The organism is Stenotrophomonas sp. STEN031 (assembly GCF_056759975.1).
In genome coordinates, this window is the sequence record NZ_JBRREA010000012.1 from 1 (window position 1) to 57,217 (window position 57,217).

Consider the following 57,217-nt stretch of genomic DNA (forward strand, 5'->3'; position numbering starts at 1 on the left):
CACCCCAACCCCTCTCCCGCAGGGGGGAGAGGGGCTTTAGAGCCAAAGCCAACGCCCAAAGCCCAAAGGCCAAAGCCCAACGCCACCGCAAGACGGAATCAGGCCTCCGTCAGCAGCTTCCGCGCCGCGGCCCGCGCCTCCTTGCTGACCTCGGCCCCGCCCAGCATGCGCGCAAGCTCTTCCTCGCGGCCCTTGGCATCCAGCAGTTCAACCGCGCTCTGGGTCATGCCTTCCACCGGTGCCTTGCTTACCCGGTAGTGGCTGTGCCCCTTGGAAGCGACCTGCGGGAGATGGGTCACGCATAGCACCTGGCGGCGTTCGCCGAGAGCGCGCAGCTTCTTGCCGACAATGTCGGCAATCGCGCCGCCAATGCCCGAATCTACCTCGTCGAAGACCATTGTCGGTACGGCATCCAGGCCCAGCGCGGCCACTTCAATGGCCAGCGAAATGCGCGACAACTCGCCGCCCGAGGCCACCTTGCGCAGGGCCCGCGCCGGCTGGCCAGCATTGGCGGCGACCAGGAACTCGACCCGCTCGGCACCGTTCGGATCCGGGCGCAGCTGCGCCTGCGGTTCCAGTTCGATCAGGAATTGCCCGCCGCCCATGCCCAGCTCGCCGATCAGTGCGGTGGTGGTGTCGGACAGGGAGCTGGCGGCCGCCTGGCGGCTGCTGGAAAGGGTTGCGGCTACGGCTTGCCAGCGCGCGGCAGCCTTGTCGATCTCGCCAGCCAGCTTGACCAGGCGCTCGTCGGCACCGCGCAGCTGCTCCAGCTCGCTTTCCATGCGGTCACGGGTGGCGGCGAGCTCTTCCATTGGCACGCGGTGCTTGCGGGCCAGGTCGTGCAGGCGGCTCAGTCGGCGCTCGATCTCTTCGAAGGCTTCCGGGTCGCTGTCCAGGTCGTCCTGGACCCGATCCAGTTGGGCCAACGCCTCGTGCAATTGGATACCAGCGGCGTCGAGCATGGCATCGACTTCACCCAGGCGGGCGTCGTGCTGGCTGACCCGGCCCAGTTCGTGGCGCACCTGCTGCAGTAAAGACAGCAGCGAAGGGCCGTCTTCATCGCCGTTGAGCAGGCCGCCAGCGCGCTGACAGGCTTCGATCAGGGCGGTGGAATGGGCCTGGCGGCGGTGGCTGGCGCCCAGTGCAGCGATCGCCGCCGGCTCCAGGTCTTCGCGCTGCAGCTCACCGAGCTGGTGCTCAAGAAAGCCGATGCGGTCGGAGACATCGCCTTGCTGGGATAGCGCATCGCGCTCATCCAGCAATGCCTGCCACTGGGTGCTGGCGTTGCGCACGGCGGCGCGTTCGGCCTCGTTGCGGGCGAAGGCATCGAGCAGGGCCAACTGGCTGGGGCGCGACAGTAGCGCTTGTTGGTCGTGCTGGCCGTGGATCTCGACCAGGAAAGCGGCCAATTCGGCCAGCTGCGACACCGGTACCGGGCGGCCATTGATGAAGGCACGGGAGCCGCCGTCTGCCCGGATCACCCGGCGCAGCTGGCATTGTTCCTCGTCGTCAAGCTCGTTGTCGCGCAGCCAGGCGCGCGCCGGGGCATCGTCGTCCAGGCTGAATTCGGCCGACAGCTCGGCACGGGCCGCGCCATGGCGGACCACGCCGGAGTCGGCGCGCAGGCCGGACAGGAAGCCTAAAGCGTCCACCATCAATGACTTGCCGGCACCGGTTTCACCGGAAACAACAGTCATGCCAGGGCCGAACTCCAGTTCGGTGGCGCGGACAACGGCAAAATCCTTGATCGAGAGATGTCTGAGCATGGCGGGCAGGTCTAGGGGCCGCGCAAAACTAGCACGCGTACCGGGCAGGTCAATGTAGGACAGGCGATGGCGGGCCCAGATTAGGAACAATGCGTCTCATGGCGTGAGCCGGAGCCTTGAAACTTTCGGTACAGCCCACATACGGGGCGGGGTAGACGGCAGATCATCCGTCAGGGAACCGGAAATGAACCAAGAGCACACTGAATTCGACCCCGAGAACGCCGCCATGGGCGGTGATGACGCGCAGCACGACCAGATCGAGGCGCTGCGCGCTGAGCTGGAGCAGGTCAAGGCCGAATCGCTGCGCGAGCGCGCCGACCTGGAGAACCAGCGCAAGCGCGTGGCCCGCGACGTCGAGCAGGCCCGCAAGTTCGCCAACGAGAAGCTGCTTGGCGACCTGCTGCCGGTGTTCGACAGCCTTGATGCAGGCTTGGCTGCCGCTGGCAGCGAGCCCAATCCGCTGCGCGAAGGTATGGAACTGACCTACAAGCAGCTGCTCAAGGTGGCGGCTGACAATGGTCTGGCCCTGCTGGACCCGGCCGGCCAGGCCTTCAATCCGGAACATCACCAGGCCATCAGCCAGGTGCCGGCGCCGGCAGGCGTGGCCCCGGGCGCGGTGGTGACGGTGTTCCAGAAGGGCTATCTGCTCAATGAGCGCCTGCTGCGGCCGGCGCTGGTTGTGGTGGCCCAGGCCGACTGATCGGCCGCGCTGGCTGGCCGCTGCCTAAATCAGGCGCGGTCGCCGGCAAACAGTGTTCCGGGGATGACTTGAATGTCATCAGGTCCTTCCCCATATCCCATTCATCCCCGGCGGCTGCCGGCAAACGAATACTCAGGAGTCCCCCATGGGCAAGATCATTGGTATCGACCTCGGCACCACCAACTCGTGCGTGGCGATCATGGACGGCGGCAAGGCCCGCGTCATCGAAAACTCGGAAGGCGACCGCACCACGCCCTCCATCGTCGCCTACACCAAGGACGGCGAAGTGCTGGTGGGTGCCTCGGCCAAGCGTCAGGCCGTCACCAACCCGAAGAACACCTTCTACGCGGTGAAGCGCCTGATCGGCCGCAAGTTCACCGACGCCGAAGTGCAGAAGGACATCGCCCACGTGCCGTACGGCATCTTGGCGCATGACAACGGCGACGCGTGGGTACAGACCAGCGATGCCAAGAAGATGGCACCGCAGGAAATCTCCGCCCGCGTACTGGAAAAGATGAAGAAGACCGCCGAAGACTTCCTCGGTGAAAAGGTCACCGAAGCGGTCATCACCGTGCCGGCTTACTTCAACGACAGCCAGCGCCAGGCCACCAAGGATGCAGGCCGTATTGCTGGCCTGGACGTCAAGCGCATCATCAACGAGCCGACCGCGGCTGCCCTGGCCTATGGCCTGGACAAGGGTGACAACAAGGACCGCAAGATCGTTGTGTACGATCTGGGCGGCGGCACCTTCGACGTGTCGATCATCGAGATCGCCAACGTCGATGGCGAGAAGCAGTTCGAAGTGCTGGCCACCAACGGTGACACCTTCCTGGGCGGCGAAGATTTCGACAATCGCGTCATCGAGTACCTGGTTGAAGAGTTCCAGAAGGACCAGGGCATCGACCTGCGCAAGGATCCGTTGGCCCTGCAGCGCCTGAAGGACGCCGCCGAGCGCGCCAAGATCGAGCTGTCGTCCGCGCAGCAGACCGAAGTGAACCTGCCGTACGTCACTGCAGACGCTTCCGGTCCGAAGCACCTGAACATCAAGCTGACCCGCGCCAAGCTGGAAAGCCTGGTCGAAGAGCTGATCAAGAAGTCGATCGAGCCGTGCCGCGTTGCCTTGAATGACGCCGGCCTGCGTTCGAGCGACATCAGCGAAGTGATCCTGGTCGGCGGCCAGACCCGCATGCCGAAGGTGCAGCAGGCTGTCACCGAGTTCTTCGGCAAGGAACCGCGCAAGGACGTCAACCCGGACGAAGCCGTGGCACTGGGTGCTGCGATCCAGGGCGGCGTGCTGGGCGGCGACGTCAAGGACGTGCTGCTGCTGGACGTGACCCCGCTGTCGCTGGGTATCGAGACCATGGGTGGCGTGTTCACCAAGATCATCGAGAAGAACACCACCATCCCGACCAAGGCCTCGCAGACCTTCTCGACCGCCGAGGACAACCAGTCGGCCGTGACCGTGCACGTGCTGCAGGGTGAGCGCGAGCAGGCCCGTTACAACAAGTCGCTGGCCAAGTTCGACCTGTCCGGCATCGAGCCGGCACCGCGCGGCATGCCGCAGGTCGAGGTGTCCTTCGACATCGACGCCAACGGCATCCTGCACGTGTCGGCCAAGGACAAGAAGACCAACAAGGAACAGAAGGTCGAGATCAAGGCCGGTTCGGGTCTGTCCGAGGAAGAGATCGCACGCATGGTCGCCGACGCGGAAGCCAACCGCGAAGAAGACAAGAAGTTCCAGGAACTGGTCCAGGCCCGCAACCAGGCCGACGGTCTGATCCACGCCACCCGCAGCGCCATCACCGAGCATGGCAGCAAGGTTGGCGGCGACGTGATCGGCAAGGTTGAAGCGGCACTGGCCGATCTGGAAACCGCGATGAAGGGCGACGACAAGGCGCAGATCGAAGCCAAGTCGAAGTCGCTGGAAGAAGCCGGTCAGGCGCTGTTCGCTGCCGCTTCTGCCGGTGAGCAGGGCCCGGCGGCGGGTGCCGATGCTGGCGCCCAGTCCAATGACGACGTGGTGGACGCCGAGTTCACCGAGGTCAAGGACGACAAGAAGTAAGGCCGGGAATGGTGATTGGGGATTCGGGATACGGAACTGCGGTTCCGGGTTCCGGATCCCCTTCCGGCATCTGCAATCCAGCTGCTGTCCTTGACCCCCGACAACCCGATTCCGAAACCATGTGCCAATGAAACGCGATTATTACGAAGTACTGGGCGTAGCCCGCACCGCCACCGATGAAGAGCTGAAGAAGGCCTATCGCCGTTGCGCGATGAAGCACCACCCGGACCGTAATCCGGGCGATGCCGCCGCCGAAGCTGCCTTCAAGGAGTGCAAGGAGGCGTACGAAACCCTGTCCGACGGCAATAAGCGGCGCATGTATGACGCCCACGGCCATGCGGCGTTCGAGCACGGCATGGGCGGTGGCGGTGGTCCGGGTGGTCCGGACATGAACGACATTTTTGGCGACATCTTCGGCAATATCTTTGGCGGAGGTGGCGGCGGTCCGCGCCAGCCGCGTCGCGGTGCCGACATCGGCTACGTGATGGAGCTGGACCTGGAAGAAGCGGTGGCCGGCGTTGAGCGCCGCATCGAGATTCCGACCCTGGCCGAGTGCGGTGATTGCGACGGCAGTGGCTCGGAAGACCGCAAGGTCGAGACCTGCAATGTCTGTGGCGGTCGCGGCCAGGTGCGCGTGCAGCGCGGCATCTTCGCCATGCAGCAGGCCTGCCATAACTGCGACGGTCGCGGTCAGATCATCAGCAAGCCGTGCAAGACCTGCCACGGCAATGGCCGTGTCGAGGAAGACAAGGTGTTGTCGGTCAAGGTGCCGGCAGGCGTTGATACCGGCGACCGCATCCGCCTGCAGGGCGAGGGCGAAGCCGGCCCGGCCGGTGCGCCGGCGGGTGACCTGTATGTGGAAGTGCGCGTGCGCGAGCATGCCATCTTCACCCGCGATGGTGACGACCTGCACTGCGAAGTACCGGTGCGTATCTCGCAGGCCGCGCTGGGCGATGCGATCCGCGTCGCAACCCTGGGCGGCGAAGCGGAAATCCGCATCCCGGCCGAGACCCAGACCGGCAAGCTGTTCCGCCTGCGTGGCAAGGGCGTCAAGTCGGTGCGCAGCCGCACCGAAGGCGACCTGTACTGCCGTGTCGTGGTGGAAACCCCGGTCAACCTGACTGCCGAGCAGCGCAAGTTGCTGGAGCAGTTTGAAGCCACCTTCGTAGGCGAGGAAGCGCGCAAGCACTCGCCGAAGTCGGCGACCTTCATCGACGGCGTAAAGGGTTTCTGGGAACGCATGAAGTCCTGATGCATCACCTGTAGTGCCGAGCCATGCTCGGCATCAGCTCCACCTGTAATGCCGAGCCATGCTCGGCATCAGCTCCCCCTGTAATGCCGAGCCATGCTCGGCAGAGGCGTTCCCGGTAATGCCCCTGCCGAGCATGGCTCGGCACTACCTCGTTATGCCATCTGCTATTGGTTGCGCACGCAAGCGTGTGCACTCGCGCCTCGTCCTGCGGACGTAGAATAGGGCGATGAACGAAGTCGACCATAGCCATCTCGTGCACGGTCGTCGGCAACGCCCGGATGGGCCGTCGCCGGTGGACGTGATCTCCGTGCAATCCCAGCTGGTCTACGGCCATGCCGGCAACAGTGCGGCCGTGCCGCCGCTGCGTGCACTGGGCCTGCGCGTAGCCGAAATTCCCACGACGCTGCTCAGCAACGCGCCGTTCTACGCGACGCTGCGCGGCCGCGTGCTGCCTGCAGACTGGTTCGCGGAACTGTTGCAGGGTGCGACCGAACGGGGCCTGCCGCAACGCGCCGGTGCGTTGGTATCCGGCTACTTCGGCAGCGTCGCCAACGGCGCCGCGTTTGCCGACTGGCTGGATGAGGTGCTGCCGCAATCGCCGAACCTGCGTTACTGCCTGGATCCAGTCATCGGTGACACCCATACCGGCCCTTACGTTGAGCCGGGGCTGGAGACGATCTTCAGCGAACGGCTGTTGCCGCACGCCTGGTTGGTCACGCCCAACGCCTTCGAACTGGGCCGCCTGACCGGCATGCCGGCGCTGGAGCAGGACGACGCCATCGCTGCCTCGCGCAAGCTGCTGGAGCGCGGCCCGGAATGGGTGATCGCGCATTCGGTGTCGGGTGACCCCGGTGAGCTGGTTACGCTGGCGATCGGCCGTGAACAGATCTGGCGCTGGACCTCGCCGCACCTGCCGGTGGACGTGGCCGGCACCGGTGATGTGCTGATGTCGCTGCTGGTGGCGTTCCTGCTCAAGGGCCACAGTTTTGAGGACAGCGTGGGGCGCGCCATTGCCGGCGTGCATGCGGCGCTGGAAGCGACCCTGGCCACCGGCGTGGAGGAATTCGACGTGCTGGCCGCAGCGCCGGCCGCGCTGGGCACGCCGTACCGCTTCCGCGCCGAGCGTCTGGCGTGAGTCTGCGTCCAGTCATCGGCATCGTCGGTAGTGGCGGTGCCTTTGGACGCTGGCTGCGTGGCTTCTTCGAATCGCGCATGGGCTTGCAGGTCATCGGCCACGATCCGGTCGATGCCGGCTCGCAGACCCCGGAGCAATTGCTGGAACAGGCCGATGTGCTGCTGTTTTCGGCGCCGATCCGGCACACGCCCGCATTGATCCGCGAGTACATCAGGCAATCGGCCGGGCGTGAGCGCGGCAAACTGTGGCTGGATGTCACCTCGATCAAAGCGGAGCCGGTGGCGGCGATGCTGGAGTCGCAGGCGTCGGTCGCTGGCCTGCATCCGATGACCGCGCCGCCCAAGGCACCGACCTTGAAGGGCAGGGTGATGGTGGTCTGCGAAGCGCGGCTGGATGCACGTTGGCAGGCGTGGCTGGACGAGCTGTGCATCGCCTTGCAGGCCGAATGCGTGCGCGGGACAGCCGAGCATCACGACCGGGTAATGGCGCTGGTGCAGGCGATGGTGCATGCCACGCATCTGGCTCAGGCCGGTGTGCTGCGCGAATATGCGCCGATGCTGGGCTCGCTGAGCGAATTGATGCCGTATCGCTCGGCTGCATTTGAACTGGATGCGGCGGTGATCTCGCGCATCCTGTCGTTGAACCCGGCGATCTATGAAGACATCCAGTTCGGCAATCCGCATGCCGGCGAAGTACTGGATCAGCTGCTGCAGCAGCTGCAGCAGCTGCGTGGCCTGGTGGGGCAGGGCGATGATGCCGCGCGAGCGCTGTTCCGTAGCCAGTATCTGGCTGACAACAAGGCAGCGGTGGATGAGCAGACCTTGCGCGATGGCAACTACAGCTTCGAGCGGGTGGGTTACCTGCTGGCGGATCTGACTGACCAGAGCGCGATGAGTGTGCATCTGCCGGAGGATCGCGCCGGCTCCTTGCGTGAGCTGCTGCATGTGTTTGAGCGGCATGGCATCAGCCTGGCCTCGATTCATTCCTCGCGCACGCCTGGCGGTGAGGTCCACTTCCGCATGGGCTTTGTGCAGGCCTACGCGGCCGATGTGATTTCAGCGGCCAGCGACGAGATCAACAGCAGTGGCATAGGTCGCGTGCTGGAGCGCTAAGCCTGCAGCAGTATGGAAGCTGTGGGAGCGGCGTAAGCCGCGAAGCTCATGAGCCAACAGCAGCAAGAGCTACTGTATCTGCAACAGCCCAAAAGCCCCCCTCCCCAACCCTCTCCTTTGCTGCGCAAAAGGGAGGGGGCGCAACCTATTGGCGTCTCATTGGCTGCGACTTAATCCACAGCGACGTGTGTGCAAGCATGTGGATAATCACTGACATCCCTTGGGGCACAAGGCTGTCAAGATGGTTGGTGAAAAATTGATCAGCCGCAGGCCGGATGGGCAAAGCGTATTCAGAATTACCCGGCCAGCGAACAGCGGGGCTTCCTGATGCGCGCCGGCAATGCTCACGGCGCGCTGCAGGAGCAGGAAGTCAGGCGCGGTAGGGCTGGTTCATCGACAGACTGACTTCGCCATCGGCACTGAACAGGTTGCTGCCACGACGCAGCAGCGGTCGACCGTCGGCAAGCTCATAGCGGGGCGGCCGGTTCGTCTTGCCGGTCTCGGGGCTGCTGGGTTCATCAAGAAACTCGATGACGATGCAGCTCTCGCCATCGCGCGTGGTTGCTGGAAACTGTCTGAACGCCATTGCTTGCCTCCAGGGCGGTGCCAGTGGCAGGGCTGCCACGCCCTGAGCTTGCCGCCGTGCTTGTTAGCCTTGCGTTACCGCAGCGTTCTCAATCTATGAACTGCAGGCGCGCCAGTTCTGCATACAGGCCGTCCTGTGCCAACAGTTCAGCATGCGTGCCCTGTGCGACGATGCGGCCGTGGTCCATCACCACGATGCGGTCGGCCTTCAATACCGTTGCCAGCCGATGGGCGATCACCAGCGTGGTGCGGCCTGCCATCAACCGCTCCAGTGCCTGCTGCACGGCGCGCTCACTCTGCGCGTCCAGCGCACTGGTTGCTTCGTCCAGCAGCAGCACCGGTGCGTCCTTGAGCAGGGCGCGGGCAATGGCCACGCGCTGCTGCTGGCCGCCGGACAGGCGTGCGCCACGTTCGCCCAGGTCGCTGGCATAGCCTTCCGGCAATTGCATCAGGAAATCGTCGGCCTCGGCCGAGCGCGCGGCGGCGCGAACTTCCTCGTCGCTGGCCTCGAGACGGCCGTAGCGGATGTTGTCGGCGGCGCTGGCGGCAAACAGGGCCGGCTGTTGTGGCACCAGCGCAATGCTCTGGCGCAGCTGTGCCGGATCCAGCTCGCGCAGGTCGACGCCGTCCAGACGCAGATTACCGCTGTCCGGATCATGGAAGCGCAGCAGCAGCGACAGCACGGTGCTTTTGCCGGCGCCCGATGGGCCGACCAGGGCCACGGTTTCGCCCGGCGCCACGGTCAGGCTGAAGTCATCCAGCGCCGGATTATCCGGGCGCTGCGGGTAATGGAACGACACATGCTCGAAGCGGATTTCGCCGCGAACCGGCGAGGGCAGCGATTGCGGCTTTGCGGGTGCGGTGATCTGCGGACTCTCCGCCAGCAGCTCACCAATACGGCCCATGCCGCCGGAGGCGCGCTGCAGTTCGTTCCAGACTTCGGCCAGGGCGCCGACCGAGCCACCGCCGATCAAGGCGTACAGCACGAACTGGCCCAGCGTACCTGCCGTCATGCGGCCGTCGACGACGTCGTGCGCCCCCGACCACAGCACCGCAACGATGGCGCCGAACACCAGCACGATGGCGATGGCGGTGACGAAGGACTGGGTGCGGATGCGGCGCTTCGCGGTGGCCACGGAGACATCCAGTGCGGCCTCGAAGCGGCCGCGTTCGTAGGGTTCGCGCGCATGCGCCTGCACGGTACGCACCGCGCCCAGCGTTTCTGCCGCCAGCGCATTGGCATCGGCGACGCGGTCCTGGCTGGCGCGGGAGATCTTCTGCAGCTGCCGTGCGCCGAGCACGATCGGCAGCACGGCCAACGGGATGCCGATCAACGAGTACACCGCCAGGCGCGGGCTGGTAACGAACAGCATGACCATCGCGCCAACCACGGTAACGCTGCTGCGCAGTGCCACCGACATGGTCGAGCCGATCACACTGCGCAGGAGCTCGCTGTCGGCGGTCAGGCGTGAGACCAGCTCGCCGCTGCGGGTACGGTCGTGGAAGCCGGCGTCCAGGCCGATCAGGTGGGCATAGAGCCTGCCGCGCAGGTCGGCCACGACCTTCTCGCCCAGCAAGGAGACAAAGAAAAAGCGTGCGGCAGTGGCCAGTGCCAGCACAACCGCGACAATGAACAGCAGCATGAAGGCGCGGTTGATCTCGCCGCCGCCGGAGAAGCCATGGTCGATCATCTGTTTGACCGCCATCGGCAGGCTGAGTGTCGCCGTCGATGACACCGCCAATGCGATCAGCCAAGCCGTGAACAGGCCGCTGTGACGGCGAACGAACGGCCACAGGGTTTTCAGGCTGCCAAGTTTCTGCAACTTGCGAGGCTGTGCGGAAGATGTATCAGTCATGGTCGACAGGTTCGCTCAGGCGTAGACGGTCGCGGGTAGCGTCGCGCAGGCGCAGGGCCAGCGCATCGATCTGGTCTGCCGGCAGGCGCACGTGCAGGCGCAGGCCCTCGGGCAGGAAGTGTTCTTCAAGTTTCTCGGCGCCGGCGCTGCCGAGCAGGGTATGCACGATGCCCATGTCCTCGAAGCCGCATTGCAGGATGCGTTCGGTCATGGGCACCAGCGGGAGGCGCTGGGCCAGTCGCAGGCATTCGGCGGCAGTGCCGCCATAGGCACGAACCAGGCCGCCGGCGCCGAGTTTGATGCCGCCATACCAGCGTGTCACCACTACAGCGATGCGGTCATAACCCTGACCGTCTATCGCTGCGAGAATCGGGCGTCCAGCGGTACCTGCCGGCTCGCCGTCGTCACTGGAGCGATAGTCATTGCCGTGCCGGTAGGCCCAGCAGTTGTGGGTGGCGTCGACATCCGATACCGATTGGATGAATGCCAGCGCTGCGGCGGCATCGCTGATCGGCGCTGCCTGGGCAAGGAAGCGACTGTGTTTGATGTCCAGCTGGTGGCTGGTGGGTGCGGCGAGAGTGTCGAGCATTGCGGTCATTCTAGTGGCAGCGCCGCAAAGCTGTAGCGGATGCGGCTCAATCCCTGAGCAGCGGCCGCAGGTCACGCGGAATGCGCGCTTCCGGGTAGTCGTGGGCGAAACGGCGCAGGCTTGCCTTTGCACCCTCCAGGTCGCCGGCCTGTTCGCGCTCGCGGATACGCTTGATCCACTGATGGCGCGACAGCATGGCATCGGCCTCGATGTCCGGGGTGCTGTCGGCAGCGATGGTCGCTGCGCGTTGGCGGCGTGCCTCCGCCGCCTTGCTGACTGTCTTGGCGCCAGCATGCGGAATCGGAGCGGCGCCAGTAGGTGCTGGCCGGCGGGATGCAGCACGTGCGGGAGCGGGTGCCGTTTCGCTCAGATAGACGTTGTCCTGTGAGGCGTCGGCGGAGCTGGCCTGTTCGGCTTGAACAGGTGCAGCCATCGGTGCCGGAGCCATCACGGGCGCTGGAGGGGCAGGCGGGGCGGGCGGGACAATGACCGGTGCAGCGGAGAAGGCGCGGGGCGATTGCCCTGTATTGCCGGTGGCGGGCTGCTCGATGCCGATGGCTTTGTCCTTGTGCGCAGCATGTGGCTGCGCGGCGCCAGCGCTGGACGCCTTCGCGTTGACGCCGGATCGGTCCTGCGGCAAAGCCGCCGCCGCGGCGGCATCCTCGGCAGCTTGGGCCGGGGCTGGGCTTGCAGGTGCCGCCGCGACCTCGGCAGCGGCAATGTCAGCGGCCATTGGTTCCGTCGCGGGCGCGGACATATCGGCGTGTTGCATCGCCGGTTGCGGCGGTGTCAGCGGGCGCAGGTGCCAGGCCAGGCCTACCACCAATACCAGTGACGCGGCCACGGCCAGTGAAGAGACCAGCCCGCGCCGACGACCCCAGCCGCGGCGCTGCGATACGGATGGCTGGCTGGCGGAAGCCGTGGTGCGCTGCTGGGTCTTGGTGTCTGCTTGGAGTTGTTCTGACTGAGGCTGCGTCTGCGGCTTGGCGCGGGCCAAGTCCATGATCCGCGCATCGAGCTGCGCGCTGGGGGTGGCCGCGCCGGCGCCGGGACGGCCGAGCAGGCGGGCCAGCTCGCGCTCTTCGGGGGTCAGCATGTCGGGGATGTTCATTCGCTCAACCTCGCGCGCAGCTTGTCCATCGCATAGCGCAGCCGCGATTTGACGGTTTCCCGGCCAACGCCGGTGATCTGCCCGATCTCCTCCAGGCTGAGTTCCTGTTCCAGTCGCAGGATCACGACTTCCTGTTGTTCGGGTGGCAGCTCGGCCAAGGCCTGGCGCAGCTGCAGGCGCTGGGCGTGTTCGTCGGCCAGCAACTCGGGAGTGCAATTGTCGGCCAGGCGTGCGGTGCGCTCGTCGGCATCTTCGGGTGCTGCAGGGCGATGACGGGCGGCGCGCCAGTGGTCGTTCAGGCGGTTGTGGGCGATCCGGAACAGCCAGGTGGCGAAGGCCGCATCGGGCTTCCAGCCGGCGCGGGCGTTGATCATCTTCTGCCAGACGTCCTGGAACAGCTCCTCGGCCAACGGCCGGTCACGCAGCTGGCCGAGCAGATAGTGGAACAGCCGCGCGCGGTGCCGGGCATAGAGCTCGGAGAACGCATCGCTGTCACCGTCGGCATAGGCCAACATCAGCACTTCATCGGTAGGGGTCTGGACAGCGGTATCCACCCGGCAAGCGTAGTGGCTGGTTGGGTTTCTGCCTAGCTCCGCAGCAGTCCCTGCCAAGGCATATTCATTTATGTGAAAACCAATCTTTTTTCTGGAACGCACTGCCCTTGACCGCTGTGAAAGGTATGCTGCGGGATCAGGGGGGAGTTCCGGCACACCGGGACCCAGAGAGAACGGATACATGTCGTATAGCGAGCTTGACGCGCGGATTGAAGCGCCGCGCGCCGATTCATTTTCGCCGGTCACCCAAGCGGTGGCGACATTGCAGGGTTTGTTGCACCACGCCAGCCCCGTTGCGCTGGCGTGGCGCGACGGGGTGCTGGGCGAGGGTGGATGCAGCGTCCCGGAATCTGCCGTCGACCTACGCCAACTGGCGCGCGGGCGGCTGATGGGAAAGGCTGCAGGCCTGCCTCCCGGCTGCCAAACGCTGGAATGGCGTGGTGACGATGGGGCCGAGTGCGTATTGCTGATCGACGCCGGACCGGCGCTGCCTGCGGTGGACCGCAGAGCCTGGCAGGGCGCGGTGCGGATGATGATCGGATCAGCCATGGAGCTGATGCGCCAACGCCGGCAGATAGACGAACTGCAGCGCTCCAAACAGCTGCAGAAGGCCTTGTTCGAGATCGCCGACCTGGCAGGTGCGGACCTGGCCATGACGGAGATGATGGCGCATTTCCATCGCATCCTCGGTTCGCTGATGTACGCCGAGAACTGCTACATCGTCGAGTGCGATGAGGAGCAGCAGAGCCTGGAGTTTCTGTACTTCGTCGACACCCATGACAGCTATCTGCCTGAGCCGGGTCGCCGCTATCGCTATGAGGAAATGCCGGCCAGCCTGACCTTCGCAGTACTGCGCAATGGGCGGGCGCTGAGTGGACCCTCGCGTGAACTGGCCAAATACCTGGAACACCCCTGCGAGGTGTCGGAGGGTGTGGAGAGCACCGACTGGTTGGGCGTGCCGATGTGGCGCGACAACCGCGTTTGCGGGGCGATCGTGGTGCAAAGCTACGTCGCCAATGCGTGCTACGGCGAGGAAGAGCTCGCATTGTTGAACTTCGTTGCCAAGCACATCCTTACCGCCATGGATCGCCATCAGGCGCATGCACAGCTGGAACAACGCGTCTGGCAGCGTACCCAGGATCTGGAACGCATTAACAACCACCTGCAAGGCGAGATCATCGAGCGGCGGCGCGCGGAGTTGCTGCAGGCGGCGCTGTTCAATATTTCCGAACTGGCACTGAGCGGCAAGACTACCGGCGAGTTCTATACGCAGGTGCACGAGATCATCGGCCGCCTGCTGGATGCCAGCAATTTCTACGTGGCAATGGTGACCGAGGACGCTGCGGGCATCGAGTTCGTCTATTCGGTTGACCGCTTCAACCGCGAGCGCGCTTCGCGCGTCTTCAGTGACGGCTTGACCGAGTATGCGCTGCAGCGCCGCGAGCCGGTGTTGTTGACGCGGGCGGACATCGACACGTTGATTGCCGCGGGGACCTTGAAGGAATTTGGTGCCAAGTCGCAATGCTGGTTGGGCGTACCGCTGTTCAGTGACGAGGAAGTGGTCGGGGTCATCGCCGTACAGAGCTACAACCCGCAGGTGGTGTTCAGCGCGGATGACCAGCGCCTGTTGGTGTTTGTCGCCCGTACCATCGGCAACAGCCTAGCCCGCCAGCGTGACCAGCAGCGCTTGGTGCAGGCCCATGCCGACCTTGAGCTGCGGGTGACCGAGCGTACCCGCGAGCTTGGCGAGGTGAACCAGAAATTGCTGGGGCAGATTGGCGAACGCATGCGCGCCGAGCAGCGCCTGACCCATCTGGCCATGCACGACGTGCTGACCGGCCTGCCAAACCGGCTGCATCTGCAGGATCGCCTGGAGCGCGCCATCGAGAATGCGGAACTCGGTATTGCCCCGCACTTCGCGTTGCTGTTCCTCGATCTGGATCGCTTCAAATGGGTCAATGACAGTATCGGCCATGCAGCCGGCGACCAGATGCTGGTCGAAGTGGCACGGCGCCTGGTTGGCCTGGTCCGCGGCGAGGATGTGGTGGCGCGACTGGGCGGCGATGAGTTTGCGTTGCTGGTGCACTCCGACCGCGGTTCGACGGCGGCGATGGATCTGGGCCGACGCCTGCTCAAGGCGCTGGAAGCACCGATGTGGGTGGACGGGCGCGAGTTGTTCCCGTCGGGAAGCATTGGTATCGCAGTGTGGGATGCGCGCTACACCTCTGGCGCGGATCTGCTGCGTGATGCGGATGCGGCCATGTACCGCGCCAAGCTCAAGGGCCAGGACCGCTGCGTGATGTTCGACGGCGCGATGCACGACGAAGCCATGCGCAGCCTGGAACTGGAAGCGGACTTGCGCCGGGCGATCAAGAAGCGTGATTTCCTGCCTTATTACCAGCCCATCGTCTGCCTGCTCGATGGACGGGTGGTTGGCCATGAGGCGCTTCTGCGTTGGCAGCATGAGCGTCGCGGCGTGTTGCTGCCTGGCCAGTTCCTGTCACTGGGTGAGGAAAGTGGCCTGATCGAACAGGTGGACTGGCAGATCTATGAGCAGGTGATGGAGGACATGGCGGCGTCGTCTGTCGGCTATATCTCGGTGAATGTCTCGCCTCGTCACTTCCGTTCGGTTGAGTTCGCGCCACGCCTGCTGGGAATGCTGGATGCGGCGGGTGCGGACCCTGCGCGGCTGCGCGTGGAGATAACCGAGATGGCCTTGCTGGACGACGAGCCACGTACCTTGCGTGCCCTGCACCAGCTGCGCGAACGCGGTGTTGTGGTGCAGCTGGATGACTTCGGCACCGGCTATTCGGCGCTGTCCTATCTGCATCGGTTCCCGATCAGTGCATTGAAAGTGGACCGTAGCTTTGTCGCTGGCCTGCACGATGAGGGAAGCAGCAGCACGCTGGCCCTGGTGCAGGGCGTGCTGTCGCTGGCACGCACGCTGGGCATCGAGACGATAGGCGAGGGCATAGAGGACGAACGCCAGTTGCAGACGCTCAAGGAGCTCGGTTGCAACTTCGGCCAGGGCTACTTGTTGGGCTACCCGGCGCCGTGCGAGCAGAGCCTGCAGCGCAGGAAGGCTGCAGGGTTGTAGGAGCGACGCAAGCCGCGAAGCCACCAATCCATCCGGTGCGTATCAGTTGCAATTGCACGATGCGCGTTTGCTCTTGAGCGCGGAATGTATGCGACCTGCATGGTCTACGAGCTTCGGGGCTTACGCCGCTCCCTCAAAAGCTCGGCGGTTCATCAACGCAGCGCGTTGCGTTTCTTCTCGTCGAACCACTTGTCGGCCTGCGCCGGCGAGTAGTTGCGCATCCATTCCAGCATCTGCGTCGGGTCTTCGCCGTACCACAGGTCCTCGCGCTGCTCCGGGTGCAGGAAGCGCTCGCTGACCATGGTGTCGATCATGCCGATCAGCGGCTGGTAGAAGCCGTCGATGTCGAGGAAGGCGCAGGGCTTGTGGCCGATGCCGAGCTGGCGCCAAGTCAGCATCTCGAAGATCTCCTCGGCGGTGCCAAAGCCGCCGGGCAGGGCGACGAAGGCATCGGACAGGTCGAACATGCGCGACTTGCGCTCATGCATGGAGCCGACGATTTCCAGTGAGGTAACGCCCTTGTGCGCCACTTCCATGTCCACCAGGTGCTGCGGGATCACGCCGGTGACTTCGCCGCCGGCCGCCAGCACGCCATCAGCCACCGCGCCCATCAGACCGGTGCGGCCGCCGCCATAGACCAGGCGCAGGCCTTCGTTGGCGATGCGCTTGCCCAGTTCGGTGGCGCGTTCGACATAGACGGGCTTGGCACCGGGGTTGGAGCCGCAATAGACGCAGATGGATTTCATGGGTTGTTCCTGATGGATGGGAAGAGGTGGTCGTTCTGCTGCCGATGAATGCGCAGGCAGACCGGGGAATACAAAAGCAAGAAGGCTCCGCCGGGGCGGAGCCTTCAGGTCACAGGCCGTGGAGCTTAGTTGGCCTTGTGGATGGCGCGCTTGGTCACTGCCATCGCCGCGTCGTGCACTGCCTCGGACAGCGACGGGTGGGCGTGGCAGATGCGGGCCAGGTCATCGGACGAGCCGCTGAACTCCATGGTCAGCACACCTTCGTGCACCAGCTCGGAGACATTGGCGCCGACCAGGTGCATGCCCAGCACGCGGTCGGTTTCGGCGTGTGCCAGCACCTTGACGAAGCCAGCCGGCTCCACCATGGCAACGGCACGGCCGTTGGCGGCGAACGGGAAGCTGCCGGCCTTGTACGGGATGCCTTCGGCCTTGAGCTGGGCTTCGGTCTTGCCGACCCATGCCAGTTCCGGCTCGGTGTAGATGACCCACGGGATGGTGTCGAAGTTGACGTGGCCCGGCAGGCCAGCGATCAGCTCGGCCACGGCGACGCCTTCCTCGAAGCCCTTGTGGGCCAGCATCGGGCCGCGCACGCAGTCACCGACCGCCCACACGCCATCGACGCCGGTGTGGCAATGGTCGTCGACCACGATCTGGCCACGCTCGTTGAGCTGCACGCCGGTGCCTTCGGCCAACAGGCCCTTGCTGGCGGCGCGGCGGCCAACGGCCACCAGCAGCTTGTCGACGGTCAGGGTCTTTTCGCCCTCGGCGTCGGTGTAGCTGACGATGACTTCCTCGCCCTTGATCTCGGTCTTGGAGACCTTGGCGTTGAGGCGGATGTCCAGGCCCTGCTTCTTGAATTCCTTGGCGGCAACCTTGGCCACTTCGGCATCGGCGGCAGCCAGGAACTCCGGCAGTGCTTCCAGGATGACCACTTCCGAACCCAGGCGCTTCCACACGCTGCCCAGTTCCAGGCCGATCACGCCGGCGCCGATCACGGCCAGGCGCTTGGGCACTTCGGTGAAGTCCAGCGCGCCGACGTTGTCGACGATGTGCTTGCCATCAAACTTGGCGAACGGCAGTTCGATCGAATCCGAACCGGCGGCGATGATGACATTGGTGCCCTTGAGCTCGACTTCCGAACCGTCGTGCTGCTTGACCTTGACCACGTTGCCGGCCTGCAGCTGGCCGAAGCCGTAGTAGGTGGCAACCTTGTTGGCCTTGAACAACTGGGCGATGCCGCCGGTGAACTGCTTCACGATGGCGTCCTTGCGGCCGACCATCTTGCTCACGTCGATCTTGGCGTCGTTGAAGCTGATGCCGTGCTGATCGAAGATGTGGCCCATGTTCCAGTACTGGCGCGAGGAGTCCAGCAGCGCCTTGGACGGGATGCAGCCCACGCGCAGGCAGGTGCCGCCCAGGGCCGGCTTGCCGTCCTTGCCCAGCGCTGCGTCGATGCAGGCGGTCTTCAGGCCCAGCTGCGCGGCGCGGATGGCGGCGTGGTAGCCGGCCGGGCCGGCACCGATGACGACGACGTCGAATTGTTCAGCCATTTGAGATTCCTTGGTACCAATCCCTTCTCCCTGCGGGAGAAGGTGGCGCATAGCGCCGGATGAGGGTGCGGGAGGGCCGAGGCCCTCACCCCAACCCCTCTCCCGCAGGCGGGAGAGGGGCTCAGAGCTGTTACAGACCGAACAGCATGCGGCCCGGGTTTTCCAGCTGGTTCTTGATGTCCACCAGGAACTGCACCGAATCCTTGCCGTCGATGATGCGGTGGTCATAGGACATGGCCAGGTACATCATCGGTGCGATCACGACCTGGCCGTTCTCGGCGATCGGACGGTCCTTGATGGCGTGCATGCCCAGGATGGCGCTCTGCGGCGGGTTGACGATCGGGGTCGACATCAGCGAGCCGAAGGTGCCGCCGTTGGTCACGGTGAAGGTGCCGCCCTGCAGTTCTTCCAGCGATAGCTTGCCGTCACGGGCCTTCTTGGCGTAGTCGGCAATGGCCTTCTCGATGTCGGCGAACGACATGCGCTCGACGTTGCGCAGCACGGGGGTCACCAGACCCTTGTCGGTGGACACGGCGATCGAGATGTCCGAGTAGCCGTGATAGATGATGTCGTCACCATCGATCGAGGCATTGACCAGCGGGAAGCGCTGCAGTGCGTTGGCAGCGGCCTTGACGAAGAAGCTCATGAAGCCGAGCTTGATGCCGTGGGCCTTGACGAACTCTTCCTGCAGTTCCTTGCGCGCAGCCGAGACCTTGGACAGGTTGACTTCGTTGAAGGTGGTCAGCATGGCGGTCGAGTTCTTCGACTGCATCAGGCGCTCGGCGATGCGCTTGCGCATGCGGGTCATCGGCACGCGTTCTTCCGGACGTGCACCGCCGGCCTTGCCGACGCCGCCGTTGCGGGCGAAGTTGACGATGTCTTCCTTGGTCACGGCGCCGTGGCGGCCGGTGCCGGACACGTCAGCCGGGTTCACGCCTTCGGTGATGGCCGAGAAGCGGGCGCCCGGGGGCAGGGCATCGGCAGCCGACTTGGCAGCCGGGGCCGGAGCAGCGGCAGCAGCCGGAGCGGCGGCGGCCGGGGCAGCAGCCTTCGGTGCTTCGGCAGCAGCAGCTGGAGCGGCAGCGGCAACCGCGCCTTCCTCGATGATGGCCAGGATCTGGCTCGAGGTGACGGTGTCGCCTTCCTGGAACTTGATTTCCTTCAGCACGCCATCAACCGGCGCCGGTACTTCCAACACGACCTTGTCGGTTTCCAGGTCGAGCAGGTTCTCATCACGCTTGACGGCCTCGCCAGCCTTCTTGTGCCAGGTGGCGATGGTGGCGTCGGAGACGGATTCGGGCAGTACCGGTACTTTGACTTCGGTGGCCATTTGGCTGATTTCCTGGTTTCGTTTTCTTGTGGAAAAGGGGGCTTATTCGGCGTAGTTGTCGTCGATCTTGTTGACCAGCGCGTCGGCGAGCAGCTGTGCGAGTTCGCGCAGGTGATCGGACATGTGGCCAACGGCAGGCGACGGAGAACGCGGGCGACCGGCATAGTGCAGGGACTGGCCATCGGCCACGCATGCCTGCAGGTGGTGCTTGATCTGGTACCACGCACCCTGGTTCATCGGCTCTTCCTGGCACCACACGACGTCGGTGGCCTTGCCGTACTTCTTCAGCTCGGCGGCCAGCGCCGGGCGCGGGAACGGGTAGAGTTGCTCGACGCGCACCAGTGCCACGTCGTCCTGGCCACGCTTGGTCATGTCTTCCAGCAGGTCGTAGTAGACCTTGCCCGAGCAGACCACCACGCGCTTGACCTTCTTGGCGTCCGCGGTGGCATCGCCGATCAGGTGCTGGAACTCGCCATTGGCCATTTCGTCCAGGCTGGACACGGCCAGCTTGTGGCGCAGCAGCGACTTGGGCGACATGACGATCAGCGGCTTGCGGGTGTCCATGCGCATCTGGCGACGCAGCATGTGGAACGCCTGGGCCGGGGTCGACGGCACGCAGACCAGCATGTTCTCCAGTGCGCACAGCTGCAGGAAGCGCTCAAGGCGCGCCGAGCTGTGTTCCGGGCCCTGGCCTTCGTAGCCGTGCGGCAGCAGCAGGGTCAGGCCGGAGATACGGCCCCACTTGGCTTCACCGGAGGCGATGAACTGGTCGATCACCACCTGGGCGCCGTTGGCGAAGTCGCCGAACTGGCCTTCCCAGATGCACAGGGTGTTGGGATCGGTGGTGGAGAAGCCGTACTCGAACGCCATCACGGCTTCTTCGCTGAGCAGCGAATCGATGATGGTGGCCTGTTCCGGCGACTCGACCAGCTGACGCAGCGGCAGGTAGTAGTTGTCGGTCTTCTGGTCGTGCAGGATCGCGTGACGGTGGGTGAAGGTGCCGCGGCCCACGTCCTGGCCGACCAGGCGCAGGCCGTTGCCTTCGTCCAGCAGCGTTGCGTAGGCCAGGTTTTCGGCAAAGCCCCAGTCGCCGAGGATTTCGCCGGCGGCCATCTTGCGACGGTCGTCGTACACCTTGGCAACGCGCGAATGCACTTCCACGCCTTCCGGAATGGTGCTGATCATGGTGGCCAGCTGGGTCAGCTTGCCCATCTCGACCTTGGTGCTGACCGGGTCGGACAGCTTGCCGGACAGGTACTTCGGCCAGTTGACGAACATCTTGCTGGTAGCCGGGGTCTTTTCGACCGTGGCCAGCTCGGTGGTGACTTCACCGGAGTCCAGCTTGTTGCGGTAGGTGTCGACCATTTCCTTGCCGGCGCCGGCGGCGATCACGCCTGCGGCTTCCAGCTGCTCTGCGTAGAGCTCGCGGGTGGTCTTGTGCTTGCGGATCACCTGGTACATCAGCGGCTGGGTGATCGCCGGCTCGTCGGCCTCGTTGTGGCCCCAGCGGCGGTAGCAGACCAGGTCGATCACGACGTCCTTGTGGAACTGCTGGCGGAAGTCATAGGCTAGCTTGGCCGCGAACACCACCGCTTCCGGGTCGTCGCCGTTCACGTGCAGGACCGGTGCGGCGACCATCTTGGCGATGTCGGTGCAGTACAGGGTCGAGCGCGAGTCGTCGCGGTTGGAGGTGGTGAAGCCCACCTGGTTGTTGATGACGATGTGCACGGTGCCGCCAACGGTGAAACCGCGGGCCTGCGACATCTGGAACAGCTCCATGACCACGCCCTGGCCGGCAAATGCCGCGTCGCCGTGGATCAGGATCGGCATCACCTGCTTGCGTGCGGTGTCGTTGCGGCGTTCCTGGCGCGAGCGCACCGAGCCGGCAACCACCGGGTCGGCAATTTCCAGGTGCGACGGGTTGAAGGCCAGTGCCAGGTGCACCGGGCCGCCGTCGCTGACCACGTCGGCCGAGAAGCCCATGTGGTACTTCACGTCACCGGCAACGGCGCGGTCGTCGTGCTCGAACTTGCCTTCGAACTCGTCGAACAGCTTGCGCGGGTTCTTGCCCAGGGTGTTGACCAGCACGTTCAGGCGGCCGCGGTGGGCCATGCCGATCACCACGTCCTTGACGCCTTCCTTGCCGGCGTCACGGATGATGGTGTCCATCATCGGGATCAGCGAGTCGCCGCCTTCCAGCGAGAAGCGCTTCTGGCCGACGTACTTGGTGTGCAGGTAGCGCTCCAGGCCTTCGGCGGCGGTCAAGCGCTCCAGCGTGCGACGCTTGGTGTCGGCATCCAGGTTGTAGTTGCCACCGGCAGCCTCGAGGCGCTGGTAGAGCCACTGGCGCTGCTCGACTTCGGCGATATACATGAATTCGGCGCCGATCGAGCCGGTATACGTCGCCTTTAGGCGTGCAACCAGATCGCGCAGCTTCATCCGCGGCTGGCCGCCAACACCGCCGGTGCTGAACTCGTCGTTGAGGTCGGCATCGCTGAGGTGGTGGAAGGGCAGGCCCAGGTCCGGCGGATTGACCGGCGGGGTCAGGCCCAGCGGGTCAAGATTTGCGCCGAGGTGGCCGCGCGAGCGGTAAGCGGTGATCAGGCGGCCGACATTGCGCTCGCGCTCGTCGCCGGAACCGGCGTTGCCGCCGACCTTGCCAGCATTCTTTGCGGCTTCGGTGATGTGTGCGATGGCGGCAGAGTGCGGCACATCGCCAGCTTCGCGGCCTTTGAAGCCGTCAAAGTAGGACTTCCACTTGGGGTCCACACTGTCCGGGGAGACGAGGTACTGTTCGTACAGGTCCTCGACATAGGAGGCGTTGCCGCCGGCGAGCTGCGATGATTGCGCAAACTGCTTCAGTAGATTGTCCACGATGGAGAGTCGGATTCACTTGTGGGGTAGTTCTGGGAACCGGCGGACCTGTTCTAGCGTCCCGCGCGGGCGTGTTCTAACCACGAAATTATACCCCTCACTGGACAGGAAGGGGCACCTACACTGTCCCGCGCATTAATACCTGACTGGGGCTTGTCCTGCCCCGGTCAATGCTCAGACACCTAGTACGCGAAGCCCGTTGCAATCACGTGAACGCTCCCAGATGCGCTTGAACAGCAGCTCCTGCTGCTGGGCGCGGGCGGGGCTGTCCAGCGCCAGTTCGCCTTCGACGCGGGCACCTATTGGACGAAAGTAGCAGTCGCCCTGATCGTTGCTGATCGCCGCCGAGGCCACCTGACAATCCGCCGGGTCTACCGGTTCACGCAGATGGAACACACTGGGCAGGCGCTGCACCAGTGCGATGAAGGCCGCAGACAGGGCGGGCAGGTCGGCTTCGTGCAGCAGCACGTGTACCTGCTTATCGTGACGGGCGGTGGCAAACCGGCGCAGGGCGTCCAGTACCAGGGGCTGGGCGAGCAGGGCGTCATTGCCACGCAGCTGCAGGTACAGATGACGGCGTGCAGCGTGGATCACCGCTGCTGCCGCCGCCCGGGCCTGATCCGGGTCCTGCACCCGCATTGCTCCGTCCAGACGCCGGCGCATGGTCTGGTGATCGATGCCGGCTTCTTCAAATTCAGCACCTTCCGGCAGAAACCCGTTACAGGCATAGAAGTCGCGGGCGTGCAGTTGAGCGTGCAGGCTTATTTCGCCCCAGCCGCGCTTGCGGGCGGCGCCCAGTAGCGCATTCAGCAAGGACTGGCCTACGCCTTTGCCACGCCAGGCGGCCAGTACCGCCATGCGGCCGATGCGCTGATCCGGGGTCAGGCGAGCAGCGCCGATGGCCTGGCCGTGTTGGTCCAATGCCAGGGCGTGGTCGCTGAGCGGGTCCAGTTCGTCGATTTCCAGCTCGGCCGGGACGTTCTGCTCGCTGACAAATACGGTATGACGCACGCCGTGCAGCAGGGCCTGCTGCACGGCGTAGTCGGCGATCTCTACATGGAAGATCGCAGCTGGACTCATGCCGACGGGGTTTCCGCGTCGTCTTCGTCCTCTTCTTCGCCGTCGTCGCAGATCACCACGACTTCGACACCTTCCTCGTTGACCATGACGGTCTCGATGCTGGCGCTGGACGGCTCGCCGTCACCGGCTTCGCTGTACTCGATGACCTCGATCTCGACTTCCGGAGCGTCGTCTTCGTCGTCGAAGTCCTCGTCGAAGTCTGTTTCTTCGGCATCTTCCAGCACTTCAAGTGCGTCCTGCTCGGCCAGCATGGCGGCGATGGTGTCCACGTCCAGCAACTGGTAGTGGCCGCCGATGATCAGCTCCATCAAGGCGTCACGGCCCTTGTTGCTGAGCTTGTTGAACAGGCCGATATCGATCTGCTCGGCGCCGGCCAGGGCCTGCGCGTCCTTGATCGACAGCTGGAAGGCCAAGCCCGAGCAATACAGCGAGGCGCCGCGGGTGGCGCGGCGCCAGGCCAGGCGGGCCCAGGGATGGCGTTCGAGCACGCCGCCGTTTTCCAGCTCGGCCTGGACCTCTTCCGGCGACGGCGGTGCCTGCGAAGGCAGGATGTCGCCGGCGGCACGGTAAGTGGTGATGAAGCGACCGAACCAGTTGCCGAGGCGGTCCGGATCGTTCATGCGCAACGCATTGAGCGCGGCAACCACCCGCTTCATGGCGGCGGCGTCGATTTCGTTCGGGTCTTCCGGCAGCTTCAGGTCCGGGTCCTGGAAGCGGATCGATTCGTCGGCATCAGCGACCAGATCGTCCAGGTAGTCGCTGATCAGCTCAGCCGAGGACGGTGCACGCATGCCGAAGGAGAAGGTCAGGCAGGGGTTCACGGCAACGCCGTTGTGCGGCACGTTCGGCGGCAGGTACAGCATGTCGCCCGGGCCCAGCACCCAGTCGTGGGTGGCCTTGAACTTCTTCAGCAGCTTCAGCTCGACGTCGGGTCGGAACTCCAGCGACGGGCGCTTGCCCTTGGTCGACTCGCTGGCGTCGATCTGCCAGCGGCGCTGGCCATGGGCCTGCAGCAGGAACACGTCGTACTGGTCGACATGGGCGCCAACCGAACCGCCGGTGGCGGCAAAGCTGATCATCACATCGTCCATACGCCAGCGCGGCAGGAAGTTGAAATGCGAGGTCAGGGCACGGACTTCCGGGTCCCACTTGTCCACGTCCTGCACCAGCAGGGTCCAGTCGTGGTCGGGCATGCCGGGGAAATCTTCTTCCTGGAACGGCCCGGTGCGCAGGGTCCAGCCGTCGGTGGCGCGGTCATGGCTGACGATACGGGCCAGCGCGCCTTCCTCGCAGGCCAGGCCGGCCAGGTCTTCGGGCATCACCGGGGTTTCAAAGTCCGGGAAGGCAGCGCGGATCAGCAGCGGGCGCTTCTGCCAGTAGTCGCGCAGGAAGGTGGCCGGGTTCATGCCCAGCGGCAGCCCGGGCTTGGCCTGGACTTCGATCGGATAGGTCTTTTGCTTGCGTGCAGCCATGGGGGAAATCCTTTGCAGCGGAGGTCGAACAGGGGCGCGCGATGCGCGCAGGCGGCTATTGTCCCCTTGTTGACGGCAATACGCACCGTGGGCGACTGATCTGGATCAAATAGGTAGGGCGTCAGGTAGTGCCGAGCCATGCTCGGCAATGGTCTGCCCGATGGCTCCCGCCGCAGGGGCACTGTCGGGAATGCTTCAGCGGCACCGGTGCTATTGCTGGGAAAGCCCCTGCCGAGCATGGCTCGGCACTACCGGGCGGGTGGTCAGATGACCCGGTTGCCGGTGCCGCTGTCCTCGATCCTGGGCTCGCTGCTGGCGTTGACGGTATTGCCGGTGCCGCTGAAGCTGACCTCGGCGGTCTCGTTGACCAGGATCATGTTGTTGTTGCCGCTGACGTCGATGCGGCGGGCATTGGTCAGGTTGAGGACGTTGTCGCTGCCGACCACGCGGACGGTGTCGACCTGTTCGTTGAGCACGGTGAACTGGCGGCCTTCCACGGTGATGGAGCGGGCCTTGCTGACATTCAGCGAGCCATTGGAGGCCGTCACGGTGACATCGCCACATTCGCCGTCGATGACCTGGCTGCTGTTGTCGTGGCTGATGCGCAGGTTCTTGCCGTCGCACAGTGCGCCCGCGCCTGGGTCGGTGAGGGTGCTGGCTGCCGGGCCCGGGGTGGCCGCCGGCGCGACTATTGCCGGTGCGGGCGCCGGTTTGTTGCAGGCGGTCAGGCTGAGGACGCTGGCAAGGATGGTGTAGAGCACAGGCTGCTTCATCAGCGGTTTCCGGGCTGAGGGGTCAGTCCGATGCTGTCAGAGCGGCTGCGAAGGTTTCATTACGTGGGTGGGGCGTTGATGAACAAGCGCAGGCCAGTAGCGCTATGGAGGGTCGTCGCCTCCGCCCTGGATTCCATTCCGGTCCCGTAGTTGTGGGAGTTACGGGGGCGCGGTGGCCGGGGGCGTTGCCGAAGTGCCGGCCTTCTCCCTTCTCCCGTTCACGGGAGAAGAGCCTGTCCCCACGAAGGCGGATGAGGGCAGCTTTGGACCTTGTCCGGTTTCGCAGACGGCCCTTCTCGCCTCACAGGTCGAAGAAGGGCGCTGCCCGATCCCGCATTACCGCAGGTTTGCGGCTCAGATCGCCTTGGCCAGATCCGCAGCCAGGCCGGCATAGCCACCCGGGGTCAGCTCGCGCAGGCGCTGCTTGGCATCGGCCGGCAGTTCCAGGGTTTCGATGAACTCGCGCATCGAATCGGCGGTGATGCCGTGGCCGCGGGTCAGGGCCTTGAGCTGCTCATAGGGGTTGGGCAGGCCGTGGCGGCGCATCACCGTCTGTACGGCTTCGGCCAGTACTTCCCAAGCGGCATCCAGGTCGGCGTCCAGGCGCTCCGGGTTGACGGTCAGCTTGCCCAGGCCCTTGGCCAGCGACTCCAGGCCCACCTGGGTGTGGCCGAAGGCGGTGCCCACGGCGCGCAGCACGGTGGAGTCGGTCAGGTCACGCTGCCAGCGGCTGATCGGCAGCTTGGCGCTGAAATGCTCGAACAGCGCATTGGCGATGCCGAAATTGCCCTCGGCGTTCTCGAAATCGATCGGGTTGACCTTGTGCGGCATGGTCGAGGAGCCGACTTCGCCTTCCTTGAGCTTCTGCTTGAAGTAGCCCAGCGAAATGTAGCCCCAGATGTCGCGGGCCAGGTCGATCAGGATGGTGTTGGCGCGGCGCGCGGCGTCGCCGATCTCGGCAACGTTGTCGTGCGGCTCGATCTGCGTGGTGTAGGGGTTGAACACAAGGCCCAGCGAGGTGACAAAACGCTCGGCGAAGGCCGGCCAGTCCACGTCCGGGTAGGACACGACATGGGCGTTGTAGTTGCCAACGGCGCCGTTGATCTTGCCGGTCAGCTCGACCGCGCCGATCTGGCGGATCTGGCGCTCCAGACGGGCCACGACGTTGGCGATTTCCTTGCCAAGGGTGGTCGGCGAGGCGGTCTGGCCGTGGGTGCGCGACAGCATCGGCTGCGCGGCCTGGGCATGGGCCAGCTGACGCAGCGCGGCGGCGATGCCGCCATAGGCCGGCAGGACCACCTTTTCGCGGGCTTCGGCCAGCATCAGGCCATAGGACAGGTTGTTGATGTCCTCGCTGGTGCAGGCGAAATGCACGAACTCCAGCGCCGGGGCCAGCTCGGCATCGTCCTTGAGCTGTTCCTTGATGAAGTACTCCACGGCCTTGACGTCGTGGTTGGTGGTGCGCTCGATTTCCTTCACGCGGGCGGCGTTGTCGACCGAGAAACCGTCGGCCAGTGCACGCAGCTTGGCCTTGCCGCTGGCCGAGAAGTCAGCCAGCTCGGCGATGCCCGGCTCGGCGCCCAACGCCAGCAGCCATTCGATCTCGACCTTGACGCGGGCCTTGATCAGGCCGTACTCGGAAAAGATCGGGCGCAGTGCGTCGACCTTGCCGGCATAACGGCCATCAAGCGGGGACAGGGCGAGCAGGGCGGCTTCTTGGCGGGACGTATCCGTCATGGCGGCGTGCAGTTGGGCAGTGGCGGGGGCGCATATTCTACGCTGCCCGGGCCATCGCCGTTGCCGGGCCGTTCTGTCCCATCGGCCGCGGATGTGTTTGCCCGGGCAGGCGGGTATGGTGGGCGTAGCCGCCAGCCCGGGAAATCTGCCCACCGCCAGCCGCAGCTTTCCCTTCCCCAACAATGAGATTGTGCGGAGTTGATGATGAGCAAGGTTTCCAAAGCAGGTTTCCGGACCGAACACGACAGCATGGGCGAACTGCAGGTGCCCGCCGAGGCCCTGTGGGGCGCGCAGACCCAGCGCGCGGTGCAGAACTTCCCGGTATCCGGGCAGCGCATGCCGCGCGCCTTCATCCGCGCGCTTGGCTTGATCAAGGGCGCCGCTGCCGAGGTCAACACCGGCCTGGGCCTGCTGCCGAAGGGCGTGGGCAAGGCGATCCAGTCCGCGGCCACCGAGGTGGCGATCGGCGCCCATGACCAGCATTTCCCGATCGACGTGTACCAGACCGGTTCGGGCACCTCATCCAACATGAATGCCAACGAGGTCATCGCCACCCTGGCCAACCACAGTGGCAAGGCCGGCAAGACGGTGGTGCACCCCAACGACCACGTCAATCTGGGGCAGAGCTCCAATGACGTGATTCCTACTGCCATCCGCGTCTCGGCCCAGCTGGAAACGATGGAATCGCTGCTGCCGGCGCTCAAGCACCTGCGCAAGACCATCGACAAGCGGGCGCGCGGCCTGGGCAAGATCGTCAAGACCGGCCGCACCCACCTGATGGATGCCATGCCGCTGACCTTTGCCCAGGAGTTCGGCGCCTGGTCGGCCCAGCTGGCCTCGGCCGAAGGGCGCATCGAGGACGCCTTGAAGCGCCTGCGCCGGCTGCCGCTGGGTGGCACCGCTATCGGCACCGGCATCAATGCCGACCCACGCTTTGGCGGCAAGGTCGCGCGGGCGCTGTCGGCCAGTACCGGGGTCAAGTTTGAAAGTGCAGCCAACAAGTTCGAAGGCCTGGGCGCGCAGGACGATGCGGTGGAGCTGTCAGGTCAGCTCAATGCGCTGGCGGTGGCCCTGATCAAGATCGCCAATGACCTGCGCTGGATGAATTCCGGGCCGCTGGCCGGTCTGGGCGAGCTGGAGCTGCCGGCGCTGCAGCCGGGCAGCTCGATCATGCCGGGCAAGGTCAATCCGGTGATTCCGGAAGCCACCGTGATGGTGGCCGCGCAGGTCATCGGCCACCACACGGCGATCACCGTGGCCGGGCAGACCGGCAACTTCCAGTTGAACGTGGCGCTGCCGCTGATTGCCGCCAACCTGCTGGATTCGATCCAGTTGCTGTCCAATGTGATGAACCTGCTGGCCGACAAGGTGTTCGCCGGCCTGGTGGTCAAGCAGGAGCGGGTGCGGGAGGCGCTGGCGCGCAACCCCATCCTGGTGACGGCCCTGAACCCGATCATCGGTTACGAGAAGGCGGCGGCGATTGCCAAGCGTGCCTACAAGGAGCAGCGGCCGGTGCTGGACGTGGCGCTGGAAGACAGCGGCTTGTCCGAGGCCGAGCTGAAGCGGCTGCTGGACCCGGCGGCGTTGACGCTGGGCGGTATCCACGATCATTGAGGAACGCAGTGCCGGCACATGGTCGGCATTGCCCAGCTTTACCCCCTCCCTTTCGCGCAGCGAAGGGGAGGGCTGGGGAGGGCTTGGCTTTTGAGCCTTTCGGGTGGTGGCAGTTTCGCGGCGCATGCCGCTTCTGCAGGCTTCGTTGGTAACGCCTCTGCCGAGCATGGCTCGGCACTACATGGCGTTAGTCGAGTTGCCTGGGGTGCGGCTGGGGCTCAGCGTATGGCGCGCAGGTTGGCCAGCGCTTCGTCGTACTTCTCGAACTCGGGAATGTGCTTGGCCAGGTCCGGTGGGAATGGCGATTGGCCTTCGGGGATCTGCAGCGGTAGCGTGCGCTGCTGTGCCAGCGACGGATCGGCGTCCACCAGGGTGTTCTGGCGCATGATCTGCAGCTTGACGAAGCTGGTCTGCAGCATGGCCTGCTGCTCGGCATTCAAGGGGATGACGATGTCATCCACGCGCAGGCGGCCGTCGGGCAGGATGTCCAGATTCGGGTAGGGTGCGCGACGGATCGCGATGCGCTCCAGCGTTACCTCGGTCTTGGGTTTGCTGCGCTCGCTGCGGTGCTCGGCGTACTTCTCACGATCACAGCCCGTCGCCAGGGTGGCGAAGGCAACGAGGATCAGCAACAACAGTTTTTTCATGGCGTCGGCACAACAACGGCGGGGGCGGCCATTCTACCGCCCCCACCAGACACCGGTCAGGAACGCAGATCAGGGGATCTGGACATTGCCATCGCGGCAGTCGTCGATATCGCCCTGGTCCATCTTCGCGTACGGCTTGAACTCGGGCACCGCCGCAGCCAGTTGCTGCTGGGTGGCCATAAGCGCCGGCAACTGGTCGCACAGCTTGGCGGCACTGGCCTTGATCTTGTCCGCTTCGGCATTGATGCGTGCTTCGATCTGCTCGGAGTTGCCAGAGAAGATGCCCTTGATCGCCTCGCCCGCGGCCTTCGCACCCAGGTTGGCACCTTGCACGCCGATGTCGATGCCGGCTTCGGCAATGCCGATCATCTGTGTGCGATAGCGCAGGGTGATGGCGCGTTGGCTGTCATTGAGCGGGATGGATGCGCCGTTGATCAGCAGGTCGCCGGTTGGGGTGAGCTCGACCTTGGCGCCATCGGAGCCGATGCTGATATTGCCTTCGGCCATTTCCTTGCGGGCCTTGTCAGTGGCTTCGCGGACCTTGGCGCCAACGGTGGTGTCGGTCGCCGGTGCATTGGCGGCCGGCTTCTCGCCGCAGGCGGCCAGCGGGAGTGCCAGCGCCAGGGCGAGCAGGGATGCGTTGAGGATCTTCATGGTGTGCGTTCCGTTGCGATTGGAAGGAATTAGCGTTTCTTGGGCAGATCGACGGCGCCGCTGATGCCGGAATGATTCACCGAGCCGCTGCCGAGCCGGTCCACCTTGAGGCTGGCGGCGCCGCGTACATCCAGGTCGCCAGAGCCCAGCGAACCCAGGCTCACCGCGCCGCGGCTGTCACGGACGTCGACATCGCCGGAGCCAATGCTCTCAATGCGCACCGCACCCTGCACGCCCTGCAGTTCAAGGTCGCCCGAGCCCACGCTGCCAACCCGGGCATCGCCGCGCACGCCGTTGATCTTTGCATCGCCCGATCCGACCGACAGCAGGTACAGCGCGCCGATGTTGTGGAACTCGACGTCACCTGAGCCGACCGCGGCCGTGGCCAGGCCCCGGATGTCACGTGCACTGACATCGCCGGAACCCACGTCGGCACTCATGCTTTGCGCGCCGGCCAGCGAGGCATCGCCGGAGCCGACCTTCAGCTGGACCAGGATGTCGTCAGGCAGGCTGCCGGTCAGGTCCAGATAGGCATAGGTGTTGCCCAGGTTGATGTTCAGCCCTTGGCTCTTGCGCTCCAGCGTCACCACCAGCTTGTCGCCGACCTTGCGTTGGCTCAGCGACAACTGCTCCAGCAGCGCCTGGCTGGAGGCACAGGCGCGCCCGCCGAGGGCGGCTTTCGCGCCGGGGCTGGCCTGCAGGCGCAGGTCATGGCTGTTGACTTCGAACACCACGGTCTTGCTGCCGCCCAGGTCCAGGTTCAGCGATTGCGGTGCGGTAAAAGCGCAGGGCTGGCTGGCGAAGGCGGCGCCCGGGGCCGCCAGCAGTGCGGCCAGTACAAACGTCTTGTGCATGTACATTCTCCCGATCAAAAGTCAGATGTCGTCGCGACGGCGGCGCAGATAGATGGCGGCGACGATGAGAGCGATGCCAACAATCGCGCCAATCCAGATATCCGGGTTGGAGACTACCTTGCCAAGGCTGTGGTGCTGCAGCAGCCATTGCACCAGATCGGCTGGCGTCTGCACGTCGTTGTCACCGAGGTTGGTGTCGGTCAGGCCGCGCGGCAGCCACGAAGACGGGAATACGCTCAGCAGTCCACGATAGGCAACGGTGTACCAGATCCAGCCCAGTGGCAGCTTCACGCCTGGCATGGCGCCGAGGATGCTGAGCATGGTGCAGGCCAGCAGCGGCAGCAACACCGCCCACAGGAACGGCTTGCTACGCACCAGTGCCGAGCAGAACATCAGCCAGCCCACGGTTGGCAGTGCCCACAGCAGGCTGATCGGCAGGGTGCCCAGGACCAGCGCAAGGATCCGGAACGGGTGCGAGTGGGTAGCAATGGCCCAGGGACTGGTGGCGCCGGCGCCCGCGGCGCCCAGCATTGCCACCACCCACAGCACCAGGCCAACCGCCAGGCCAATGGCCATCGCGATCAACGGTGCCAATACCAGGGCCCAGGCCGCTTTGGACAGGACGGTCTGGGTGTCGGACACCGGCAGCGATTTCCAGAACAGCACGCTGCGGTCGCGGCGGTCGTCGTAAAGGCTGCCCAGCGCGTAGAAGAACACCACGAAGGCCAGGATCAGTGATGCCAGGAAGATGCCAGCCAACAGCAGGCCATCGCCGAAGGCGCCCATGACCTTGAGGTATTCGCTGGCATCGCCGGTGTGGTTGATGCCGTCGGAACTGCGGGCGGCGAACACACCGATCAGCGCGCCGATACTGGCGAACAGGATGGCGATGCCGCCGGTGATGACCTGGGCCCAGACGAAACCGCCCCGGTTTTCCCAGTATTCACGCTTGAGCAGCCACTTGAACTTGCCGAGCGGGGTGATGTTGTGAACGGCGTTCATGCGTAGGTTCCCTTCATGGTGGCCACGAACAGGTCGGCCAGGCCGGGGGTGCGGATTTCGCCCATGGCGGCGAGTTGGTTGCGGTTGGCGCCATCAAACAGCAGCACGGTCTTGCCGAATGGCAGGGAACGTTCTTCGATCGGCGCCAGGGCGCGCGCTGCCTGCAGCGTGTCAGCCGAGGCCAGCAGCTCGGTGTAACGCTCGGCCAGGGCTTCCATGTCCGAGGACAGCACGATCGAGCCATCACGGATGAACAGCACATCGGTCAGGATGTGCTCGATCTCTTCCACCTGGTGGGTGGTGATGATGATGGTCTTCTGTTCGTCGAAGTAATCCTCCAGCAGGCGCTGGTAGAACTCCTTGCGGTACATGATGTCCAGGCCGAGGGTGGGCTCGTCCAGCACCAGGATCCTGGCGTCGATGGCCATCACCAGGGCCAGGTGCAGCTGCACCACCATGCCCTTGGACATCTCGCGCACGCGCTGCTTGGGGTTGAGCTTGGTATTGGCCAGGAAACGCTCGCAGCGGGCGCGGTCAAAGCGCGGGTGCACGCCGGCGACGAAGTCGATGGCTTCCCTGACCCGCAGCCAGCGCGGCAGCACCGCGACGTCGGCAATGAAGCAGACATCATTCATCAGCTCGTCGCGCTGGCTGCGCGGATCCATGCCCAGTACCTGCAGGTCGCCTTCGAACGAGGTCAGGCCGAGCAGGGCCTTGAGCGCCGTGGTCTTGCCGGCACCGTTGGGGCCGATCAGGCCGACGATGCGACCCGGTTCGATGGTGAAACTTGTGTTGTCCAGCGCTGGCTTCTGCTTGTAAGCCTTGCGCAGGCCCTTGGCGGAAACGACGGCTTCGACGGCGGCGTTCATAGAGTGGTCCCCGGTGGCAGCAAATCTTTCATGGTCAGGCCCAGGCGCTGGATGCGCTCCAGCACGGCCGGCCATTCGTCATTGAGAAAACGGTCGCGCTCGTTGCCGCGCAGCTTCTGGGCGGCTTCTTCGGTCATGAACATGCCGAGGCCACGGCGCTTCTCGACCAGGTTCTCGTCGGCCAACTCCTGGTAGGCGCGTGAGACGGTGATCGGGTTCAATTGGTACTCGGCCGCCACCTGGCGCACCGATGGCAGGGCGTCGCCCGGCTTCAGGATTCCGTCCAGCATCATCGCGATGACGCGATCCTTCAGCTGGCGGTAAATGGGAGCGCCATCGCTCCACTGGATATCGCTCATGGGTCAGCTCCGCGAATTCAGCTGTGCGAAAGAAAAATAAGGCATCGAAAGGCTGGTCCGCATACGCCGGGCCGGTCGTTTCGTTTTGGGGCTTTCGTCGGCATCCTGCCCATCACCACCCACCTGGGCTGCATAATCCCTGGCATCGGCCAGGCCGTTGCCGAGGGAACTGGAGCAGCCCAGCAACAGCAAGGTGCCTGTGACCATCAGTGCGTGGAGAGCGTGTCTGCCGTGCTTGGTGTTCATGGAGGCCCTGTGTAGGGTGGCTGGTGTTGTATGCAACTATAACACCGACACGCCGACATGCAACTGGTTCTGACCCAACTGATGGCCTATGCCATTCCAACCCTGCTCGTGGCGTCGAGGAGACTCCGATGAAGATTCGTAATTTATTGATTTCAATTGCCTTTATTGCGGGTTCCGGTGCTGCGTTGGAAGCGCTGGCGGGGCCGTTGCTGGATCGCAATTACCGTTCGTTGGCTGGAAAAGACGAGATCAACCTGAATCGCGCGTATGGCGGCAAGGTATTGCTGGTGGTCAACACCGCTTCCAAGTGCGGGTTTACCCCGCAATACGAGGGGCTGGAGGCATTGCAGCAGGAACTGTCGCCACGTGGTTTTGCCGTATTGGGCTTTCCGTCCAACGATTTCAAAGGCCAGGAGCCAGGCAGTGAGGCGCAGATCCAGGAGTTCTGCACGCTTACTTACGGGGTGAAATTCCCGATGTTCCAGAAGGTCCATGTAATCGGACCGGAGACGACGCCGCTCTACCAGGACCTGACCCGCATCAGCGGCGTGGCGCCAGCATGGAACTTTCATAAATATCTGATATCCCGCGATGGTCAGGTGCTGGCACAGTTCCCGAGCCGGGTGAAGCCGGATGATCCCGAACTGCGGGCGGCGATCGACCGCGCGCTGGCCGCACCAGCACCACAGCGCTGATGCGCCTCGACATCTGCGGCGTGCATGCGACAATGTCGCCCCTCGCGCCGCCGGTGGCGTTTGTTCACTTCCAGGAATGCAGCGAATGAAGATGGGAAAGCGTGGCGCGGTTGCGTCGCTTCTGATTTTGGCGATGGCGGCCCCCGGGGTCGTTTTTTCGCAACAACCTGCCGCTGCGGCGGCGACCAAGGAGAAGTCTGTTTTGACCTCGGATCGTGAAAAGATTGGCTATGCCATCGGTATCGACGTGGCCAGCTCGTTTGAGCCGATTGCCTCGGAAGTGGATGTGGCTGCCCTGCGCCGTGGCGTGGAGAACGCGTTTGCTGGCGGCCAGCCGCTGCTGTCGCAGGAAGAAGCTCAGAAGACCGATCAGGCACTGCGTACCTTGATGATGGTGCGTTCGGGTCAGCAGGTTCCGGGCATGGCGCCGGGCAGCCAGCCGCCGTCGGTGGACCGCGAAAAGGTCGGCCTGATGCTGGGCAGCTTCGCCGTGGGTCCGTCGCTGGCACGCATCCAGAAGGACATCGATCTGGATTCGGTGTTCCAGGCTGTCAGCACCGTGTTCGCCAAGGGCACGCCGTTGATGACCCACGAGCAGGCACAGGGCGTGCTGCAGGCATTCAGCGCCACCAAGGAAGCTGAAATGAAGGCCGAGGCCGGCAAGGCAGCGCAGACCAACCGTGAAGAGGGCAATGCCTTCCTCGCCAAGAACAAGACCCAGCCGGGCGTGGTGACCACCGCTTCGGGCCTGCAGTACCAGGTGCTGCGCGCCGGCAGCGGCGAGCGCCCGATGGCCAGCAGCCGCGTGCGTGTGAACTACGAAGGCAAGCTGCTCAACGGCGAAGTGTTCGACAGCAGCTACCAGCGCGGCCAGCCGGTCGATTTCGGCCTGGACCAGGTCATCAAGGGCTGGACCGAAGGCGTGGCACTGATGCCGGTAGGCTCCAAGTACCGCTTCTGGATTCCGGGCGAACTGGCCTACGGCGAAGCCGGCACCCAGGGTGGCCCGATCGGCCCGAACGCGACGCTGAGCTTCGACGTCGAATTGCTGGGCATCATGCCGTAAGGCTGATCACGGAGTAGGCGCAACCATGCGTGTAGCTATTTTCGGCACCGGCTATGTGGGTCTCGTTACCGGAACCTGCCTGGCGGAAGTAGGACACGATGTGGTCTGCGTCGATATCGACCAGGCCAAGGTCGAAGGCTTGGGGCGCGGGATCATCCCGATCTACGAGCCTGGCCTTGAGCCGATGGTGAAAGCCAACCACGCTTCCGGGCGCTTGGCTTTCACCACCGACGCGGCGCAGGCCATCGATCATGGCGAAGTGGTTTTCATCGCGGTAGGTACACCGCCCGATGAAGACGGCAGCGCCGACCTGCAGTACGTGTTGGCGGTTGCTCGCACCATCGGCCGCCATCTGGCGCGGCCGACGGTGGTGGTCAACAAGTCGACGGTGCCGGTTGGCACCGCGGACAAGGTTCGTGCCGCCATCGCTGAAGAGCTGGCGGCACGTGGCCTGGAGATCGCTTTCGATGTGGTCTCCAATCCCGAATTCCTGAAGGAAGGCGATGCGGTCGCGGACTGCATGCGCCCGGATCGCATCGTCATCGGTGCCAGCAGCGCGCATGCGGTGACGGTACTGCGGCGCCTGTATGCGCCATTCAACCGCAACCGCGACCGCGTCGTGGAAATGGACGTGCGTTCGGCCGAGCTGACCAAGTACGCCGCCAATGCGATGCTGGCGACCAAGATCAGTTTCATGAATGAAATTGCCAATATCGCCGAGCGCGTAGGCGCCGACATCGAACAGGTACGGCAGGGCATAGGCTCTGATCCACGCATCGGCTGGCACTTCATCTATCCAGGCGCCGGCTATGGCGGCTCCTGTTTCCCGAAGGACGTTCAAGCCTTGGCGCGCACCGCCGCCCAGCATGGTCATCAACCACAGTTGCTCAACGCGGTGGAAGCCGTGAATGCGGCGCAGAAGGGCCATCTTTTCGAGCTGATCCAGCGCCACTATGACCGCGGCGAGGACGAGGGGGTGCGCGGCAAGACCTTCGCTGTCTGGGGGCTGGCCTTCAAACCCAATACCGACGATATGCGCGAGGCCCCGAGCCGCCGCGTATTGGCGCAGTTGTGGGAAGCCGGCGCCAGGGTGCAGGTGTTCGATCCGGAAGCCATGGCCGAGGCGCGCCGCATCTTCGGCGAGCGGGACGACCTGGTGTTCTGTGATTCAGCCTTTGCAGCATTGCATGATGCCGATGCGCTGGTGGTGGTCACCGAGTGGAAGCAGTTCCGCAGCCCCGACTTCGCGCGTATGCGCGAAGCACTCGGTGATGCGGTGGTATTTGATGGCCGTAACCTCTACGACCCGGTTGAAATAGAAGCCGCCGGCCTGGCGTATTACGGTATTGGTCGAGGACGTTCCGTACATGCATGAATCAACTTCCGAACAGCGCGAACAAGCGCTGGAAGCACGCCTGGTTGAGCTGGAGATGCGCGTCTCCTTCCAGGAGCACGCCCTGGCGGAGATGAGTGAAGCGTTGGCCGATGCCCGTATGCAGGGCACCCGCAACGCCGATCTGCTGCGCCACCTACTTGATGACCTGGGCAAGGTGCGCACGGCGTTGTACGCCGATGCTGCCGACGAACCACCGCCCCCGCACTACTGATATTTCCTATGAGTGACAATATTCGCGACCAGCTGCTCGGGCTGGGTTTCAAGCCAGCTCCCAAGCCGGAACGCAAGCCGGAAGCGCGCCGTGACGGCCGCTCGCAGGGCAAACCGGCGCAGGGCAGGCCGCAGGCGGGCAACAAGCCTGCGCATGCGGGCAAGCCGAGCCAGCACGGCAAGCCTGCGCATCCGGGCAAGCCCGGGCAGGGCAGGTCGCAGCAGGGGCCGCGCAAGCCGCGCTCGCAGGAAGATATCGACCTGGCCAAGGCTTACGCGATCCGTGCGCAGAAGGAGAAGGACGAACGCATCCAGGCCGAACAGGCCAAGCAGGAAGAGGCGCGTCTGCGACGCGAGGCCCGGGCCAAGCTGGATGAGCTGATCAAGGACAAGGGCCTGAACGACCCGAACGCCGACATCGCACGTCACTTCCCGTACGGCGGCAAGATCAAGCGTATCTACGTCAACGCCGAACAGCTCAAGGCGCTCAACGCCGGCGAGCTCGGCGTGCTGCAGCAGAACGGTCGCTACCTGCTGGTCACGGCCGAGCTGTTGGCGCAGGCCGAGGCGATTTTTGCCCAGGCGGTGGCGCTGAAGGTCGACCCGAATGCTCCTGCAGATGCTGATCCCTACGCCGATCCGCAGTACCAGGTGCCGGACGATCTGGTCTGGTAGGGCCTGGGATCATCCAGCGGGAACGAAGAGACAGGCTTCTGGCCTGTCTTTTTGTTTTTGGGGCCGATCAGGGTTCGTTGTCTGGAATCCGGCCGACACTGACGATGGCGCGGATATGTGCGTGGGCTGCGTTGTTCAGCGCCATATGCAGGTAGATGTCGGTGGGGTTCTCGGGGTCGAACAGGGTATAGGCGTGTTCGTCCCAGCCGGATTCCCCGGTGACGGGCTCCCACTCGACCTTGTATCTCTCTTCGGCCATCTTGCCGAAATCAATGAAATCGGTGGCGATGGTCGCGGGGTCGCCACTGATGGCCGTCATCGTGCAGATGCCTTGGTCGAAGAGGGCAAAGCCGTACAGCTTGTCCTCGTTCGTCAACAGCCAGGCCCGACCTTTGCGGCCCTTGAGGAAGTTCTCTGCAGACCTGCCTTCCAGGCGCTGGGCTACGCTGTCCAGCCTGGCGGTCAATTCCGTGGGTTTGTCCAGGTACTGGAAGCAAGAGGCGACGAACCCGGGGATCGTCTGGTCTGCCTCGGCGTGGGCCATGACCGGTGCGGCAAGCAAGGCGGTGGCCAACGGGATGGATCGCAGATAGTGCAGATTCATGACAACTCCCCCTGTGTCGTGAGTGCTGCGCTGTTATAGCAGGACTCCGCGAGGGCAGCTGTGTTCAGTTGCGCATGCGCCGTGCCTGCCGCGAAGGCGGCAGCCAGTACCAGGCGATCAGGGTGCCGAGCAGGGCGAAACAGCCGCCCGCAATGAAGGCGACCTTGCCATCACCGAAACGCCACAGCTGGCCGGCGATCAGCGCGCCAAGCACACCGCCGAGCCCGGAAGAGAAGCCGTAGAACAGGCCCTGGCCGTGGCCGTTGAGGTTGCCCGGGAAATAGCGGGCCAGCAACTGCATGGCCGAGGCGAAGAACGCGGCGAAGCCCAGGCAATGGGTGGTCTGCGCGACCAGCATCACCGGCAGGTTCTCCGGCCACAGCGCGGTGGCCCACCAGCGCAGTACAGCGCTGGCCATGGAGATGATCAGCAGCCAGCTGGCATCCCAACGACGGAAAAAGCGGGCGATCAGGAAGAACACGGCAACTTCGAACACCACCCCGACGGTCCACATCAGACCCAGCAGTGAGGTGCTGTAGCCGTGCTGGTCCATGTACAGCGAGAAGAACGTGTAATACGGCCCGAACGACAGCTGCTCGAGGAAGGCGGCGATGAAGAAGGCCATCACTGGCTTCTGCCGCACGATGCTCCAGAAGCCAGCGTCGTGCTGGCTGCGTGCGCCTATATTGCGCGCATAGCGGTTGAGGAAGGCCGAGCCGGTCATCAGCACGAACAGCGGCAGCATCAGCCATGGCAAGCGGCCTGCGCCATGCTTTTCGATCAGCCAGCCGAACAGGGTGACCACGATGATGAAGCCCAGCGAACCCCATACCCGGATCATGCCGTAGCGATGGCTGTCCGCGCCCAGGTGGGTGAGTGTGATCGATTCGAACTGCGGCATCACCGCGTTGTAGAAGAAACAGAACGCGATCATCACCGCGTACAGCGTCCACGGCGGTGCGGGCACCAGGAAGCCGGCGAAGCAGGCGATGGTGAGCACGCATCCGATTCGCAGCCAGCGGATCGGATGCGGCGACACCGCCGCCAGCGAGGTCCAGGTGCTGGGGGCGACCACGCGTGTGGCGTACCACAGGCTCATCATCACGCTGATGGCGGTGACGCTCATCTTGCGCGATTGCAGGTACAGGCTCCAGTACGGCGTGAAGGCGCCCAGCGCAGCGTAGTAGAAGAAGTAGAAGCTCGACAGGCGCGCGGTCGGCACGGTCTGCGCTGGCAGGGCAACGGACGTCATGGAGGTGCGCGGGACGCGCTGGGCAGACAAAGGGGGGAGCGGTGTGTGCCGCTGCCGCCTATTGTGCCTTTTGCGGGCTTTGGATTGTAGGAGCGGCGTAAGCTGCGAAGCTGGTGTTGTTGGAGTGTTTGAGGTCTGTGCTGGCTGACAATGCGCTTGCCTCGCGGCTTACGCCGCTCCCACAAAAAGGATGCAGGTCTGTGCGTCCTGCAGGTAGCCCGGGTTGGCGCAGCGCATCCGGGAGACAGGTTGGGTATTCGTTTGTAGGAGCAGCGTCAGCCGCGAAGTTGGCGCTGCTGCAGTTCTCGAGATACATGCCAGCTGACAACTCATTTGCTTCGCGGCTTACGCCGCTCCTACAAACAGCCGGGCTACCGAGCTGTTTGATCAGCTTTGCCGGTCTATGCCGGTGTGCGCAGATCAGGGCTTGGCCTTGGCATTCCATTCGGCGACCTGCGCCTTGGTCCGGGCCAGCATCGCGTCCAGTGCGGCGCGGTCATAGACCTTGCCGCGCATCACCACGGTGTTGATCGTGCGGGTGGCGCTGATGTCCTGCAGCGGGTTGCGGTCCAGCAAAACCAGGTCCGCAGCCTTGCCTTCGGCGACAGCACCGTAGCGATCCAGCTTGCCGAACCATGCTGGGCCGGCGCGGGTAGCCGATTGCAGCACCTGCAGCGGCGTCAGCCCTTCGCGCACATACAGTGCCAGTTCGTTGTGCAGGCCAATGCCGGGGAAGTTGTAGGAGTTCAGAAAGCCTGCATCGGTGCCGGCCATGATGCGCACGCCGGCTTCCTGCAGCATCGGCAGTACGGCGGCCACCTGGGCGTAGTGGGCGTGACGTGCTTCGATCTGCGCGGGCGTGGCCTTGGCAGCACGTTCGACGCGCCACTTATAGGTATCGCGCAGCCCTGGGCCGATGTAAGCGAGGTAGGGGTCGTTGTCACGCGGTTCGACGTCGAGGAAGTCGATGATGCGGCCGCCGTCCAGCGTAGGAGTTACCGCGACGCCGAGTTCGGCAAAGCGGCGGTAGGCGGCCATCGCCGTGGCGCGGTCGAAGCCGGCATGCAGCCTGCGGTTGGCTTCGGCGCGGTCGATGCGGCCGGCGGCGAAATCGGCGGCGATCGCAGCCTCGTCTTTGACCCCGGCCTTGAAGGCGTAGTCCAGGTGCTCGATCGAGCTCATGCCGGCCTCGATGGCCTGGCCCACGGTCAGCGCCATCGGCACATGGCCCGAGCTGCGCAGGCCGCGTGCCTTGGCCTGGCTGACCGCGTACAGGAACAGCTCCGGCTTCAGGGTGCTGTCGGTGATCTTCACGAAGTCGACCTGGTCGCGTTGCTCGCGGTCCAGGGCGGCGTCCACGCCGGCCTTGTCACCGGCTTCAAGCGTGCCCTTCCAGACCGGTGCCAGGCCTTCGATCTTGGCGCCGGAGGTGAACAGCTGCGGCCCGAACAGTTGGCCGCTGGCAATCTGCCCGCGCCAGGACAGCACCTGTTCGGCGAGATCGCCGGAGGCATCGCGCACGGTGGTGATGCCATGGGCCACATACAGCGGCAGCAGGGCCTTGTTCTCCTCGATCAGCGCAGGGCCGCCACCGAAGTGCACGTGCATGTCCCACAGCCCGGGAATCAGGTAGCGGCCGCGTCCGTCGATGGTGGTGCTGGCCTGCCATTGCGCGCCTGCACCGGCGTCGTCGGTTACTGCAACGATGCTGCCGTCGCGGATCGCCACCGTCTGCGCGGGCACGGCGCGGCCATGCTCGACATCGATCACGGTCGCGTGGCGGATCACGACATCGGCCTGGGAGGGCGCGGCGATGGCGGGGGAGATGCTGGCTGCCAGTGTCGTCAGCAGCAGGCCGAGGGTGTTCTTCATCAGGAGGTTCCAGTGGTAAGCGATTGCCGTGTGGGGCGATGACAGGGTGGGGTTCAGTGGGCGCCGGCCTTGCGCAGCAGGTCCTCGATCACGTGTTGGCCCCGCTGCCGGGCGTGCGCCAGCGGGGTGACGCCCTCTGCGTCGGCGAGGTTGACGTCGGCGCCGGCGGCCATCAGCAAACGGGTGATGTCGACATAGCGCGAACTGCCATCACCGAGGATGACGGTCTCCAGCAAGGCGGTCCAACCGAGGTTGTTGATGTGGTCGACGTCAACACCGGCCTCGATCAGCAACTGCACCGTGGCGACGTGGCCGCGCTCGGCGGCCGGTATCAGGGCGGTACCGCCGTAGCGGTTGGTGCTGCGCAGGTCGGCGCCGTGGGCCAGGGTCATGCGCAGGATGTCGTTCTGCCCGCTGGCGCCGGCATAGAGATAGGGGCTGTCCTGCATCCGGTCCTTGGCGTTGACGTCGGCGCCTGCGTCGATCAGCGTCCGGGCGGCTTCGATCTGTTTCGCACGAACGGCGATCAGCAAAGGGGTGCGTCCAGCGGCATCGCGGTTGTCGATGTCGGCACCCTGGCCCAGCAGGGCCTCGACGCGGCGGCTGTCTCCTTTCTCCGCTGCCTGCTGCAGCTGTTCCGCTGCGGCCGCGCCACTGCTGGCGCCGCAGGAAGTGAGCAGGGTTGCGGCCAAGGCCGGAGCAGCCATCCAGTTGTTCACGATCATTGCCTGCCTTTGTTCCAGTTCATGTGCTGCGGCGTGGCTGCTGTGTTTGCCCGAGCCTGCAGGCGATGCTACAAGTGGATAGAGCTATCGTAAAATTAAATGTAATGGTCGATTCCATTCCAAAAACAAATAGGGCCTATTTCGATCTGGACCTGTTGCGGGCGCTGGTGATGGTGGCCGATTGCGGCAGTTTCACCGCAGCAGCGGCGCGCCTGCATTCCACCCAGTCCACCATCAGCCAGAAGCTGCGGCGGCTGGAAGAACTGGCCGGGCACCGCCTGCTGGATCGCGGGGTGCGTGATGTGCGGCCGACCGATATTGGTGAGACCGTGCTGGGCTATGCGCGCCGCATGCTGTCCTTGAACGAACAACTGGGCGAGGTGTTGTCCGGCAGCGGTGCCGCCGCGGTGATCCGGCTGGGGGTGCCCGAGGACTTCGCCGCCGGCCGCACTACGCGGGTGCTGGCCGAGTTCAGCCGGCTGCATCCGCGGGTCAAGCTGGAGGTCAGCAGCGGCCTGAGCCGGGCGTTGGCCGAAGGCTACGAGCGCGGCGAGCTCGACCTGATCCTGGTCAAGCAGCGGCGGGGCAGTCGCGAGGCGGTGGCCTGCTGGCCTGAGCCGATGTGCTGGGTGGACAGTGCTTCGAGTCCAGCTTATGCGCTTGAGCCGGTGCCATTGGTGGCATTCCCGCCGCGAGGCATGTATCGGGAAGACATGATCGACGCGATCGAAGGCCTGGGCCGACGCTGGCGGATCAGTTTCACCAGCTCCAGCCTCGGCGGTATCCAGTCCGCGGTCTGTGATGGGTTGGGCATCAGCCTGCTGCCTGCGCGCGCGGTCAGCAGTGGCCATGTGGTGCTGGGCGCCGACAGCGGCTTGCCGACGATTGACGGCATCGAGCTTGCGTTGTTGCACCGGCCCTCCGCCGATCCGGAGGCCAAGGCATTGGCGGCCTTGCTGATTGAGATGCTGGCGCAGGACGGCGCACCGGGCTGAGTGCGTCGCCTCAGAACAGATCTTCGACCGGCGTATCCAGTAGTTCCTTGGCGCTGTGGGTGAAGCGGCGCAGGCTGGAAATGCCCAGATCGCGGATCAGTGAGTGGGTGCCGTGCGGCAGGGCCGAGTCGTAGATGTCCTGCGGCGCGACGTTCTTGCCGTGCACGCCGGGCATCAGGTCGATACCGGCAGCGGCATAGCAGTGCTGCACCATCGCCGAGCAGTACAGCGCGCCTTCCTTGGACAGCAGGTTGCTGCGCCGACGCAGGCGGGTGCTGTGCATGGCAAACAAGGTGCCGACCAGTTCGCTGAGCGAATAGCTGGACAGGCCGGACAGCAGGTCCAGCGCGGCTATCTGCACCTTGTGGGTTTGTGCCGCATCCAGGCCGAAATCGAGGATGGCCAGGTTGGGGAAGGCCTCATCATCGAAGTAGCGATCAGCGCGGTTCTCCTGCGCGCCTAGCCGCAGCTGACGATTGCGCAGGTCCAGATCCGATTCCAATACCCACCAGTGACCGTCCAGGCGTTGCTCGCTGAACAGGAACGCGTGCGACCACAGACTGCGATGCCCATCATTGGTAAGCGGTGCCTGTGCCTTGCGGATCGCCTTGCCGACCCAATCATCGGTGCCACAAAGACCGATGCGACCGGGTCCGGCGTGCTTGCGGATCAGTTCTGCGTTGCGGCTTTGCATGGGGTCTGGGCTTGGAGGGCTGTGGGCAGGATAGTTGCTGGCGGCGAGCTTGTCGCCGCCAGCTGCTGCGGATCATTCCGGATCGTAATCCAGGTTGGAGGCCAACCAGCGTTCCACCTGTACTCGCTCCACGCCCTTGCGCTTGGCGTAGTCGGTGACCTGTTCGCGGGACACCCGGCCGACCACGAAGTACTGGCTTTGCGGGTGGCTGAAGTAGTAGCCAGACACCGCTGCGGTCGGCAGCATGGCGAAGCTTTCGGTCAGCGACATGCCGATGCCTTCTGCGTCCAGCAGCTGGAAGATGGTCTGCTTTTCACTGTGCTCGGGGCAGGCCGGATAACCCGGGGCAGGGCGAATGCCGCTGTACTTCTCGGCGATCAGTGCCTCGTTGTCGAGCTGCTCGTCCTTGGCGTAGCCCCAGAACTCAGTGCGCACACGCTGATGCAGGCGCTCGGCCATGGCTTCTGCCAAGCGGTCGGCAAGGGCTTTGAGCAGGATGGCGTTGTAGTCATCGTGGTCGGCTTCGAAGCGGGCAACGTGTTCATCGATGCCGATGCCGGCGGTGACGGCGAAGGCGCCGATCCAATCCTGCTTGCCGCTGTCTGCCGGCGCGATGAAGTCAGCCAGGCAGAAGTCCGGCCGCTCGGCAGGTTTGTCGACTTGTTGGCGGAGGAAGTGGAGGGTTTCTTGCTCAAGCCCCTCTCCCTCCGGGGTGAGAGGAGCAGCTGGCGAACGATTGGTTCGTTGCTCCTCGAACGCCCTTGCGCCAGCGCAAGGGTCGGGGCGCGGAGCGGGGGTTGGGGTGAGGGTACGAGGGTTGAGAGATGGTTGGCATGCCGCGCCCTCATCCGCCCTTCGGGCACCTTCTCCCGGTGGGAGAAGGGATACCAGTACATCGTCGCCATCACTATTCGCCGGCCAGATCCCAAATACGGCCCGCGCCGTCAGCCACTTCTCATCCACGATCCGCTTCAACATCGCCTGCGCATCGGCGAACAGATCACTGGCCTGCGGACCCACGATCTCGTCAGTCAGGATGGCCGGGTATTTGCCCGCCAGTTCCCAGGCCTGGAAGAACGGCGTCCAGTCGATCACAGGCAGCAGGTCTTCCAACGGATAGTTGTCAAAGACATGCACGCCCGGCTGGTTCGGGGTGGGCGGGGTGTACTGGCTCCAGTCGCAGGTAAAGCGCTGGCCGCGTGCGTGCTCCAGCGATACCAGTCGCTTGGCGTCGCCACGGTTGCGGTGGCGCTGGCGGATATCCGCGTAGTCGGCGTCGTTGGCGGCGACAAAGCTGTCGCGCAACTCGCGCGAGATCAGCGACTGCGCAACACCTACCGCACGCGAGGCATCCTTCACCCACACCGTGGGGGCGCTGTAGAACGGATCGATCTTCAGGGCGGTGTGTGCGCGCGACGTGGTGGCACCGCCGATCATCAGCGGCATCTCGAAGCCCTGCCGCTGCATTTCCCTGGCGACGTGGCTCATTTCTTCCAGCGACGGCGTGATCAGCCCGGACAGGCCGATGATGTCGGCGTTCTCGGCGCGCGCGGCATCCAGGATCTTCTGCGCCGGCACCATCACGCCAAGGTCGACCACTTCGAAATTATTGCAGGCAAGCACCACGCCGACGATGTTCTTGCCGATGTCATGCACGTCACCCTTGACCGTGGCCATGATGATCTTGCCGTTGGACTTGCCGACATCACCGGTGCGCGCTTTCTCCTCCTCAATGAAGGGCAGCAGGTAGGCCACGGCCTTCTTCATCACGCGCGCGGATTTCACCACCTGCGGCAGGAACATCTTGCCGGCGCCAAACAGGTCGCCGACCACGTTCATGCCGTCCATCAGGGCGCCTTCGATCACGTCCAGCGGACGCGCCGCCTGCTGCCGGGCTTCCTCGGTGTCTTCCTCTACCCAGGCATCCAGGCCCTGCACCAGTGCATGGGCCAGACGGTCGCGCACCGGGCGTTCGCGCCAGGCCAGGTCCTCGACCTTCTTCTCGCCCTTCTTGCCCTTGTAGCGTTCGGCGATCTCCAGCAGGCGCTCGGTGCCATCGGCGCGACGGTTGAGGATCACGTCCTCCACGCGCTCGCGCAGTTCCGGGTCGAGCTGGTCGTAGATCGGCATCGCACCAGCGTTGACGATGCCCATGTCCATGCCGGCCTTGATGGCGTGGTACAGGAACACCGAATGGATGGCCTGGCGCACGGTCTCGTTGCCACGGAACGAGAACGACACGTTCGACACGCCGCCGGACACATGGCAGTGCGGCAGGGTGCGCTTGATGATGCGGGTGGCCTCGATGAAGTCCACCGCGTAGTTGTCGTGTTCCTCGATGCCGGTGGCCACGGCAAAGATGTTGGGGTCGAAGATGATGTCTTCCGGCGGGAAGCCCACGTCTTCGGTGAGGATGCGGTAGGCGCGGGTGCAGATTTCCACCTTGCGTTCGCAGGTATCGGCCTGGCCCACTTCGTCGAAGGCCATCACCACCGCGGCGGCGCCGTAGCGGCGCACCAGCCGGGCGTGTTCGATGAAGGCCGCTTCGCCTTCCTTCAGCGAGATCGAGTTGACCACGCTCTTGCCCTGCAGGCACTTCAGGCCGGCTTCGATCACGCTCCACTTGGACGAGTCGACCATCACCGGGATGCGCGCGATGTCGGGCTCGGACATGATCAGGTTGAGGAAGCGGGTCATCGCTTTCTCCGAATCGATCAGGCCTTCATCCATGTTGACGTCGAGGATCTGCGCGCCACTGGCCACCTGCTGGCGGGCGACGTCCACGGCTTCTTCGTAGCGCTCTTCCTTGATCAGCTTGCGGAACTGCGCGCTACCGGTGACGTTGGTGCGCTCGCCGACGTTGATGAACAACAGGTCGGGGGTGATGACCAGCGGTTCCAGGCCGGACAGGCGGGTGTAGTGGGTTGCGGTGTCGTTGCTCATTACCAGACCTTGAAAACCTGTCCATTGGCGATGCCATCGATGCTGCGCTGGTAGGCCAGTGCTGCACGGGCGGCGGAAACCGGTTCAAAGCCGGGGAAGAAGTCGCCGTAGGCATCCAGCGCTTCGCTCAGCACGCTGGGGCTTACCGCGTTGATGCGCAGGCCGCGCGGCAGTTCGAGGGCGGCGGCGCGGACGAAACCTTCGATGGCGGCATTGACGCTGGTGGCGTTGGCGCCCTGGGCGATCGGTTGTTCGGTGAGGATGCCGGTGGTCAAGGTGATGCTGCCGCCGTCACGCAGATGGTGCTGGCCGAGCAAGGCCAGACGCACCTGGCCCAGCAGCTTGTCGTGCAACCCTTGTGCGAACTGTGCCGTGCTCATTTCCGGCAGTGGCCCGAAGTGGACGCTGCCGGTAGTGGCGACGATGGCGTCGATTGCGCCGACTGCCTGCAGCAGCGCAATCACGCTGTCATCGCTGCCCAGATCGACGCTGTGCAGCGGGTCCGAGCGCGAGGCGGTGATGACCTGATGCTGTTGCCGCAGATGCTGTGCAACCGCCGAGCCCAGGATGCCACTGGCACCGACCAGCAGGATCTTCTTCATCGCTGAATCCTCATGCGGCCTTGTCTGCAGCCAGTGGCAACGCACGCGGCGGCAAGCCCGCAACGGCTTCGGCAATGGCACGGATGTGATCGGGCGAAGTGCCGCAGCAACCGCCCACCAGGTTCAACAGCCCGGATTGGGCGAACTCCTTCAGCGTGGCTGCCATTTCCTCGGGCGTCTCGTCGTACTCGCCAAAGGCGTTGGGCAGGCCAGCATTGGGGTGGGCGCTGACGTAGCCGGTGGAGACCTGTGACAGGGTTTCCACGTGCGGCCGCATGTCGATGGCGCCCAGCGCGCAGTTGAAGCCGATCGACAGCGGCTGGCTGTGCGAGACCGAGGCATAGAAGGCTTCGGCGGTCTGCCCGGACAGGGTGCGGCCGGAGGCATCGGTGATGGTGCCGGAGATCATGATCGGCAGGCGCCCGCCGCGTGCATCGAAGACTTCCTCGATGGCGAACAGCGCGGCCTTGGCATTGAGCGTGTCGAAGATGGTTTCCACCATCAAGGTGTCGGCGCCACCGTCGATCAGGCCTTCAATAGCCTCGCGGTAGGTGGCGCGCAGCGCGTCGAAGCTGGTGTTGCGGAAGCCGGGGTCGTTCACGTCCGGGCTGATCGATGCGGTGCGGCTGGTCGGGCCGAGCACGCCGATGACGAAGCGCGGTTTGTCCGGCGTGGTCGCCTCCACCGCGTCACAGCACTGGCGCGCGACCTGGGCGCCGGCCTTGTTCAACTCGTAGACCAGGTGTTCCAGGTGATAGTCGGCCTGGCTGACCGAGGTGGCGTTGAAGGTATTGGTTTCGACCAGGTCGGCACCGGCCTGCAGGTAGGCGGTGTGGATGCCGGCGATGACGTCGGGACGGGTCAGCAGCAACAGATCGTTGTTGCCCTTCAGGTCATGCCCGCAGGACGGCCCATGCACGTGCTGGCTGTCGAACCCGTCGACGAAGCGCTCGCCCCGATAGTCGCCTTCTTCCAGACGATGGCGCTGGATCATGGTGCCCATCGCGCCATCGATGATGAGGATGCGCTGGGCCAGGGCGTCATGCAGCTTGCCGACGCGATCAGGGTGTAGCCAGGGGAGGGCTTGCATAGGGCGGGCCGAAGAGGTGGATCAGGGTTGGTGGGCGATCAGGGAGATCACTTCGAAGTGCGGCGGGCGCTTTTCGCGGGTGACGGTCTCCAGACTGGAGACTTCCAGGCCGGCCTTCTCCACGAACTTGCGCAGCTCCTTGCCGGTGAAACCCAGGTTGACGTGGCCATAGGCCTCGACCGCGACCTTGTGTTCATGGCGAGCCAGGCTGCACAGCATCAGCCGGCCCTGCGGGCGCAGCACGCGTGCACACTCGGCCACGGCCTTGGCCGGCTGGCTGGAGTAGGTGAGGGCGTGCATCAGTACCACCAGGTCGAAGCTGCCATCGGCGAACGGCAGCTTGTGCATGTCGCCTTCCAGCACTTCCACATTGGGCAGTTTGCGCAGGCGCTCGCTGGCGGCGGCCACCACGCGGGCGCTGGTGTCGATGCAGACATAGCGCTGTGCATGCGGGGCCAGCAGCTCGGCCAGTACGCCGTCGCCGGAGGCGATGTCCAGCACGTCGCCGGTTTCCAGCAGCGGCAGGGCGCTGCGCGCCATCGCTTCCCAGGTGCGGCCCGGCGAGTAATGGCGCTCCATGTCACCGGCGACGCTGTCTGCCCAGTTCTGGTCGGCGGCACGCATGGCCAGCACCGCCGGCACGCGCTCGGCGTCCTGGCGCAGCAGCGGATCGTCGCTGCCGCTGCTCAGCGCATGCCACAATGCACGCTGTGCAGAGTCCAATGCCGCCTCGTCGAAACGGTAATACGCTGAGACGCCGGCGCGACGATCGCGGACCAGGCCGGCTTCCTTGAGCCTTGCCAGGTGGGTGGAGACACGCGGCTGTGCCAGCGTGGTGATGGCCGACAGCTCGGCCACGGTCAGTTCTTCCTGTTCCAGCAGGGTCAGCAAGCGCACACGCGTTGCATCGGCGAACACTTTCAGACGGGTTGACCAGTCTTCCAGATCCATAAATATCTACCTATCGCGATATAGAGATATTTTCGCTTTGTTGCCGGTTTCGGTCAAGGCGATGCATAGGCTGAATGCGGTTGCGATGGTTACAATCGCAACTTGATCAGGCCCTGGGAGGGGTGTTGTGGATTTCAGTTATTCCGACGAGCAGCTGATGCTGCAGGACGTCGCGCGCCGTATCGCCAAAGAGAAGATCGCACCCAGCGCCGAGCATTTCGATGCCACCGGCGAGTACCCCTTGGAGAACATCCGGCTGCTGGGCGAAAACGGCCTGATGGGCATCGAAGTGCCGGTGGAGTACGGCGGCTCGGGCATGGACCCGGTCTCCAGCGTGCTGGCCATCATCGAGGTATCGGCGGCCGACGCGGCGCACGCCACCATCATGTCGGTCAACAACTCGCTGTTCTGCAATGCGGTGCTCGGTTACGGCACCGAGGCGCAGAAGCAGACCTATGTGCGCGCGATTGCCGAAGGCCGCGAGATCGGTGCGTTCGCGCTGACCGAGTCGCAGTCCGGCTCCGATGCCACCGCCATGCGCTGCCGCGCGGTCAAGCAGGCCGATGGTTCGTTCCTGATCAATGGCCAGAAGAGCTGGATCACCTCCGGCCCGGTGGCGCGTTACATCGTGCTGTTCGCGATGACCGAGCCGGAAAAGGGCTCGCGCGGCATCACCGCCTTCATGATCGACACGCAGAAGCCGGGCTTCGGCCGCGGCAAGACCGAGCCCAAGCTGGGCGTGCGCGCGTCGGCTACCTGCGAGATCGAGTTCCAGGACTATGTGGTGGCGGCCGAGGACGTGATCGGCAACGAGGGCGAGGGCTTCAAGATCGCGATGAGCCTGCTGGATTCGGGCCGCATCGGTATCGCCTCGCAGGCGGTGGGTATTGCCCGGGCGGCCTATGAGGCATCGCTGGAATACGTGCGTGAGCGCAAGTCGTTTGGTGCGCCGATCGGCAGCTTCCAGATGATCCAGGCCAAGATCGCCGACATGAAGTGCAAGCTGGACGCCGCCCTGTTGTTGACCCTGCGTGCGGCCTGGACCAAGGCCCAGGGCAAGCGGTTCTCCACTGAGGCTGCGGTGGCCAAGTTGACCGCCTCGGAAGCGGCGATGTGGATTGCCCACCAGGCAGTGCAGATCCACGGCGGCATGGGCTATTCCAAGGAGATGCCGCTGGAGCGCTATTTCCGCGATGCAAAGATCACCGAGATCTATGAAGGCACCTCGGAGATCCAGCGCCTGGTGATTGCACGCAACGAGACGGGCGTGCGCTAAGCGCACTGTATTGCCGGGCAAGGCCCTCATGTAGTGCCGAGCCATGCTCGGCAGATCCCCTCATGTAGTGCCGAGCCATGCTCGGCAGATCCCCTCATGTAGTGCCGAGCCATGCTCGGCAGGAGCTTTACCGGTAATGCCCATTGCCGAGCATGGCTCGGCACTACATAAAGCCAAAAAAAAGCCCCGGCATTGCCGGGGCTTTTCGTATCAGCGGTCCTTCTGGATCGCATGCACCTTGTGTTGTTCGATGAATTCCTTGGACTGTTCGTCCAATTTGTCACCCAGCACGCGGCGTACGGTGACGAAGAACAACGGAATCAACAGCACGCCGATCACCGTGGCGAACAACATGCCGCCGATCACACCGGTACCGAGCGAGTGGCGGGCGTTGGCGCCGGCACCGGTGGAGATGGCCATCGGCAGCACGCCCAGGATGAAGGCGAACGAGGTCATCAGGATCGGGCGGAAACGCAGGTGCGCCGCTTCGATGGTGGCCTCGCGCAGGGTCTTGCCGGCCGCACGCTGTTCCACCGCGAACTCCACGATCAGGATCGCGTTCTTCGCCGCCAGGCCGATCACTGTCACCATGCCGATCTTGAAGTACAGATCGTTCGGCAGGCCGCGCAGCAGCGAGAACACCACCGCGCCAAGGATGCCGACCGGCACCACCAGCAGCACCGCCACCGGGATCGACCAGCTTTCGTACAGTGCCGCCAGGCACAGGAACACCACCACGATCGACAGCACCATCAGCAAGGTGGCGGCGTTGCCGGCGAGGATTTCCTGGTAGGACATGCCCGACCAGTCGAAGCCGAAGCCTACCGGCAGGTCGTCATGCACCAGCCGTTCCATCGTGTTCATGGCCTGGCCGGAGCTGCCGCCCGGGGCCGGGGCGCCGACGATGTTGACCGCGGAATAGCCGTTGTAGCGGTTCAATGCCGGTGGGGCGTAGATCCACTCCGACTTGACCACCGCGCTGAGCGGGATCATCGCCGGCTGGCCGGTGGCGTCCTTGCTCAGCGAGCTGGGCACGAAATAGCTGTTCAGCGATTCCGGGCCGGTGCGGTAAGCGGCGTCGGCCTGCATGTTGACGCGCTTGATGCGGCCGCCATAGAAGAAGTCGTTGACGTACACCGGCGCCAGCATCATCTGGATGGCGGTGTAGACATCATTGACCGACACGCCCATGGCCTGGGCCTGCACGCGGTCAACCTTCAACTGCAGCTGCGGTGCATTTTCCAGCGTGTTCGGGCGTACGCCCACCAGCGATTTGTCCTGGCTGGCTGCACCCAACAAGGTGTTGCGCGCATCCATCAAGGCATCCTGGCCCGCACCGGCGCGGTCCTGCAGCCACATGTCGAAGCCGCCGAACTGGCCCAGGCCCTGCACGGTAGGCAGGTTGACGAAGAAGATCTGTGCATCCTTGATGCCGTAGGCCTTCTTGTTCATCTTCTGGATGAACTCGGGCGCGGTCTCCTTGCGCTCGTCCCAGTCCTTGAGGCGGACGAAGGCCATACCCACGTTCTCGCCGGCGCCGATGAAGCTGAAACCGGTGATCTGCATCAGCCCTTCAAACGCTTCTTCGTCCTGCAAGGTGCCCAGCAACTGGTCGAACACGGCGCTGGTACGGGTCTTGGTAGCGCCCGGTGGCAGCTGCACGATGGCCAGTGCATAGCCCTGGTCTTCTTCCGGCAGGAAGCTACCCGGCAGACGGGTGAACAGGAAGCCACACAACACCAGCAGCAGGGCGAACACCATCAGCCAGCGCGGGGAGTGCTTGATGACGCCGCCGACGGTGCCGACATAGCTCTTTTCCAGCTTGCCGTAGTACTTGTTGAAGGTGCGGTAGACCCAGTTCGGGTTGTCGTTGTGGGTGGGCTTGAGGAAGGCCGCACACAGCGCCGGGGTGAAGGTCAATGCCAGCAGGGCCGAGAACGCCATCGCCATGGCGATGGTCAAGGCGAACTGCTTGTAGATCTCACCCGAGGCACCCGGCTGCAGGGCGGACGGAATGAACACTGCCGCCAGCACCACGGTGATCGCCACCACGGCGCCGGTGATCTGGCCCATGGCTTTCTGCGTCGCCGGCTTCGGGTCGAGCTTTTCCTCGGTCATGATGCGTTCGACGTTCTCGATGACGACGATGGCGTCATCGACCACGATGCCGATGGCCAGCACCATCGCGAACAGGGTCAGCTGGTTGATGGTGAAGCCGATCGCCAGCATGCCCATGAAGGTGCCGAGCAGGGCCACCGGGATGACCAGGGTGGGGATGATGGTGGCGCGGAAGTTCTGCAGGAACACCAGCATCACCAGGAACACCAGGATGATGGCTTCGACCAGGGTGTGGACCACTTCCTCGATCGAGATGGTGACGAAGGTTGTGCTGTCGTAGGGAGTGAACCAGCTGACGCCAGGCGGGAAGCTCGGGGCCAGTTCGTCCATCTTCGCGCGCACGGCCTCGGACACGTCCAGTGCGTTGGCACCGGGCAGCAGCTGGATGGCGAACACCGCCACCGGCTTGCCGTTGTACTTGGTGTCGAAGCCGTAGTTGGACGCACCGAAGGAGACCTTGGCCACGTCCTTGAGCTTGACCACGCTGCCGTCATTGTTGGCCCGCAGGATGGTGTTCTCGAACTCTTCCGGCGAGCTGTAGCTGCCTTCGGCTGCCACGGTGGCGGTGAAGGCCTGGCCGTTGGGGGCCGGGTCGCCGCCCACTGAGCCGGCAGCGAACTGCAGGTTCTGGGTGCCGATGGCGTTGTACACGTCCGTTGCCGACAGATGGTAACCCTGCAGCTTTTCAGGGTTCAGCCATACGCGCATGGCGTATTCGGAGCCGAACTGCTGGGTGCTGCCGACGCCGGGAACACGCGAAACCTGTTCCAGCACGCGTGCACCGACGATGTCGTTCAGCGCATCGCGGTCAACCGTACCGTCATCCGAACGCACGCCGATGGCCATCAGGAAGCCGGCATTGGCCTTGGCCACGACCACACCCTGCTTGGTCACTTCCGAGGGCAGGCGCGGGGTCGCCAGCGACACCTTGTTCTGCACCTGCACCTGGGCGATATCGGCATCGGTGCCGCTATCGAAGGTCAGCGTGATGGTGACGCGACCGGTGGAAGACGACGACGAGCTGAAATACATCAGGTTGTCGATGCCGGTCAGCTGCTGCTCGATCACCTGGGTGACGGATTTTTCCGCGGTGGACGCACTGGCGCCCGGGTAGTTGGCGGTGACGGTCACCTGCGGTGGCGCCACGCTGGGGTAGGACTCGATACCCAGGTTGAGGATCGAGATCACGCCGCCAAGCGAGATCAGGATCGCCACCACCCAGGCGAAGACGGGATGCTCGATGAAAAATTTAGGCATGACGGCTTCCCGTTATTCCTTCTTTGCCGGTGCTGCCGCCGGCGCTGCCGCGGCAGGCTTGGCGGCGTCGGGCTGCCAGGGTTTGGTCGTGGCCGGTGCGCCTTCCTTGACCTTTTGTATGCCCGAAACAATGATCTGGTCGCCGGCGGCCAGTCCCGAAGAGACCAGCCAGTTGCCGCCCTGCTGGTTGTCCAGGGTGACGTTCTTGCGTGCGACCTTGCCGTCCTTGCCGACGATCAGCACATAGCCACCCTGGGTGTCACGCTGCACGGCCTGCTGCGGCACCAGGAAGGCATTGTTGCGCTCGCCCAGGTTGGCCTTGAAGCTGACGAACGAGCCCGGCAACAGGATGTGGTCCGGGTTGGGCAACTGCGCACGCAGCGACACGGTGCCGGTGGCCGGATCAACCGTGGTCGAGGAGAAATCCAGGGTGCCTTCGTGCGCATAGGCGCTGCCATCGGGCAGGTTGACCTGCACTGTGGTCTTGCCGTCGCCGGCCAGTGCCACCGCGCCCTTGTCCTGGGCCGCACGCAGCAGGCTCAGTTCGTCGGCGGTCATCGAGAAGTTCACGTACAGCGGGTCGATCTGGTCCACGGTGGTCAGCAGGGTCACATCACCCTGGCCGACCAGCGCGCCTTCGGTGACCTGCTGCTTGCCGGCCTGGCCGGCGATGGGAGCGGTGACGCGGGCATAGCCAAGGTTGATGCGGGCGGTGGTGACCGCTGCTTCGGCCTGCTGTACGGCGGCGGCGGAGGAGCGCTCGGCGGCCTCGGCACTGTCCAGGTCGGACTTGGACACATAACTCTGCGGTGCCAGCGAGCGGGCGCGGTTGGCGGTTGCGCGGGCGTTGGCGTAAGTGGCGCGGGCCGAGGCCAGTGCACCCTCGGCGGAGGCCAGCGCGGCCTGCAAGGGTGCCGGGTCGATCAGGAACAGTACCTGGCCTTCCTTGACCGTGCTGCCTTCTTCATAGACGCGCTTCTGCAGCACACCGGCGACACGGGCGCGGACGTCGGCGGAGCGGTACGGCGACAGGCGGCCGACCAGCTCGCGCTGCAGGGGCAGGGTCTGCGGTTTGGCATCTACCACACCGACTTCCTGCGGAGGAGGGGCGGCTTGCTCCTGCGGTTTCTTACAGGCGGCAAGGCTCAGTGTCGCTGCACAGGTGAGAGCGAGGAGGCGGAGTGGGGCGGTCATCAGGAGAAACTCCGGGTGTTGTTTTTATTTGGAGCTGCGGCGGCGTGGTAGGTGCAGGCAAAGGCACGTAGAAAACCGTCGGTGGCAAATTCGGCCCAGCGGCGACGCTGCTGTGGATCATCGCGGTAGGGGGTGTGAAAGCGCTGTCGTTCAAAATCCTGGCCTGCAATCATGCTGATCAGCAGCTCGGCCATGAACTGCGGGTCGTCATGCTTCAGCCGCCCGCGCTGCATCTCGGTTTGCATCCATTCAGCCACGTGGTTGCGGAGGGCCTCCGTGCTTCCCTGGTACATGAAGCGTGCTTCATCACGGAACTCGTGGACACTGGCGCCGATCAACTGCGCGGTGCGACGGACGTTGGGCTTGTTGCGATGTTCGAGGTAGCCGATGGCGAAATCGAGCACGGTCTGGTCCAGCGGTTTCTCGTCGCATACCGACAGGGCAGCAGTCGCGTTGGATACATGCAGCCGCATTGCCTGCCGCAGCAATTCGCGTTTGCAGCCGTAGCGGCTGTACAGCGTTTGCTTGGAGCAGCCTGCAGCGGCGGCAATCGCATCCATACTCAGGCGTATTCCCTGCTTCGCCAACAGCTCACGCACGGCTTCGAACACGCGCTCGTCGCGCGCGTCGATTGGCGCGGGGGTGGCAGAGGGGGTTTGCATAAGCATTGGACTATACCGTCCAGTTTAGAAACGCCGCAACGTAATTCGTCTTTCACTGTGCCCGGTGAGCGAATGAGATTCAGGTGGCGGACATTGTCGTGTGATCGGCCATCAGTGAAATCGCGGCGGTTGCCCGCGTTCGACTCGTGATTGCGATGCAGATAATGCGGCCCTGCAGCAAGGTTCTTTTTGTTACCAGCGATACAATCGCGGTTTCTCCAACCGAGCAACACCCAAAGCTCTGCCATGAAATCGCAAAACAGTGCTGCCAAGTCCGCAAAGACGAAATCCAAACCGGCTGTGAAGCAGAACAACGCAGAAGCCGGCCTCTCGCTAGAACCGGTATTTGCAGCCTTGCGGAAGCGTTATCCCGCTGCGGCCGCACAGGCGCAGGCAGTGGCTTTTGCTACGGCGTTCTACAAGCGCATGGAAGCCGATGAGTTCACCCTGCACTCGGCCGATGATTGGGCGGTGCTGGCCGCCGGCATGCTCGAATTCGCCCGCACCCGCAAGCCGGGCAAGGCCAATGTGCGGGTGTTCAACCCGACGCTGAAGGCGGACGGCTGGGAATCGGCTCATACCGTGCTGCAGATCGTCAACGACGACATGCCGTTCCTGGTAGACACGGTGACGCTGGCCTTGGCCGAGCAGGGCATCGGCGTACACGTGCTGGGCCACCCGGTGATCAACATCGCGCGCGACAAGGCCGGCAAGCTCAGCGGCGTGGGCGAGGGCAAGCTGGAATCGGTGATGCTGCTGGAAATCGATCGCCAGCCGGCCGAGGCGCTGGACGCGGTTGCCAAGCGCGTGACCGCCGCATTGGATGACGTGCGTGCCATCGTCAATGACTGGCAGCCGATGACCGACAAGGCATTGGCGCTGGCCGACGACCTGGGCAAGCGCACCCTGCCGGTGAGCAAGGCCTCGCGTGCCGAGGCGCAGGAGTTCCTGCGCTGGGCCGCCGACAACCATTTCACCTTCTTCGGCTACCGCGAATACAAGGTGGAAAAGAAGGGCAAGGAAGAAGTGCTGGTGGCCCAGAACGGCACCGGCCTGGGCCTGATGCGCGGCAAGGACACCATGGTCGCACGCCCGGTCAAGGGTCTTGCTGCTGAAGGCCTGAACGCCACCAGCAGCCTGCATGACGCGCTGATCCTGACCAAGACCAATGCCCGCTCGCATATCCACCGCGGCGGCTACATGGACTACATCGGCGTGCTGGAATTCGACGCCAAGGGCAAGATCATCGGTGAGCAGCGCTTCCTTGGCCTGTTCACCTCCAGCGCCTACAACCGTCGCCCGTGGGAGATCCCG

The 57,217-nt window shown here is 64.5% G+C and carries 47 protein-coding genes and 1 pseudogene (1 of these 48 cut by a window edge); 15 read left to right on the forward strand and 33 right to left on the reverse strand.

The features are described from left to right. Positions 1-98: 98 nt before the first annotated feature. On the reverse strand, positions 99-1,766 hold the full coding sequence (recN, locus tag ACVOLQ_RS07690; RefSeq protein ID WP_481527600.1) for a DNA repair protein RecN: 1,668 nt from the start codon (positions 1,764-1,766) through the stop codon (positions 99-101). Between the two features lie 184 nt (positions 1,767-1,950). On the opposite strand from recN, the gene grpE reads away from it, so the two are divergent. The 5 genes from grpE (at position 1,951) to ACVOLQ_RS07715 (ending at position 8,027) form a co-directional block, all read left to right on the forward strand. Beyond that, positions 1,951-2,466, forward strand: coding sequence for a nucleotide exchange factor GrpE (gene grpE, locus ACVOLQ_RS07695; protein WP_481527601.1), 516 nt, complete (start codon positions 1,951-1,953; stop codon positions 2,464-2,466). A 145-nt stretch (positions 2,467-2,611) separates the two neighbouring features. After that, positions 2,612-4,528: a molecular chaperone DnaK gene (gene dnaK / locus ACVOLQ_RS07700; protein ID WP_481527602.1), complete on the forward strand. Its 1,917-nt coding sequence runs from the start codon at positions 2,612-2,614 to the stop codon at positions 4,526-4,528. 127 nt (positions 4,529-4,655) lie between these two features. Further along, positions 4,656-5,780 carry a molecular chaperone DnaJ gene (gene dnaJ, locus ACVOLQ_RS07705; RefSeq protein WP_303746657.1) on the forward strand — a complete coding sequence of 375 codons (1,125 nt, stop codon included), beginning with the start codon at positions 4,656-4,658 and terminating at the stop codon, positions 5,778-5,780. A 226-nt stretch (positions 5,781-6,006) separates the two neighbouring features. Beyond that, positions 6,007-6,915: a pyridoxal kinase gene (gene pdxY / locus ACVOLQ_RS07710; protein WP_313169876.1), complete on the forward strand. Its 909-nt coding sequence runs from the start codon at positions 6,007-6,009 to the stop codon at positions 6,913-6,915. Next, entirely contained in the window at positions 6,912-8,027 is a 1,116-nt protein-coding gene (locus ACVOLQ_RS07715; protein ID WP_481527603.1) for a prephenate dehydrogenase, read from the forward strand. Before pdxY ends, ACVOLQ_RS07715 begins: the two co-directional genes overlap by 4 nt. A 370-nt stretch (positions 8,028-8,397) precedes the next feature. Here the strand turns inward: ACVOLQ_RS07715 and ACVOLQ_RS07720 are convergent, their stop codons facing one another. From ACVOLQ_RS07720 to ACVOLQ_RS07740, 5 genes are all read right to left on the reverse strand, one after another. Then, positions 8,398-8,613, reverse strand: coding sequence for a hypothetical protein (locus tag ACVOLQ_RS07720; protein WP_313169880.1), 216 nt, complete (start codon positions 8,611-8,613; stop codon positions 8,398-8,400). A gap of 88 nt (positions 8,614-8,701) precedes the next feature. Beyond that, a complete protein-coding gene (locus ACVOLQ_RS07725) occupies positions 8,702-10,468 on the reverse strand; it encodes an ABC transporter transmembrane domain-containing protein (RefSeq protein ID WP_313492974.1) in 1,767 nt (588 codons plus the stop codon). After that, entirely contained in the window at positions 10,461-11,057 is a 597-nt protein-coding gene (locus ACVOLQ_RS07730) for an IMPACT family protein (protein WP_481527604.1), read from the reverse strand. Before ACVOLQ_RS07730 ends, ACVOLQ_RS07725 begins: the two co-directional genes overlap by 8 nt. A gap of 46 nt (positions 11,058-11,103) precedes the next feature. Then, positions 11,104-12,168, reverse strand: coding sequence for a hypothetical protein (locus ACVOLQ_RS07735; RefSeq protein WP_481527605.1), 1,065 nt, complete (start codon positions 12,166-12,168; stop codon positions 11,104-11,106). Beyond that, on the reverse strand, positions 12,165-12,722 hold the full coding sequence (locus tag ACVOLQ_RS07740; RefSeq protein WP_313169887.1) for an RNA polymerase sigma factor: 558 nt from the start codon (positions 12,720-12,722) through the stop codon (positions 12,165-12,167). The genes ACVOLQ_RS07735 and ACVOLQ_RS07740 overlap by 4 nt, the downstream gene beginning before the upstream one ends. Before the next feature lie 181 nt (positions 12,723-12,903). Between ACVOLQ_RS07740 and ACVOLQ_RS07745 the strand changes: the two genes are divergently transcribed. Next, a complete protein-coding gene (locus ACVOLQ_RS07745) occupies positions 12,904-15,819 on the forward strand; it encodes an EAL domain-containing protein (RefSeq protein WP_481527606.1) in 2,916 nt (971 codons plus the stop codon). 152 nt (positions 15,820-15,971) lie between these two features. On the opposite strand, the gene ACVOLQ_RS07750 is transcribed toward ACVOLQ_RS07745, so the two are convergent. The 8 genes from ACVOLQ_RS07750 to purB all read right to left on the reverse strand — a co-directional run bounded on the left by ACVOLQ_RS07750 (position 15,972) and on the right by purB (position 27,381). Continuing rightward, a complete protein-coding gene (locus ACVOLQ_RS07750; RefSeq protein ID WP_313169891.1) occupies positions 15,972-16,565 on the reverse strand; it encodes an LOG family protein in 594 nt (197 codons plus the stop codon). A 125-nt stretch (positions 16,566-16,690) separates the two neighbouring features. Then, a complete protein-coding gene (lpdA, locus tag ACVOLQ_RS07755) occupies positions 16,691-18,115 on the reverse strand; it encodes a dihydrolipoyl dehydrogenase (protein ID WP_312916695.1) in 1,425 nt (474 codons plus the stop codon). 130 nt (positions 18,116-18,245) lie between these two features. Next, positions 18,246-19,445 (reverse strand): dihydrolipoyllysine-residue succinyltransferase, encoded by a 1,200-nt coding sequence (sucB, locus tag ACVOLQ_RS07760; RefSeq protein ID WP_282272073.1) that lies wholly within the window; start codon positions 19,443-19,445, stop codon positions 18,246-18,248. Between the two features lie 42 nt (positions 19,446-19,487). After that, complete coding sequence (locus ACVOLQ_RS07765) at positions 19,488-22,319, reverse strand: 2-oxoglutarate dehydrogenase E1 component (RefSeq protein WP_481527607.1); 2,832 nt, start codon at positions 22,317-22,319, stop codon at positions 19,488-19,490. A gap of 174 nt (positions 22,320-22,493) precedes the next feature. Then, the gene (locus ACVOLQ_RS07770; protein ID WP_481527608.1) at positions 22,494-23,399 is read right to left on the reverse strand and encodes a GNAT family N-acetyltransferase; all 906 of its coding nucleotides are present in this window, start codon (positions 23,397-23,399) and stop codon (positions 22,494-22,496) included. Further along, positions 23,396-24,871 carry a ribosomal protein uL16 3-hydroxylase gene (locus ACVOLQ_RS07775; RefSeq protein ID WP_481527609.1) on the reverse strand — a complete coding sequence of 492 codons (1,476 nt, stop codon included), beginning with the start codon at positions 24,869-24,871 and terminating at the stop codon, positions 23,396-23,398. The genes ACVOLQ_RS07770 and ACVOLQ_RS07775 overlap by 4 nt, the downstream gene beginning before the upstream one ends. 263 nt (positions 24,872-25,134) lie before the next feature. After that, a complete protein-coding gene (locus ACVOLQ_RS07780; RefSeq protein ID WP_481527610.1) occupies positions 25,135-25,644 on the reverse strand; it encodes a DUF3060 domain-containing protein in 510 nt (169 codons plus the stop codon). A 354-nt stretch (positions 25,645-25,998) separates the two neighbouring features. After that, positions 25,999-27,381: an adenylosuccinate lyase gene (gene purB / locus ACVOLQ_RS07785; RefSeq protein WP_313169903.1), complete on the reverse strand. Its 1,383-nt coding sequence runs from the start codon at positions 27,379-27,381 to the stop codon at positions 25,999-26,001. 204 nt (positions 27,382-27,585) lie between these two features. Between purB and ACVOLQ_RS07790 the strand changes: the two genes are divergently transcribed. Then, positions 27,586-28,995 carry a class II fumarate hydratase gene (locus ACVOLQ_RS07790; RefSeq protein ID WP_481527611.1) on the forward strand — a complete coding sequence of 470 codons (1,410 nt, stop codon included), beginning with the start codon at positions 27,586-27,588 and terminating at the stop codon, positions 28,993-28,995. Positions 28,996-29,213: 218 nt separating this feature from the next. Here the strand turns inward: ACVOLQ_RS07790 and ACVOLQ_RS07795 are convergent, their stop codons facing one another. From ACVOLQ_RS07795 to ACVOLQ_RS07825, 7 genes are all read right to left on the reverse strand, one after another. Continuing rightward, positions 29,214-29,642, reverse strand: coding sequence for a hypothetical protein (locus ACVOLQ_RS07795; RefSeq protein ID WP_481527612.1), 429 nt, complete (start codon positions 29,640-29,642; stop codon positions 29,214-29,216). Positions 29,643-29,711: 69 nt separating this feature from the next. Next, positions 29,712-30,296 (reverse strand): DUF2884 family protein, encoded by a 585-nt coding sequence (locus ACVOLQ_RS07800; RefSeq protein WP_481527613.1) that lies wholly within the window; start codon positions 30,294-30,296, stop codon positions 29,712-29,714. 29 nt (positions 30,297-30,325) lie between these two features. Further along, positions 30,326-31,150 carry a DUF4097 family beta strand repeat-containing protein gene (locus ACVOLQ_RS07805; protein ID WP_313169910.1) on the reverse strand — a complete coding sequence of 275 codons (825 nt, stop codon included), beginning with the start codon at positions 31,148-31,150 and terminating at the stop codon, positions 30,326-30,328. Between the two features lie 21 nt (positions 31,151-31,171). Further along, positions 31,172-32,152 carry an ABC transporter permease gene (locus ACVOLQ_RS07810; protein WP_313492987.1) on the reverse strand — a complete coding sequence of 327 codons (981 nt, stop codon included), beginning with the start codon at positions 32,150-32,152 and terminating at the stop codon, positions 31,172-31,174. Continuing rightward, a complete protein-coding gene (locus ACVOLQ_RS07815) occupies positions 32,149-33,021 on the reverse strand; it encodes an ABC transporter ATP-binding protein (RefSeq protein WP_481527614.1) in 873 nt (290 codons plus the stop codon). Before ACVOLQ_RS07815 ends, ACVOLQ_RS07810 begins: the two co-directional genes overlap by 4 nt. Continuing rightward, entirely contained in the window at positions 33,018-33,380 is a 363-nt protein-coding gene (locus ACVOLQ_RS07820) for a GntR family transcriptional regulator (protein WP_062166162.1), read from the reverse strand. The genes ACVOLQ_RS07815 and ACVOLQ_RS07820 overlap by 4 nt, the downstream gene beginning before the upstream one ends. A gap of 3 nt (positions 33,381-33,383) precedes the next feature. Continuing rightward, the gene (locus ACVOLQ_RS07825) at positions 33,384-33,626 is read right to left on the reverse strand and encodes a hypothetical protein (protein ID WP_313169916.1); all 243 of its coding nucleotides are present in this window, start codon (positions 33,624-33,626) and stop codon (positions 33,384-33,386) included. Positions 33,627-33,754: 128 nt separating this feature from the next. Here ACVOLQ_RS07825 and ACVOLQ_RS07830 point away from each other — a divergent pair, with 128 nt between their 5' ends. The 5 genes from ACVOLQ_RS07830 (at position 33,755) to ACVOLQ_RS07850 (ending at position 37,668) form a co-directional block, all read left to right on the forward strand. Beyond that, complete coding sequence (locus tag ACVOLQ_RS07830; protein ID WP_313169918.1) at positions 33,755-34,321, forward strand: glutathione peroxidase; 567 nt, start codon at positions 33,755-33,757, stop codon at positions 34,319-34,321. An 85-nt stretch (positions 34,322-34,406) separates the two neighbouring features. Continuing rightward, positions 34,407-35,387: an FKBP-type peptidyl-prolyl cis-trans isomerase N-terminal domain-containing protein gene (locus ACVOLQ_RS07835; protein ID WP_481527615.1), complete on the forward strand. Its 981-nt coding sequence runs from the start codon at positions 34,407-34,409 to the stop codon at positions 35,385-35,387. A 25-nt stretch (positions 35,388-35,412) separates the two neighbouring features. Then, complete coding sequence (locus ACVOLQ_RS07840; RefSeq protein WP_481527616.1) at positions 35,413-36,762, forward strand: UDP-glucose dehydrogenase family protein; 1,350 nt, start codon at positions 35,413-35,415, stop codon at positions 36,760-36,762. Then, on the forward strand, positions 36,755-36,994 hold the full coding sequence (locus ACVOLQ_RS07845; protein ID WP_313169923.1) for a SlyX family protein: 240 nt from the start codon (positions 36,755-36,757) through the stop codon (positions 36,992-36,994). Before ACVOLQ_RS07840 ends, ACVOLQ_RS07845 begins: the two co-directional genes overlap by 8 nt. Positions 36,995-37,002: 8 nt before the next feature. Beyond that, positions 37,003-37,668, forward strand: a complete 666-nt coding sequence (locus ACVOLQ_RS07850; RefSeq protein WP_481527617.1) for a DUF2058 domain-containing protein — start codon at positions 37,003-37,005, stop codon at positions 37,666-37,668. 67 nt (positions 37,669-37,735) lie between these two features. Here the strand turns inward: ACVOLQ_RS07850 and ACVOLQ_RS07855 are convergent, their stop codons facing one another. The 4 genes from ACVOLQ_RS07855 to ACVOLQ_RS07870 form a co-directional block, all read right to left on the reverse strand. Further along, positions 37,736-38,272: an NMCC_0638 family (lipo)protein gene (locus tag ACVOLQ_RS07855; RefSeq protein WP_481527618.1), complete on the reverse strand. Its 537-nt coding sequence runs from the start codon at positions 38,270-38,272 to the stop codon at positions 37,736-37,738. Positions 38,273-38,336: 64 nt separating this feature from the next. Beyond that, the gene (locus tag ACVOLQ_RS07860) at positions 38,337-39,524 is read right to left on the reverse strand and encodes an MFS transporter (protein ID WP_481527619.1); all 1,188 of its coding nucleotides are present in this window, start codon (positions 39,522-39,524) and stop codon (positions 38,337-38,339) included. Positions 39,525-39,944: 420 nt separating this feature from the next. After that, a complete protein-coding gene (locus ACVOLQ_RS07865; RefSeq protein ID WP_481527620.1) occupies positions 39,945-41,396 on the reverse strand; it encodes an amidohydrolase family protein in 1,452 nt (483 codons plus the stop codon). 53 nt (positions 41,397-41,449) lie between these two features. Next, entirely contained in the window at positions 41,450-42,121 is a 672-nt protein-coding gene (locus tag ACVOLQ_RS07870; protein WP_481527621.1) for an ankyrin repeat domain-containing protein, read from the reverse strand. A 104-nt stretch (positions 42,122-42,225) separates the two neighbouring features. Here ACVOLQ_RS07870 and ACVOLQ_RS07875 point away from each other — a divergent pair, with 104 nt between their 5' ends. Beyond that, complete coding sequence (locus ACVOLQ_RS07875) at positions 42,226-43,116, forward strand: LysR substrate-binding domain-containing protein (RefSeq protein ID WP_481527622.1); 891 nt, start codon at positions 42,226-42,228, stop codon at positions 43,114-43,116. Between the two features lie 10 nt (positions 43,117-43,126). Here ACVOLQ_RS07875 and ACVOLQ_RS07880 read toward each other — a convergent pair whose 3' ends face one another. From ACVOLQ_RS07880 to ACVOLQ_RS07900, 5 genes are all read right to left on the reverse strand, one after another. Then, complete coding sequence (locus tag ACVOLQ_RS07880; RefSeq protein ID WP_481527623.1) at positions 43,127-43,810, reverse strand: hypothetical protein; 684 nt, start codon at positions 43,808-43,810, stop codon at positions 43,127-43,129. 72 nt (positions 43,811-43,882) lie between these two features. After that, on the reverse strand, positions 43,883-46,753 hold the full coding sequence (metH, locus tag ACVOLQ_RS07885; protein ID WP_481527624.1) for a methionine synthase: 2,871 nt from the start codon (positions 46,751-46,753) through the stop codon (positions 43,883-43,885). Continuing rightward, positions 46,753-47,355, reverse strand: coding sequence for a short chain dehydrogenase (locus ACVOLQ_RS07890; protein WP_481527625.1), 603 nt, complete (start codon positions 47,353-47,355; stop codon positions 46,753-46,755). The genes metH and ACVOLQ_RS07890 overlap by 1 nt, the downstream gene beginning before the upstream one ends. Before the next feature lie 10 nt (positions 47,356-47,365). Further along, positions 47,366-48,445, reverse strand: a complete 1,080-nt coding sequence (locus ACVOLQ_RS07895) for a homocysteine S-methyltransferase family protein (RefSeq protein WP_481527626.1) — start codon at positions 48,443-48,445, stop codon at positions 47,366-47,368. Between the two features lie 21 nt (positions 48,446-48,466). Next, positions 48,467-49,396, reverse strand: coding sequence for an ArsR/SmtB family transcription factor (locus ACVOLQ_RS07900; RefSeq protein ID WP_481527627.1), 930 nt, complete (start codon positions 49,394-49,396; stop codon positions 48,467-48,469). Positions 49,397-49,523: 127 nt separating this feature from the next. Between ACVOLQ_RS07900 and ACVOLQ_RS07905 the strand changes: the two genes are divergently transcribed. Then, positions 49,524-50,672: an acyl-CoA dehydrogenase family protein gene (locus tag ACVOLQ_RS07905; RefSeq protein ID WP_481527628.1), complete on the forward strand. Its 1,149-nt coding sequence runs from the start codon at positions 49,524-49,526 to the stop codon at positions 50,670-50,672. A 210-nt stretch (positions 50,673-50,882) separates the two neighbouring features. On the opposite strand, the gene ACVOLQ_RS07910 is transcribed toward ACVOLQ_RS07905, so the two are convergent. From ACVOLQ_RS07910 to ACVOLQ_RS07920, 3 genes and pseudogenes are all read right to left on the reverse strand, one after another. Then, entirely contained in the window at positions 50,883-54,047 is a 3,165-nt protein-coding gene (locus ACVOLQ_RS07910; RefSeq protein ID WP_481527629.1) for a multidrug efflux RND transporter permease subunit, read from the reverse strand. A 24-nt stretch (positions 54,048-54,071) separates the two neighbouring features. Continuing rightward, positions 54,072-55,241, reverse strand: a pseudogene (locus tag ACVOLQ_RS07915) (efflux RND transporter periplasmic adaptor subunit); the annotation flags it as partial. After that, a complete protein-coding gene (locus ACVOLQ_RS07920; protein WP_481527630.1) occupies positions 55,241-55,909 on the reverse strand; it encodes a TetR/AcrR family transcriptional regulator in 669 nt (222 codons plus the stop codon). The pseudogene ACVOLQ_RS07915 and the gene ACVOLQ_RS07920, both read right to left, overlap by 1 nt. Before the next feature lie 240 nt (positions 55,910-56,149). Here ACVOLQ_RS07920 and ACVOLQ_RS07925 point away from each other — a divergent pair, with 240 nt between their 5' ends. Next, positions 56,150-57,217: the 5' end (the start) of an NAD-glutamate dehydrogenase gene (locus tag ACVOLQ_RS07925; RefSeq protein WP_481527631.1), read on the forward strand. The gene runs 3,915 nt beyond the window's last position; the window shows 1,068 of its 4,983 coding nt (coding positions 1-1,068); its start codon is at positions 56,150-56,152; the stop codon falls past the right edge of the window.

Bases quoted from the DNA above. Each gene is read 5' to 3' on its own strand.
- ACVOLQ_RS07795 (WP_481527612.1), bottom strand. From the start codon at position 29,642: ATGAAAAAACTGTTGTTGCTGATCCTCGTTGCCTTCGCCACCCTGGCG.
- ACVOLQ_RS07775 (WP_481527609.1), bottom strand. From the start codon at position 24,871: ATGGCTGCACGCAAGCAAAAGACCTATCCGATCGAAGTCCAGGCCAAG.
- ACVOLQ_RS07875 (WP_481527622.1), top strand. From the start codon at position 42,226: ATGGTCGATTCCATTCCAAAAACAAATAGGGCCTATTTCGATCTGGAC.
- ACVOLQ_RS07880 (WP_481527623.1), bottom strand. From the start codon at position 43,810: ATGCAAAGCCGCAACGCAGAACTGATCCGCAAGCACGCCGGACCCGGT.
- ACVOLQ_RS07790 (WP_481527611.1), top strand. From the start codon at position 27,586: ATGAGCAAGGTTTCCAAAGCAGGTTTCCGGACCGAACACGACAGCATG.
- ACVOLQ_RS07835 (WP_481527615.1), top strand. From the start codon at position 34,407: ATGAAGATGGGAAAGCGTGGCGCGGTTGCGTCGCTTCTGATTTTGGCG.
- ACVOLQ_RS07770 (WP_481527608.1), bottom strand. From the start codon at position 23,399: ATGAGTCCAGCTGCGATCTTCCATGTAGAGATCGCCGACTACGCCGTG.
- ACVOLQ_RS07800 (WP_481527613.1), bottom strand. From the start codon at position 30,296: ATGAAGATCCTCAACGCATCCCTGCTCGCCCTGGCGCTGGCACTCCCG.
- ACVOLQ_RS07895 (WP_481527626.1), bottom strand. From the start codon at position 48,445: ATGCAAGCCCTCCCCTGGCTACACCCTGATCGCGTCGGCAAGCTGCAT.
- ACVOLQ_RS07750 (WP_313169891.1), bottom strand. From the start codon at position 16,565: ATGAAATCCATCTGCGTCTATTGCGGCTCCAACCCCGGTGCCAAGCCC.
- ACVOLQ_RS07860 (WP_481527619.1), bottom strand. From the start codon at position 39,524: ATGACGTCCGTTGCCCTGCCAGCGCAGACCGTGCCGACCGCGCGCCTG.
- pdxY (WP_313169876.1), top strand. From the start codon at position 6,007: ATGAACGAAGTCGACCATAGCCATCTCGTGCACGGTCGTCGGCAACGC.
- ACVOLQ_RS07870 (WP_481527621.1), bottom strand. From the start codon at position 42,121: ATGATCGTGAACAACTGGATGGCTGCTCCGGCCTTGGCCGCAACCCTG.
- ACVOLQ_RS07720 (WP_313169880.1), bottom strand. From the start codon at position 8,613: ATGGCGTTCAGACAGTTTCCAGCAACCACGCGCGATGGCGAGAGCTGC.
- ACVOLQ_RS07805 (WP_313169910.1), bottom strand. From the start codon at position 31,150: ATGCACAAGACGTTTGTACTGGCCGCACTGCTGGCGGCCCCGGGCGCC.
- ACVOLQ_RS07735 (WP_481527605.1), bottom strand. From the start codon at position 12,168: ATGAACATCCCCGACATGCTGACCCCCGAAGAGCGCGAGCTGGCCCGC.
- ACVOLQ_RS07845 (WP_313169923.1), top strand. From the start codon at position 36,755: ATGCATGAATCAACTTCCGAACAGCGCGAACAAGCGCTGGAAGCACGC.
- sucB (WP_282272073.1), bottom strand. From the start codon at position 19,445: ATGGCCACCGAAGTCAAAGTACCGGTACTGCCCGAATCCGTCTCCGAC.
- recN (WP_481527600.1), bottom strand. From the start codon at position 1,766: ATGCTCAGACATCTCTCGATCAAGGATTTTGCCGTTGTCCGCGCCACC.
- ACVOLQ_RS07830 (WP_313169918.1), top strand. From the start codon at position 33,755: ATGAAGATTCGTAATTTATTGATTTCAATTGCCTTTATTGCGGGTTCC.
- ACVOLQ_RS07890 (WP_481527625.1), bottom strand. From the start codon at position 47,355: ATGAAGAAGATCCTGCTGGTCGGTGCCAGTGGCATCCTGGGCTCGGCG.
- ACVOLQ_RS07810 (WP_313492987.1), bottom strand. From the start codon at position 32,152: ATGAACGCCGTTCACAACATCACCCCGCTCGGCAAGTTCAAGTGGCTG.
- dnaJ (WP_303746657.1), top strand. From the start codon at position 4,656: ATGAAACGCGATTATTACGAAGTACTGGGCGTAGCCCGCACCGCCACC.
- ACVOLQ_RS07745 (WP_481527606.1), top strand. From the start codon at position 12,904: ATGTCGTATAGCGAGCTTGACGCGCGGATTGAAGCGCCGCGCGCCGAT.
- ACVOLQ_RS07920 (WP_481527630.1), bottom strand. From the start codon at position 55,909: ATGCTTATGCAAACCCCCTCTGCCACCCCCGCGCCAATCGACGCGCGC.
- purB (WP_313169903.1), bottom strand. From the start codon at position 27,381: ATGACGGATACGTCCCGCCAAGAAGCCGCCCTGCTCGCCCTGTCCCCG.
- ACVOLQ_RS07730 (WP_481527604.1), bottom strand. From the start codon at position 11,057: ATGCTCGACACTCTCGCCGCACCCACCAGCCACCAGCTGGACATCAAA.
- ACVOLQ_RS07825 (WP_313169916.1), bottom strand. From the start codon at position 33,626: ATGAACACCAAGCACGGCAGACACGCTCTCCACGCACTGATGGTCACA.
- metH (WP_481527624.1), bottom strand. From the start codon at position 46,753: ATGAGCAACGACACCGCAACCCACTACACCCGCCTGTCCGGCCTGGAA.
- ACVOLQ_RS07840 (WP_481527616.1), top strand. From the start codon at position 35,413: ATGCGTGTAGCTATTTTCGGCACCGGCTATGTGGGTCTCGTTACCGGA.
- ACVOLQ_RS07780 (WP_481527610.1), bottom strand. From the start codon at position 25,644: ATGAAGCAGCCTGTGCTCTACACCATCCTTGCCAGCGTCCTCAGCCTG.
- ACVOLQ_RS07850 (WP_481527617.1), top strand. From the start codon at position 37,003: ATGAGTGACAATATTCGCGACCAGCTGCTCGGGCTGGGTTTCAAGCCA.
- dnaK (WP_481527602.1), top strand. From the start codon at position 2,612: ATGGGCAAGATCATTGGTATCGACCTCGGCACCACCAACTCGTGCGTG.
- ACVOLQ_RS07815 (WP_481527614.1), bottom strand. From the start codon at position 33,021: ATGAACGCCGCCGTCGAAGCCGTCGTTTCCGCCAAGGGCCTGCGCAAG.
- ACVOLQ_RS07820 (WP_062166162.1), bottom strand. From the start codon at position 33,380: ATGAGCGATATCCAGTGGAGCGATGGCGCTCCCATTTACCGCCAGCTG.
- ACVOLQ_RS07910 (WP_481527629.1), bottom strand. From the start codon at position 54,047: ATGCCTAAATTTTTCATCGAGCATCCCGTCTTCGCCTGGGTGGTGGCG.
- ACVOLQ_RS07855 (WP_481527618.1), bottom strand. From the start codon at position 38,272: ATGAATCTGCACTATCTGCGATCCATCCCGTTGGCCACCGCCTTGCTT.
- lpdA (WP_312916695.1), bottom strand. From the start codon at position 18,115: ATGGCTGAACAATTCGACGTCGTCGTCATCGGTGCCGGCCCGGCCGGC.
- grpE (WP_481527601.1), top strand. From the start codon at position 1,951: ATGAACCAAGAGCACACTGAATTCGACCCCGAGAACGCCGCCATGGGC.
- ACVOLQ_RS07900 (WP_481527627.1), bottom strand. From the start codon at position 49,396: ATGGATCTGGAAGACTGGTCAACCCGTCTGAAAGTGTTCGCCGATGCA.
- ACVOLQ_RS07865 (WP_481527620.1), bottom strand. From the start codon at position 41,396: ATGAAGAACACCCTCGGCCTGCTGCTGACGACACTGGCAGCCAGCATC.
- ACVOLQ_RS07725 (WP_313492974.1), bottom strand. From the start codon at position 10,468: ATGACTGATACATCTTCCGCACAGCCTCGCAAGTTGCAGAAACTTGGC.